Raw genomic sequence first — 57,671 nt, 5'->3', positions numbered from 1 at the left:
GCCTCCGGGCTCCTCTCTTTTTGTGCGAGCAGTAGAACAAATGTTTCACGTGAAACATTTGTGATGGGCACGAGGCGCTCTGCGCAGGTGAGCGTTGGGCACCACCGTTGACGCGCGCACTGCAAGGAAGCGTCGGCCGCGCTGAAGGAGGGGCTGGTCGAGCCGTCTGCGAAGAACATGGTGGACTGGACAACGACCACAAGGCCGCCATGGTGCCGAATCTCAAGAGTGCTGTGCGACGAATCCGATGCTCGGTCCGTGCTGAACATGGGCACGCCGTGCCAGGAGGGAAGGGCGGACGCTCCGCGCGTTTGCTTGGGCTCGAAGAAGAACAATAAAAGCGCCCGCGGATCCCGCGGGCGCTTGGGCGTTCGGGCCGAATGAGCCGGCAGCGCATGCATGCCGAGTGCGTATTAAGCGAGCACAGCTTCGCGCTCTTCTTTAGCCTGCTGTTCGACCTCGTGGGCCTTTTTCCCGTAGCCCTGCACGCGAGCGAGCTTTGTATCGTCCTGCTTTCGGTTGCGCAGCTCGGGGATGGGGCTCTCGGCGTCCTCGGAACGATAGTCCTCGCCATCCTTCTCGATGAGCTGGCGGATGGCTTTGTGGCTCGGGACGTCCTGGGTACGGCCGTTCACCGCGTCGTTCCATTCGAAGTAGCGGAAGTCGCTCGGGACGTCGTCAATGTCCGCGAACTCTTCGTCCTGAGCCGTGAGCGTGACCTGTTCGGCCAGCACTTGACGCACGTAGTCCTTCGTGGGATGGAAGTCCAGAAGTTCGGGGAACTCGCCGTCGGGGATGATCTGCTGATACTCGGTGCCGTCGTACTTCTGCAGAAGGTCACTTACCATGGCAAGATGCATGCATTCCTGCTCGAAGTGCATCTCCCACATCTTCTTGACGTAGTTGTCCACTTCGGTCTCGTAGAACGAGTAGTACAGGTAGCATTCCTGATACTCATGCCACAGCATCATCTCGAGCCACGTCATGGACGGATCGATGAGCGAGCCGTAGTGTGTCACGTGCTGTTCTTCGACCATGCCGATCTCCTGGTACAGGTCGCGGCCGGGGCCTTCTGGCACGGTGTTGCCCAGATTCATATAGAAGTTCATCGTCTGCTGTTCGCCGGCGGTCAAGATGAGCGCTCCAAGCGTCGTGCGCATGTCGCCTGTCTTGGAGTTGCGGGGCATGCGGACGGAGTCTGCCGGATGGCGGTGATGCGCAATGGTTGGGCGGCCCGGCGTGATCTCCACGTAGTCGCGCACAAGCTTGTGCGCTGGGATATCCTCGTCGAACTTGAGCTGATCAGCATAGCGGTACAGGTGGTCGAAGTCCTCGAGTAGCGCGAAGTCCATGCAGGCCTTGGCGTACTCGTCGGGTTCGTGCATGGCAAGCCACGCCGTGAGGTCGACGGCGAGGTGCTCGTAGCCGATGGTGAGCTCGAGCGTAGACTCGTCCGAGGGGCTCATCCAGTTGATGCGCTTCTGCTGCTCCTGCTCCATGCGGCGGCACAAGGCAAGATCGCGGCGTAGGTCATTGTTTTCGCAGTGGCGCTGGAAGTTATGCCCGAACAGCGCGGCCTCGACCTCGATGCCGTTCATGAGGATGATACGGGCCTTCGTATAAGGGTCGGCTTCGAGCTTGTTGTAGGGTTTGACGGCGAGTTGCTTCCAGGTGGGAATCATCTCCATCAACGACTTCTTGGGCTTCTGCTCAAACGGGTTCATAGAGCCTCCTTCTTTGCTCAGTGCGTGTGCTCCGGCTCTTTGGCGCGGACGCGGATTCTGCTTCATCCTAGAGACGCACACATGGAATGCAGGGGGCGTGCGAACGGGCGTTTCCGGAGCGTTCGCGGGACGTTACGGTATGGATTCGGCCCCTTCGGGCTCGGCGTGGTGCCATGTCTCGGCATGGCATTCGGCGCGACGGGGCGCTATACTGGGCGGCGGCAAACGAACAGAGCATGTGGGAAGGTGTTGGCAGGCATGATCATCAGGAAGACACCGGCCGAGATCGAGGCCATGAAGGAAGCGGGACGCGTGTCGGCTCGGGTTCTTCGCGAAGTAGGCGCGCATGTGCGGCCGGGCGTGTCGACGCTCGAGCTGGATGAGCTGGCCGAGACTCTCATTCGAGCGGAGGGCGGCATCCCTGCGTTCAAGGGCTACGGTGGCTTTCCCGGCTCCATTTGCGCCTCGGTGAATGAGCAAATTGTGCACGGTATCCCATCGGCAAACGTCGTGCTCAAGGAGGGCGATATCATCTCTATCGACACGGGCGCCATCGTGGACGGATGGGTGGGTGACAACGCCTGGACGTATGCGGTGGGGAAGGTTTCGCCGGAGAAAAAGCGCCTTTTGGAGGTGACAGAGCAGTGCATGTGGGCGGGTCTCGACGCCGCGAGGCCCGGCAATCGGTTGGGCGACATCGGACATGCCGTGCAATCTATCGCTGAAGCGGAAGGCTTCGGCGTCGTGCGCGAGTACGTGGGTCATGGTATCGGCCGCGATATGCACGAAGACCCCAACGTTCCCAATTACGGTCATAAGCATACCGGGATAAAGCTTGAGCCGGGCATGGTGCTGGCGATCGAGCCCATGATCAATCTGGGCACGCACAAGACGCGTTCGATGCCTGACGGCTGGCTTGTGTGCACGCGCGACGGGCTTCCTTCGGCCCACTTCGAGAAGACGGTGGCTGTCACTGAGCATGGCCCGATGATACTGACAACTGAGGAGGGGTATCGTCGTCCGCTCTAGGCGCTCGTTGCCCTGAGTCGCCGCGCTGTAGGCTGGCGTTTCAGTATACAGCGCGGCGATGAGCCGGTTCGAGGGGGTTCGAATCCAGCCGCGTTCCTACCGGTTTCGCGGCTTTGCATCCGCCGCGCGCAGCCAATCGAGTGCAGGGAGATTACTTCTTGGCGTGCCGTGCACGCTTCATGATGGCGCCGGTCGCATCAGGTGGAAGCGGTTCGGGGCCAGAGGCTGGGGCAGCCGCATGTTGAGCGTGTTTTTCCGCAGGCGAGAGCCGTACCTCGGCCGTCTCGGCTAATCCGATGCTTTCGAGCGTCCCATCATCGGCGTCGTCCCCGGCTCCGAGCGCGTGATCAGGGCGCGCGTGCTTGCCGCGCGGCAGCGCCGGGTGCTCGTGTCGGTAATCGGCCGCTCCTGCGCGCCCGCGCCGATGCTCCCGAGTCTGGGCGGCCTCGCGGGCCTGCGCTTCTGCGGGCTTGCCGCCCGCGGGAGCAGTTCTGCGCTGTTTGCGCAAGCGGCTGCCGACTTTGTGCAGCAGGTCGGTGACGACGCTCATTTCAGGAACGCGGAGGAGCGCGCACAGCCCGAACACGGTTACGAGGCCGATGCTGCCGCAGACGACAAGGTGCAGAAGGCCCAAGGCCATGCCGGAGCCGGCGGGAAGGAGCATCGAAATGCCGAGCGTTACGACGACGCCGATACCGGCAGCGACGAGCACTCGGGCACTTGACCAGAGGATCGATCCCATTCCAAATGACCCAATGCGGCGGTACAGGATTGCGAGCATGATGATGCAGCATCCTGCGTAGTACGCGAGATCTGCGATGGGGACGCCTGCCAGGCCGAGGATTTCAGGCGAGCAGAGCAGCGCGTACAAGGCGCATTGTACGACGATCATGAGCAGGTTCACCACGGTGTATGCCACGAATTTGCGCATGCTCGCGAACACGTTATAGAGGTACTTGAGCACTGAATAGAAGGGCAGGGAAAGCACCCAGAGCGCGAGAATGGAGGCAACGTGGGCCGCATCCTCGGCTCCGAAGGCGCCCGCTTGGAACAGCTGCATGAGCGGGGTGGCCAACGCGGCCATGAGTCCTGCGAGCGGGATAATGAGCAAGAGGGTGCCGGAAATCCCCGTTCCTACGTGCCGGCGCAGGCCCTTCCAGTCCTCGCGCGCCACAGCCTCGCTCATCTCGGTGAACATGGTGCGCGATAGCGATACAGCCAGCACTCCATAGGGAAGCTGGTACCAGATCCATGCGTAGGCGAGGGTGGCCGGGCCATCCGCGCCCGCCTGAAGCGAGAAGGCGTTGCGAAATGAGAACGACACGAGGGTGCCTACGACGTAGATGAACGTGGGGCCCGCAATCTTGAGGGCGTCGACGAGCGCCGGATCCCGCAAATCGATGCGGAGCGAAAACCTGAATCCGGTCTTCAGAAGCGCCGGTATCTGTATGACGAACTGGACCACAACGCCAAGCGTCGTTCCGACGGCGAGCACGATGATGGCGAGCATGGGATCGAAGGAGGACAGGGGCACGTAGGCGAACAGCGACACGATGACCGCAATGTTGTTGAGCGCCGGCGCAAGCGCAGGCAAAAAGTAGATGCGATTAGCGTTGAGCACGCCGCTCACCACGCCGCCGATGCCGTAGAACACGATCTGCGCGGCGAAGATTTGGAAGAACAGCACAGCGTACTCGGTGACTTCCGCCTCGCTGCCCACGGTAAACGTCTGCGTTGCGACCACCTGGGGCGCGAAGACGGTGGCGAGGATAGAGAGGAGTCCCATCACGACAATGGTCAGGTTGAGGATATTGCCGGCGAAGCGGTTGCCGCCTTCCTGGCCAAACTTCTCCTTCTGCAAAAGGAACACCGGGATGAACGCGGCGCCCAGCAGGCCGCCGGCGACAAGGTCATAGATGGCGTTGGGCAGCGTATTTGCTATCTGATAGGCCGAGGTTACGAACGTGTTGCCGAGGGCAAAGGCCATCGCCCACGTACGCACGAGCCCGGTGACGCGCGATCCGAGCGTCGCTATGGACATGAGCGCGGTGGAGCGCGCCACGGAGGCGTGCGGAGCCTCTGCTTCGGAAGATGCCGACGTGGACTCGGCAGACGAGCCGGTTGGGCTCCGCATGCCGTCCATGCGCATGTGGCCGTTCCGTGCGCTCATCGAACCCCTTCCTGTGCTTGTGCTCAACCCGAGCGTGACGACCCGTGAAGCTTTGGCGAACATGAGAGGAGCGCCCTAAGCCGGTTAGGCCAACGTGCCTATAATGAGAGAATCGGACTTTCCGATGATCGAAATTCATGTAAAGAACGAAAACGAATCCGCGCGAAGCGCCGACGGGCGATTCGTGCGCGTCGCGACGAGGAGGCAGGCATGAGGGTGCTCGTGGTAGTGAACAAGGCGAACGCGAACACGCTCGATGCGTCGCTGCTGTTGTCGACCTACCTGTCATCGCAAGGCATCGATTGTTTGATGCTGGATTCCATGGAGCTGCCTGCCTACGCCAGTCTCGATGGCGGCGCGCCGCTCGACGAGCGTCTGGCGAACCCGATCGATCTGGCTATCGTGCTGGGCGGCGACGGCACCATTCTCAGGACGGCTCGTTTCGTGTCGGGCATCGACGTGCCGATCATGGGCATCAACTTCGGACATCTGGGTTTTCTTGCCAACTCGAGCGAGCCGGGTGTGATTGCGGTGGTTGCGGCGGCGCTTTCCGGCGACGTGGTTGCCGAGCGTCGTGCGAATCTGCGTATCGATGTGGTGTGCGAAGGGGACGAGGAGGAAAACTTGCTCGACGGGGATAGGCTGGCGCAACCCGTGGACGGCGAGTTTCGATCCTACTTCGCACTCAACGAGCTCGCTGTCGCTCGGGGGGCGTCCGGACGCATCGTCGACTTCTCAGTCGAGCTGTCGGGCGATCATGTGGCGTCCATGCGCGGCGATGGCGTGGTGGTGTCGACGGCTACGGGATCGACGGCCTATGCGCTCTCGGCAGGGGGGCCTTTGGTGGCTCCGGGATATCGCGGTCTCGTGGTGGTTCCGCTCGCACCTCACACATTGCGTTCTCGCGCGATCGTAACCGAACAGCACGACGTCGTCGAGATCGTGCTGGCAGGCGAGGCGAGTCGGTGCGAGGCTGCGCTGTTCGCAGACGGCGAAGCGCTCGCATTCGACCGGCCTGTTGCACGCGTGATTGTGCGCAAGGGCGATCGACCCACTACGCTTCTACGCTATCAACAGGAAAGTTTCTACGCCCAGGCATCGCGGGTGTTCTTCTAGGAAAGACCGCGCTCGGTGGCGACCGGCACTCGCTCTCCCGCGCCCGTGCGGGAAGTCCGCAGGTGCGAAAGACGCCGGCGGTTCCGATCGAGGGCAGAGACGCGCTCATCGGCCCGTCCGTATGGGCTGATGAGCGCTAGACCGCGCCGCCGCGCGCGGCGGCGCCGATGAGCGCGCGAAGCTCGTCGATGCCGTCGCCCTTTTCCGACGAGCACACGACAAGCGGCACGTCTTCGTCGAGCGCGAGCTGCCGCTTGAGCGCGGCCTTCTGCTTTATCTGCTGCTGGCGGCTCAGCTTGTCGGCTTTCGTGAGCGCTACGGCGTAAGGCAGCTGCGCGTCCTGAAGGAAGGCGATCATGTTCTCGTCAAGGTCCGATGCGGCGTGACGAATATCCACGAGCGATACGACTAGGGCCAGGTTGCGCTCCTGGTTGAAGTACCCCTCGATGAGTTCTGCCCAACGGCCCTTTTCCGCCTTCGATACCTTGGCGTAGCCGTATCCGGGCAGGTCGACGAAGCGCACGCCATCGCAGGAGAAGAAGTTGATGGTGGCGGTCTTGCCTGGGGTCTGGGACACCTTCGCCAGGCTCTTGCGGTTGAACAGCTTGTTCAGCAGCGATGACTTGCCCACGTTCGAGCGCCCCGCGAACGCGATTTCAGGCAAAGAGGAAGGCGGCAGCTGCGACGAGATACCGAACGACCGCTCGAAGGCGACGTTGTTGATGTTCATGGCAAAGCTCCTTAGCGGGGCGGGTCTATGCAAAACCCATGGTACCTGAAAAGCCCTGCATCACGGAGGAGAACCTTCCAGCGCATTCGGTCGCCTTCTCGCGCATTCGGCAAGGACCGTCGCATCGCATAGTCCGCGAGTTCTGCATCTCTGCGCTGCGAAACGGCGGTGAATTTGCAGTGTCGCCGAGTTTTGCGTTGCCGGGAGCTCCAGGATCCCGCCTTGCTCCTCTGTGGGATATTCACGAACCCCTTGTAATTCTCCAGCGCTGTGGTAAGATTTTACAGTTTCTTATTACACATGCTCGTGCGACCCGCTCCGCCAGTGGCCAACCGAAAAAGGCTGCGGATGCTGGGGATGACCGCGAGCAGAGGACTAACGAATGGAGAGAGTCATGACGAAAGTCGGCATTAAGACGCTGCTCGATGCGGGCAGCCACTTCGGCCATCAGACGCGCCGTTGGAATCCCAAGATGAAGCCGTACATCTTCGGTAGTCGCGGGGATATCTACATCATCGATCTCAAGCAGACGCTCGTGGGCCTGGATCAGGCGTACACCTTTGTGTCCGAGCTTGCCAAGAAGGGCGGCACCGTACTGTTCGTCGGCACGAAGAAGCAGGCTCAGGAAGCCGTCGCCGACGCTGCGAACCGCTGCGGCATGCCCTACGTGAACGCTCGCTGGATCGGCGGTATGCTGACGAACTTTGTCACCATCCGTTCGCGCGTGACCCGCATGGAGGAGCTGGAGGCCATGGAGGCCGACGGCCGCATGGCCGTGCTGCCCAAGAAGGAGCAGATCCTGCTGCGCAAGGAGCTGTCCAAGCTGCAGACCAACCTCAACGGTATCCGCAACATGAAGCGAGCCCCTGAGGCCGTGTTCGTCATTGACACGAACCGTGAGGCTATCGCCATCCACGAGGCGCGCCGCCTCGACATCCCCGTGGTGGGCACGCTCGACACGAACTGCGATCCGGACGATGTGGATTACGGCATTCCCGCCAACGACGATGCCATCCGTTCGGTGCGCCTGCTGGCCGACTTCATCGCCGATGCGGTGATCGCCGGGGTGGGTGCGCCCGTGACGGTGGCTGAGATGGCCGGTGCCGCCGAGGCCGCGCCGGAAGGCTCCGCTGCCCCCGAGGCCGCGCCCGCGTCGCCTGTTGTTGCTGAGACTCCTGCCGCTGAGGCCGCTGCTGCTCCTGCCGAAGAGGCCGCTGCTCCGGCCGCCGAATAGCAGCAGTCCGCACCGATGCATTGAATGCGCCGTCTTGCCGATGCGCGAGACGGCGCTCGAACCCCCCCCTGCGCCACGCCGAAAGGCTGTGGCTTTGAGAGAGAAAGGAACAACGTGGCAGACATCACCGCTTCCATGGTCAAAGAGCTTCGCGAGATGACCGGCGCTGGTATGATGGAGTGCAAGAAGGCCCTCGTCGAGGCCGAGGGTAACGTGGATGCCGCCGTCGACGTGCTGCGTACGCGTGGTCTCGCCGCCGTCGCCAAGAAGGCCGGCCGCGCCACCAACGAGGGCACCGTCATGGCCGTCGTTTCCGACGACGCTCGATCCGGTGCCGTCGTCGAGCTCAACTGCGAGACCGACTTTGTGGGCATGAACGACAAGTTCAAAGCCTACGCCGACAAGATCGCTCGCGCCGCGCTTGCCGCCAAGCCGGCCGACCTTGACGCGCTCAAGGCTGCCGACGCCGACGCCGACGGCGAGACGGTCGAGGCCGTCGTGACCGACGCCATCCACACGCTTGGCGAGAACATTCAGCTCGCCCGCTTCGCAGTGGTGGAGGGCGGCGCCGTATCGTCCTACATCCACGGCGGCGGCAAGATCGGCGTGCTCGTGCAGTTCGACGTCGATGGCATCGATCCCTCCTCCGACGGCTTCAAGCAGTTCGGCCGCGACGTGGCCATGCAGGTTGCCGCTGCGGCTCCGGTCGCCGCGACGCGCGAGGCCGTCGACCCGGCCATTGTCGAGCATGAGAAGGCCATCTACATGGCGCAGGCTGCCGAGTCGGGCAAGCCCGAGGCCATCCAGGAGAAGATGGCAACCGGCCGCCTGGAGAAGTTCTTCAAGGAGAGCACGCTGACCGAGCAGGCCTTCGTCAAGAATCCCGACCAGTCCGTGAGCGAGTACACGGCTGAGGTCGCGAAGAATCTGGGTGGCGAGATTGCGATCGTCGACTTCAAGCGCTTCGTGCTCGGGGAAGAGGCGTAAGGATCAAACCCCCGCCTGCTCTTCTGCTTTCGCTGTGGAGGCCCGCTTCGTGCGGGCCTCCACTTTCTATAATGGCAAGGTGCGAAGCAGCGCGTCTGAATCGGCGCGCGAACGATAGACGAGCGACAGCCCGGACCGGCCCGGGCGTGAAGGGCTTGCTTTCATGGCTGAAGAAATCATCATTGTGCAAGGAAACAACACGCTGAGTGGCGACGTCTCGGTGTCGGGGGCCAAGAACTCGGCGCTCAAGCTCATGGCTGCGTCGCTACTTGGTAAAGGCGCCTCGGTTATCCGCAACGTTCCGCTCATTTCAGACATCGACATTATGTCCGAGGTCATGCGTCGTCTTGGAGCGACGGTGGAGCGCAGGGGGCACACCCTCGTGGTGGACACGACCTCGGTTGACGAGTGTGAAACGCCCTACGAGCTGGTGTCAAAGATGCGCGCGAGCATCTCGGTGCTCGGGCCGCTCATCGCGCGTTTCGGACGCGCTCGCGTGGCCATGCCAGGCGGGTGCCAGATCGGGGCGCGCAAGATTGATATTCACCTGGTGGGGCTTGAGGCTCTCGGAGTGAAGTTGGGCATCGACCATGGCTTTCTGGAAGCTTCGACGCCCAACGGGCTGGTCGGCACGCACGTCGTGCTCGATTTTCCGAGCGTGGGCGCGACGGAGAACCTGCTCATGGCTTCCATCGTGGCCGAGGGCACAACCGTGATCGAGAACGCGGCTTGCGAGCCGGAGATCGTCGATCTGGTGAGCATGCTGGTTGCCATGGGAGCGCGGGTGAGCGGCGCAGGTTCGGCTATCATCGAGGTCGAGGGCGTCTCGCTGGACGACCTACACCCCTGCGAGCATACGACGGTGGGCGACCGTATCGAGGCCGGCACCTTCCTGGCCGGCGGGGCGCTCACGGGAGGACCGTTGACGGTGCATGGGGTTGACCCGTCATATTTGCGGGTGGCGCTCATGAAGCTCAGCGCGATGGGCTGCGATGTGGAGACGGGCGCCGACTGGATCACCGTGCGTCGCACGCAGCCGCTTGAGCCCATCGACATCCAAACGTTACCTCATCCTGGCTTCCCAACCGATCTGCAAGCGCAGTTCATGCTGCTCGCAGCGCGCGCCGAAGGCATGTCGGTCGTGACTGAGAATGTGTTCGAGAACCGCTTCATGTTCGCTGCCGAACTCATGCGCATGGGCGCCGATATCGCCATCGAAGATCATCATGCGCTTATCAAGGGGGTCGAGGTACTGCAGGGTGCTGATGTGTCGGCAACTGATCTGCGCGCGGGCGCCGCCCTTGTCCTTGCGGGCATCGCTGCGGAAGGCGAGACGCGCGTTCACGATATTCGCCATATCGATCGCGGCTACGAGGACTATGTCGGCAAGCTCGCCTCGCTGGGCGCCGACATCGTGCGCATGGCGGTCGATGGCTCGTCCGAGCTTCGCTAACGGACGGTTGCATGGTCAACAAGCGCAAAAAGGGGATCACGGCATCCCGCTCAAAATCGACGTCGCGTCGTCTGCGCACGGCGACTATCGGCACGCACGCAGCGGGCGGGCGTCCCTCGCGTCGCATGAACGGCGACTCCGTAAGCTTTTCGAGCGCACGAAAGCAGCGCCGCGCGACGAGGGGCTATGTGGAAACCATCATCCCGGAGACCGCGTCGCGCGAAAGCGGCTCGCAGTACGCAAAGCGGGTGAGCCGACGCGAGTTCGCTCAAGAGATCCAACGCCGCGCGCGCATTCGTCGCATCGCCATCGCGCTTGTCTGCTGCTTCGTGGTGGTTGGTGTGGCGGCTGGCGTAGGCGTTGCGACGTTCTTCGGTTCGATAGACGCGAAGCTGGCTTTGAAGGGCTCCGATGTCACCTCGGCGTTGGCAGCTCCGGATGAATCGGGAGCGTTCTATGCCGTTGTCGCCGCCGATCTGGATGCTGCTGGTTCGCCGGGAGCCCTAGAAGGACCCGATGCGGTTGCGCTTGTACGCATCGATGCGAGTACGAAGTCGGCGACTCTTGTGTCGGTGCCTGCGAACACGCAGATCACGCTCAAAGATGGCAAGACCCATCAACTTCGCGATGCGGCATCAGTCGGCGACGGCGCGCTGGTGGACGCAGTCGCGAAACTGACAGGCGTGCGGGTGTCTCACTATGTCAAGATCGATGCGGCGGGCATCGTCGGGTTGGTCGACGCGCTTGGCGGCATCGAAGTAAACGTGGGCGAAGAAGTGGATGATCCGACGGCCGGAGACGTGTATTTGCGGCCGGGGACCCAGACGCTCGACGGTCAGGCAGCGCTGACGTTCTTGCGCGCCAACAACTTTACCGACGGCCTCAAGGCTCAGACGGCGAACCAGCGCATGTTCTTGGCAGCGCTCTCGTTGCGGCTTCTCGACGAAGGGACGTTCGGGTTCCTTGAGCTGCTCGACGCGGCAGACGAGACGTTCCAGACGGATATGAGCGCCGCCGATGCGCTCTCCCTAGCGGATACGCTGCGCGGTATGCAGAAGGAGGCGGTGTTTGGAGCGCTTCTGCCGGGCTACGAGCTGGAGCGCGACGAAGCAACCTATTATGCAGTCGGATCGGAAGACCGCGATGCCATGATGGAGATCGTTTCGGCGGGGGAAGACCCTGCTGCGCATGAGGCTGTCGCCCAGGTTGATCCTGCTAGTTTCACGATCACCGTGCGCAACGGCTCGGGCGTCACCGGAGGTGCCTCGCAGATTGCGAACGTGCTGGCCGAGAAGGGGTTCAACGTGGTCGAAACGGGCAATACTGATTCGTTCGCCTACCATGAGACGCTCATCGTGTACAAGGACGAGACGTTTCTTCCGGCAGCGCAGACGATCATCACGGCGCTCTCCGCAGGGCGAGCTGTGAACGGAGGCGACTTCTACACGTTCGATACCGATGTGCTCGTGGTGCTCGGTGAAGACTGGAGGCCTGCCGCGTAGCGGTCGGTGTCTGCCGCGCGCCGCTCGCTGCGCGCACCCTCCGTCCTTGGCGCGCTGTGGTAGAATCGGCACCTACCGTAAGCGTGAGACGAAGGAGCTTTCCCATGGTTGACAAGAACGATGTTGCGGCCGTCCTCGAGCTGATCCGCCCGAGCCTGCAGGCCGACGGCGGCGACGTGAAGCTCGTCGATGTCGATGCGGACGGCGTGGTGTCGGTGGAGCTGCAAGGCGCCTGCAAGGGCTGCCCGATGTCGCAGATGACGCTGGCCAACGGCGTTGAGCGCATCCTCAAGGAGCGCGTGCCAGGCGTGACCAAGGTCATCCCTGCGCAAGGCGTCTAAATCGCGTCTGACGTACAGAAAGGAGGCGGATATGGCGCACTGCTGGGAGCGGCGCGGCTGCGACGATGAGATGATGTCGCGCTGTCCGCACAACACGCCCGGCGAGCCCTGTCCCGCCGATTGCCATTTTGCTGCATGCATGCGCTCGACGCATGTCGTGACCGGCGATTTCGATCTGCTGCTGAACCCTGATCGGGACTACGGCGCCGCCGTGAAAGACGTATGCCGGTTCTGCGAGCACTTCTTGAAGGAAGGCCCCCGTGTGGGGGAGCGTGATGATGACGGTTCAAGGCCGGGCAATCCGAACAGGTTCTTGCTGTAGCCTATAATGCTGGACGGGCGGCTTCCCCGAGGGGAGCCGCCCGTTTCGTTCTGCTACAATGAAGGACGAAGAAAGATCGACGGTGGGAGAGGAGCGTGGAGAGATGAGTCGGAACATGATCTGCCCTGCCTGCAAAGCGGCCGACTTGGATCTGTGCTGCTACGAGGCCATGATGGTCGTTCGTGAAGACCTCGCCCTGTTCACCCTGCGCTGCCCCCACTGCGGAGCTGCGGTATCGGATATTCGGCCCATACCGCAGCAGTTGTGCGACGAGGTGCGTTTTGCCGCCATCGAGGTGGGCGCCGGAATGGGCAGGGACTGACCACGTCGTACCGTCGACCGTAATGGAGCCGACGAGCGGCAAGATGAAGGATTCTCATGCTCAATGACATCTATCAGAACATCGACCCCGTTCTGTTTTCGGCGGGTCCGTTTACCGTGCGCTGGTACGGATTGGCCTACGTGCTGGGATTCGTCTGCGCAGCGCTCGTCATCTGGCGCGTAGCGCGTCGCTGGCGTGTGCGCGTAGATGTAGATTCGCTGCTCACCATCATGTTCTGCGTCATTATCGGCGTGATCGTGGGCGGGCGGTTGGGATACGTGCTGTTCTACGGCAACGGCATGTACCTTCAAAACCCGCTTGAGATTCTCGCGTTCAACCACGGGGGCATGAGCTTTCACGGCGGGCTCGTCGGCGCGCTTCTGGCCGGCATCGTGGCGGCGAAATTGACAGGCATCCCGTATCTGACGCTGGCGGATCTGGGCTGTATCGGTGCGCCGCTCGGCTTGTTGTTCGGACGCTGCGCGAACTTCATCAATGGAGAGCTGTGGGGCGCGCCTACTGACGCACCTTGGGGAGTGGTGTTCGGCGGTGCGGCCGGCATGATGCCACGCCATCCTTCGCAGCTCTACGAGGCGTTCCTCGAGGGCATCGTCTTGTTCGCGGTGCTCTACCTGCTCTCCCGCGCCCGACCGCCACGGTCGCGCGGTACGTTCCTCGGCTTGTTCCTCATCATGTACGGATGCTTCCGCTTTATCATGGAGTTCGTGCGCGAACCCGACGTCCAGCTGGGCTACTTGTGGGGGGACTGGCTCACCATGGGGCAGCTGCTATCGGTTCCGCTTATACTCGTGGGCATAGGCGTACTTGTTTATGCGCTTGTAATGAAGAAGCCGCAGCAGGGTCTATCCGATATGGTACATACAGAGTAACATATAAGGTATACGATCACGAACGATGAAGGGGGATCTCCCATGGACGTCCGATTCTACCGCTGCAGCCATTGCGGCAACGTTGCTGTCAAGCCCTACGATGCCGGCGTGCCGCTCGTGTGCTGTGGCGAAACGATGGCGGAGCTTCAAGCGAATACCGTCGATGCCGCAACCGAGAAGCATGTGCCCGCCGTTACCGTGAACGGTGCGGATGTGCATGTGCAAGTGGGCGAGGTTGAGCACCCGATGCTGCCGGAGCATCACATCGCTTTCGTGTGCCTGGTCACGGAGAAGGGATACCAGACGGCCCAGCTGGCTGTCGATGGAGCTCCCGTCGCGGATTTCCGCGTGGCCGAGGGCGATGCGCCGGTCAAGGTGTACGAGTACTGCAACCTGCATGGACTGTGGTCAGTACGGCTCTAGGAAACCGCACTCCCGTGGTATGATGGATGTCCGTCCGAAGCGCTTCGGACGGACATCGTTTTTTACGAGGTCAGGAGCTTGAATGGGATTTTTCGACAACGCTCAGGAAGTGCTGGATAAGGGCGTCTCGGTGGCGAAAGGTGCTGTGTCGGGCGTGGCTGTGGAGCAGCAGGCGTTCGCAAAGGCGTTCGTCCGCCTTTGCAGCGATGGCTGGCTTCAGGGGTGGCATGAGCGCAACGGCGGGAATCTATCGTATCGTCTGGCCCCCGAGGATCTGGCATCGTGCCGATCGTTTTTCTACGACAATCCCAGCTCGTGGGTTCCCATCGGCATTCGATGCGAGAATCTGGGCGGCGAGTTTTTCATGGTGACGGCGGCTGGTGCGCATGTGCGCAACGTGCCGCTCGATCCGGACGCGACGACGGGTATTGTGGAGATCAACGCCGTAGGCGACGCTTGGCGCATCGTATGGGGCTTCAAGGACGGGGCTGTGCCCACGAGCGAGTTTCCAAGCCACTTTTCCATCCAGTCCGTCCGCATGTCGGCCACGAACGGTGCGAGTAGGGCGCTCTACCATGCCCATCCTACGAACATTGTTGCGCTCACGCAGGTGCTGCCTCTCGATGACCGCACGTTCACGCGGGCGCTGTGGACGTCGTTCTCCGAAAGCATGGTTGCGTTTCCACAGGGTATCGGCGTGGTGCCGTGGACGGTACCGGGAGGGGCCGACGTTGCTCGCGCCGCTGCCGACCGGATGAGCCGGTACGAGGCATGCGTGTGGGCTCATCACGGTGTCTTCGCGTCGGGGGCGAGCTTTGATGCTGCGTTCGGTCTCATGCATGCCATCGAGAAAGCGGCGGGCATATACGCGGGCGCCCGTGCCATGAATGGCGGTAACGGCGCATTTCCGAACGCCATACCCGATGGCGGGCTGCGTGCCATCGCTGAGGCCTATGGACTGCCGGTGAACGAGGCGTTTCTGGATTAGGGCCCACTGTCGGAGTCCGGAGACGCCGAGCCCACGGAGCCTGCCGGGGGGGGGGCGTTGGCGCCGCCCGAGCGCTTCGCGTGCGTTTTTCAAAATTCCCGATCAACTACTTTGTGCGTATGCTATCATGTGAAAGCTTGTCTTCGCCTTGGTCGGAAACCAAGGCTCGAAAAGGAGAACTACATCATGAAACAGGGAATTCATCCGGAGTACATGGAATGCACGGTGAAGTGCAGCTGCGGCAACACCTTCACCACCAAGTCGACGAAGCCCGAGCTGAAGATCGACATCTGCAACGTGTGCCATCCGTTCTACACGGGCCAGCAGCGTTTCGTCGACACCGGTGGACGCGTCCAGCGCTTCGCTGACAAGTTCGGCAGCGCGAAGGAGACGGTGGCCGAGCGCGAGGCGGCGAAGAAGGCTGCGAAGGCCGCCGCGGTCGCCGAGGCCGAGGCGAAGCGCAAGGCCGAGCGCGAGGCGAAGGCCGCTGAGAAGGCCAAGCGCGCCGAGGAGTTTGCCAAGAAGGCTGAAGCCGAGGCCAAGAAGGCGGCCGAGCGCAAGGCTGCTGCCGAAGAGGCTGGCACCGAGGCGTCTGCCGAGGATGTGGCTGCCGTCGACGCTCTCGTCGAGGAGACTCCGTCTGCCGAAGCTCCTGCTGAGGAGCAGGCTGCCGAGTAGTCCACACGATACTTCGCTGCAAAAAACGCCCGGCTGTCGCGCCGGGCGTTTTTTGTGCGCAAATGCGGCGCACGCTTTGCATCACCCGGAGGGCGATTCTTGCCCCGGTGCGTCGTTTTGGCGAGTTGCGCGCAAGCTGGTGCCGTTCGACCGGTGATGTCCGAATTGCCGTGACGCCCGATCATGCGCGAGCGGTTGCTTCCATTCGGCCGGCGATTCGCAGGTTTGTGGGCGGTTCCGCTCTACCAGGTGATTTGTGCAGATGCTTGCTTTCCTTATTGATAATGATTATCATTATTTTGGAGAAGACGAGACGAGGAAAGGCGCCGCCATGATCGATCAGACCGCGTTCCACAGTTTGAGCTACGGACTCTATATTATCGCCTCGAGGGCGGGCGAGACGCGAGCGGCATGCGTGGCGAACACATTTCAGCAGGTGACATCGTCGCCGTTGCAGGTGAGCGTGACGTTGAACAAGGAGAACGCCACGACTCGTGTCGTGCAGGAAGCCGGTCGTTTCACGGCTTCATGCCTTTCGCAGGACGCCGCAATGGAGCTCATCGGAACGTTCGGATTCCATTGTAGCGATGATCGTGACAAGTTCGCCGAGTGGGAGGCTGCTGAGGACGCAGCGGGTGTGCCCTATGTCGCCGAACAGTGCGTCGCCCGATTCTCGGCGCGCGTGGTGCAGACGCTCGATGTGGGGACGCACATCATGTTCGTCGGCGAAGTGGAGGAAGCCGAGCGGACATGTTCGGGCGATCCCATGACCTACGCCTACTACCATCAGGTTAAAGGCGGCAAGACCCCGCCGAAGGCTTCGAGCTTTTTGCCCGACGACTTACAGACGGCGTCCGCATCGAAGGGCGGGCCGGAGGTCGCAACTCCGAAGTTCGCGTGGCGTTGCACGGTATGCGGTCATATCGAGTACGTCGACGAGCTGCCCGACGACTTCGTCTGTCCGGTGTGCGGCGTGGGCAAGGACATGTTCGAGAAGATCGAACTCTCCTGACACGTCGAAATACGCCGGTCACTTGAAGCGCCGCGTGTCGATGCATGATCTCCTTGGTGTAAGCCGAGCGCGGCTGCATGGTGGGTGGAATGTCGACACAGGGCGCTTCTTGCTGACCCGATTCTTTTCTGCTATGCGTTCCAGGCGAGAAATGCCCAGGTGAAAGTGCGCGTTTCGCGCAGACGCAAGCGTTTCTCGGGCACGCCCTTCTTATCGGGCTCGCCGGCGCGCTCGTTTTCGACGAGGTTTGCGTCCAGCCATGCGCGCAGGCGTGCGAGCGCCGTACGGCGCTCCTCGGCCGTTGCATTCGTGGCGTCGTTGGCCATGCGCGCGAGGGCTTCGAACGCCTCATCGAAATTATCGAAGGTGTCTTTTTTCTCGCTGTCGATGTAGGCCACCTCGGGGCGGAACCCTTCGCCAGACAGGATATTGAACGCGAAGACGTGATCGTTGCCAAGAAAAGGACGAAGCCCGATGGCGTGCAGGATGCGCTCATCGGTACGTGGCGAGGAGCCGGTGGACAGCGTGATGCATACGCGTCTGCGGGCTATTTTGGTAAGCCGCAGGAGTGCCTCGCGCAGATCATCGACGGCAAGGGAGCGCGAAGCGATAGCGACATCGACGGAATCTTCAGGGATGCCGGCCGCCGCCCAATCGTCGCCCCAGCTGAGAAGCTTGGGCTCGACGGAGTCTATGCCGCGCGCGGCAAGTTCGCCGGTCATGACGTCGAGCATTCCCTGCGAGAAGTCCGCCGCCATCACTCGGCAGCCGGCCTCGCCGAGCGGGACGGCGAGCGCTCCGGTGCCGCAGCCCATGTCGAGCACCGTCTCGCCGGGGCGGATGGCTGCCAGCTCCAGGAACCGCTTGACATAGGTGTTCGGCGCGTCCTTCGTGGAGAATGTACGTGCTCGCTTGTCCCAATACGCGGCATCGTCGGGGCGCCGACGATGCTGTTGGAGCCGCTTCCATTCCTCGTTCCAGTCGCGTTCGGCCGATTGCGGCGCAGCGTTCTCGGGCATGGCATGCCTTTCGCGTGAAGGGTCGTTGAGGGTCGGCCGCTCGCGTGCTTTCCAACCCTCGGTTTCGGGTACCATAGTAACCGACGACGGCGCGGCGTGCACCGAGAGAGGACTCCGCGCGATAGTATCGATAGAGGAGCATCGGATTCCATGCAAGTCGAACTGCTGTACCACACACCTGATCCTGAGCGCGCCATCGCTACGGCGGCGCGTTTGTGCTATGCGCCCGTGGGAGCCTCCGAGCTGATGGAGACCATGTCCGAGCAACGGGTGAGAAGCGTGCTCTCGACCATCATGGGCAGCGGGCATTTCTCGACGCTCGAGCATGCTAGCTACACCTTCGCGGTCGACGGGGTGTCGCGTGCGCTGACGCACCAGCTCGTGCGCCATCGCATCGCCAGCTTCAACCAGCAAAGCCAGCGCTACGTGAAATTCGCGGATGGCCTGGCTACGGTAAAGCCTGCAAGCATTGCAGCAAACGAGGAGACCGGCGCGGTGTTCGATGAGGCTATCGCAGTCGCTATCGAGGCGTATGAGAAGCTGTTGGCCGCCGGGGTTCCCGCCGAGGATGCGCGTTATCTGTTGCCGAACGCGGCAGAGACGAAGATCGTCATCACGATGAACGTACGCGAGCTTCTGCACTTCTTCTCCCTGCGCTGCTGCAACCGCGCGCAATGGGAGATTCGCGATATGGCTCATCGCATGCTTGAATTGGCGAAGCCGACGGCGCCGTACATCTTCATGGATGCGGGCGCGCCATGTGTCGGCAGTACGTGCCCCGAGGGCTCGATGACATGCGGAAACCCGTATCCACGCGTGATAAGGGAGAAGGCATGAGCGGCTGGGGATCGGCTTCTACCGCTGCTGCAACTCGCGAGACGACGGAGGCGGTACAAGCGGAGGTGTCCTGCGACAAGGGAACGCCGTCTGTCGCAGCTGCGACGGCCCAAGCCTCCGGTTGCTCTCAGGTTGACGCGGCGTCTTCATCGGGCGAGCAGCAGAAAAGCGATCTCGCCCGCGCGTTTTCCGAAGACGGCGCGCTCAAGACCCACGTAGGCGGTCAAGCGCTCATCGAGGGCATCATGATGCGCGGCACCTACAATTGGTCGGTGGCGGTGCGCGAACCGTCAGGATCTGTGTATGTGGAAGAGCATGATCTGGCTTCGGGACGTAAGAAGAATACGTGGATGTACTGGCCGGGAGTGCGAGGCTGCCGGGCTCTCGTAGAGTCGCTCGTGCTGGGCTTCAAAGCGCTGGAGATTGCGGCCGAGCATGCGTTTGCGGAAGAGTCGGACGACGCCGACGCGTCTGCGATCGGCGAGTCCGCTGAGGGGGCAGGTATCGACCAGCCATTCGAACAGCCTCGCTCGCACGAAGAGGTTCGCGCCGAGGGGCGTGTGAGCGGCTCTCTTGCCGAAGAGGGGAAGGGCTTTTCGTGGAAGGATGACTTCGGGCGACCGGATACCATGATCGATGCACTCGGGGCACAGCGGACGCTTGAGGTGGTGGAGGATCCCGAGCCCGCTAAGAAGTCGTTCCTCGACGAAGAGGTCGAATTCGGGAGAGGCGCCATGGTGGCGTCCATGGTGATGGGGCTTGTGCTGGGCGTCGTGTTGTTCATCGTGGCGCCGGCGTTCCTCACGAACCTCGTCGTGGGCGAATACGATTCGAATACGGTGCTCTGGAATATCGTCGACGGTTTGTTGCGCGTAGCCGTGTTCGTGCTCTATCTTTGGCTCATCGGGCGCATGGCGGATATCAAGCGAATGTTCGGCTACCACGGAGCGGAGCATAAGGCCATCCATTGCTACGAGCACGGTCTCCCGCTTACGCCCGAGAACGCGCGCAGCTTCCCGCGGCTGCACGTGCGCTGTGGAACGGCGTTTCTCATCATGGTCATGATCATCGCGATCTTCGTATACACGGTGACGCCGTTGAACGCCCTTATCGAAGCGTGGGGCGTGCCGGACGGCGCACCGAAGCTCGCGCTCGTTATCGTCGTGCGCATTCTGCTCATGCCGGTTATCGCAGGCGTCTCCTACGAGATAACCGTGAAGTGGGCTGGCAGCCATCCGGACAATCCGCTTGTGAAGGTGGTGCTATGGCCGGGCATGCAGATGCAGTACCTGACCACCAACGAACCCGACGACGGCATGATCGAATGCGCCATCGCGGCTATGCAGCGCGTGCTCGCCCGTGAGGAGGCCGAGGCGACGGTATCCTCCGGCGCATCCGACGAATCCGAAGAGGCTGCGCCGGCGACGGCCTAACCGGGCGAGGAGCGCGCGCTCCTCGGCGGTATTCGTGCTTACGGCCCATGGGGTCAATCGAGAGAGGCGGGCATATGGAGCCAGCTATTTCCGTGAGAGAGCTGCGCAAGACGTTCAAGCTCTCGGCGAAACAGCGAAAGATTGAGCGAGCTGATGTACGGGTGAAGACCGCAGTCGACGGGCTTTCGTTCGACGTGGCGCCCGGAGAGATATTTGGCTTGCTTGGACCGAATGGCGCCGGGAAAACGACGACCTTGCGCATGCTAGCAGCCCTCATTAAGCCCGATGAAGGCGACGCGTTCGTGGGGGGTGCGTCCATCGTGTCCGATCCTGCGTCCGTGCGCGCACGCATTGGCTTTCTGACAAGCGAGCTCAAGCTGGAGGATGTGTTCTCACCCGACTATCTCTTCGATTTCTTCTCCGAGCTGCATCATATCGAGCCCACTGTTCGCGACGAGCGCAAGCGTGTGCTGTTCGAGCGTTTCGGCATCGACCGCTTCGCCCAGACGAAGGTGGCCGATCTGTCCACCGGCATGAAGCAGAAAACGTCGTTGGCCGTGTCGGTGGCGCATGATCCGCGCGTCATCATATTCGATGAGCCTACGAATGGCCTCGACGTGCTCACGGCGAGGACCGTGACCGATTTTCTGCTCGAGCTTGCGGCGGAGGGCAGAACGGTGCTGCTGTCCACCCATATCTTCAGCCTGGTTGAGAAAGTGTGCGATCGAGTGGGCGTTGTCATTGACGGACGTATGGTTGCTTGCGGCACGCTTTCCGAAGTGGCAGGGGAGCGTTCGCTCGAGGATGCATTCTTCGACTTGTATGCGCAGACGGTGGGTGAGGCCTCATGAAGGGCAATGTTATAACGATTACGCGCAAGGAGCTTGCGCGATTCTTCAGCAACAAGACGTCGGCGTTTGTGTCCATCGCGCTGCCGGGCCTGCTGATCTTCTTCATGTGGACGTTCATGGGCGACGCGATGGGCAGTATGTTCGCACCCGATATGGGCAAGACGCCCGTGGTGGCTACAGTGAACGCGCCCGCGAGCGTGAAAGCGATTGCATCGGATTCGGTCGTCAAGGTGGAAGATGAGGCGTCGCTGCCGAGCGAAGACGAGATGCGCGAGCGTATTGATCGGGGGGACGTGCAGGCGTACGCCGTGTTCCCCGAGGACTTCGACGAGGCGGTGGCGGCCTACGATCCGGCCTCGGGCGCGGCGGCTCCTCAGGTGGAGATTTACTTCAACTCCGCCAATCCCGATTCGAGCCAAGCGTTCGCAATGCTCTCCTCGTTGCTGGACTCATACGAGTCGTCGCTGTCGAATCGCTTCGACGTGAACGCAGGCGCAGGCGAATACGATATTGCTGAGGAACGCGATATCGCCGGCACGTTCGTCGTCTCCATCGTACCTCTTCTGCTGCTTATTCTCGTGTTCACAAGCGTTATGTCCATCGCGGCTGAATCGGTCGCGGGCGAGAAGGAGCGCGGAACCATGGCGACGCTTCTGGCCACCCCTATCAAGCGCCGAGATATCGCATTGGGCAAAGTGCTGGCCATCACCGTTATCGGCTTGCTGATCGCGCTCTCGAGCATGCTTGGCATCTTCGCGGGACTGCCGAGCATCATGCAGGGCGCGGTCGATATGAACGTGTACGGCCCGACCGATTATCTGCTGATCGCGCTCGTCATTTTTTCGACGACGCTGCTCATGGTCATGTTGATTACGGTCGTGTCCACGCTGGCGAAATCGGTGAAAGAAGCCACCATGTTCTTGACGCCGCTCATGATTGTGGTCATGATCGTGGGCATTCTGGGCATGTTCGGCGAAGCGGAAGAAGGGATCGCCTTCTACGCCATACCTCTGTACAACTCGGTGCAGAGCATGATCGGCATCTTCTCATTCGATTTCCAACCGGCTAACGTGGCTGTCTGCGTGGCGAGCAACATCGCATACACTGCCGTGGGCGTTGCCTTGTTGCAGCGCATGTTCGATAGCGAGCGTCTGATGTTCTCGCGGTAGGATCTCCTCGGCCGCTTTCGCTTCCTACATGGCCGCTTTCGCTATCGTCAAGCTTCCGTAACCCCCCTGCCATCTGGTTCTACGAGGTGCGTGCTAGACTGGCCGATGCACTTCGTCATCGAAGAACGGGAGGGTTGCGGCGTGGCAGACGCGATCACGGTTACTGACATCTACAAGAACTTCGGCGCCGTTGAGGCGCTCAAGGGCGTGTCGCTCAAGGTGGAAGAGGGCGAGAAGGTGGTCGTCATCGGCCCTTCGGGCTCGGGCAAAAGCGTGCTCATCCGCTGCGTTAACGGACTCGAGACGCCGGATCGGGGAACCGTCGTGGTTGACGGCATGGACTTGTCCGATCGCAAGGTGAACGCCCGCGCACTCGCGCGCGACGTGGCTATGGTATTCCAAAGCTACAACCTCTACCCGCACAAGACCGTGCTGGAGAACGTGACGCTTGCGCCCATAAAAGTGCTCAAGGTGCCTCATGAGCAGGCAGAGCGCGATGGACGCGCCTATCTCGAGCGCGTGGGGCTTTCCGACAAGGTGGACAAGTACCCCGATCAGCTCTCCGGCGGCCAGCAGCAGCGCGTGGCCATCGCCCGCGCCCTCAACATGCATCCCAAGATCATGCTGCTCGACGAGCCGACGAGCGCGCTCGATCCCGAAATGGTGCAGGAAGTGCTCGATGTCATCAAGTCGCTGGCCGAAACGAACATGACCATCGTCATGGTCACCCATGAGATGGGCCTGGCTCGCGAGGCGGCAGACAAGGTCGTATTCATGGAGAACGGCTTGGTGGTCGATCAGGGCACTCCGCACTACCTGTTCGACGAAACCGACAACGCTCGCGTCAAGAGCTTCCTGTCGAAGATACTGTGAGGCGACGCATGATCACGAGAAGGACGTTTATCCGCACGTCGACGCTGGCCGCGGCGACGCTTGCGATCGGCGGGGCGACGGGCGCCCTCGCCGGTTGCACCGCCGACACAGACGTGCTGCGTGTCGGGACGAAGATCGACGTGCCCGGTTTCGGCTTCCAGAATCCCGAAACGGGCAACATCGAGGGCATGGAAGTCGACATTGCGCGCGAGCTGGCGAAGCGCATCAAGGGCAGCCCCGACGCGCTGCAGGTGACCGGCGTGAACGTCACCACGCGCGGCGCGATGCTCGACAACGGCACGCTCGACGCGACGCTGGCCACGTTCACCATCACCGAGGCGCGCAAGAAGAGCTACAACTTCTCGCGCCCGTACTATACCGACCACATCGGCGTGCTCGTGAAGAAGTCCTCCGGTATCACCGATTTGCGCGACCTCGACGGCAAGACGGTGGGCGTGGCGCTCTCGGCAACAACGCGCGAGAAGCTGGCCGCTGCAGGCGATGAGCTCGGCATCCATATGAATTTCGCCGAATACTCAACGTATCCCGAGATCAAGATCGCGCTCGTCACCGGTCGTGTGGATGCATTCTCGGTGGATCGCTCGATCCTGAACGGGTACGTGGACGGCTCGACCATGCTGTTGGACACGCAGTTCGCACCGCAGGAATACGGCGTGGCCACGAAAAAGTCGAACACCGCGTTGGCCGATCAGATAGACGCCGCCATCGCTGCCATGCAGGACGATGGCACGCTGCGCGGATTCGAGGAGCGCTGGGGCCTTGTGGACGACGCTCCCGCAGGCGATTCCGCCTCGACCGAGCATGCGGTTTCAGGTGGCGCGGCATCGCAGGAAGGCGGGTCGCAGCATGCTTGACATCTTCGCTCCCTACAAGTGGGAGGCGCTCTTTCAGCGTTGGCCCGACATCTTGGCGGCGTTCGGCACGACGGTAGGTATCTCGGTGCTCGCGCTGGTCATTGCCCTTGCGCTCGGCGTCGTGTTCGGCGTGCTGAGCGTGTCGCGAATCCCCGTGTTGCGCGGCATCACCCGGGTGTATGTGGAAGTGGTGCAGAATGTGCCGTTGCTTCTGCAGGTGTTCGTGTTCTACGCCATCTTCCCGCTGCTCGGCTTGTCCATCGCGGCGTTTTGGATCGGCGTGTTCGCCATCGGGATCTATCACGGCGGCTATATCTCCGAGGTCGTGCGAAGTGGCATAGGCTCCATCCATCGGGGGCAGTTCGAGGCTGCCAAGAGCCAGGGCTTCAGCTACTGGCAGTCGATGTTCCTGATCATTCTGCCTCAGGCTGTTCGCATTATCATGCCCCCTCTGGCCGTGCAGGCCGCGAACCTGGTGAAGAACACCTCGGTGCTCGCGCTCATCGCGGGCGGCGAGCTTATGTACTTCTCGAACTCCTTCGCAGGATCGACCAGCTATTACGGACCGGTGTACGTGGTGGCTGCGCTGCTGTACTTCATCATGTGCTTTCCACTGTCGCGCCTTGCGCTCTACCTGGAGCAGCGCACGCGCTCGCATCGCCATCTGGCCACGGGCGATGCCACCGAAGAGCTGGGCGAGGATGCTCTGGAAGTGACGCCGGGCACGCATGATATCACCGGACGAGCCGCGGCCGATACCCTGGCAGGCGGTGTGAACACCATGCTGGAGACGGTGGATATAGCCCCGGCTCGCGTGGCGCCTTCGCCACGACATCCGCTGCACGTACTGGGCGAGGACGCCGAAGCCGCAGGCGGGCGCGGGCCGATGGAACAGGCGTTCACCGGTCGTCAGGCGGCTGAGATAGCTGACGAGATAGGCCGCGAGATAGCCCAGGAGATCGCCGATGATTGCGGCGATGATCCTGCGTGCGCTACGCGGATTATGCACACGAAGTCGGGACGCGTGAAGGCACATCGCCGGCTTGAGCGCCGCGCTGCGGCACGGCGAGGATTGGAAGGCGACGCGCGGGATGCGGCAGAAGACGGCGCTGCGCAACCGGCGACGCGCCATGCCGCAGCTGAAGGCGTGCGCGATTTGGACGCGAAGCGCACGCCGGAAGCGGACGAGGCCCTGGCTTCGCGCGCTGAGACCGCGACGAGCGATCGTATTACCGCGAAGACGCGCCGTCGCGCCGACGAGGCGGCCCGAGATGATGCGGCCCGGAAGGCCGTGGATGCCGGTCGCAACCATGGGCGCTCGCCGGAAGCGGATGATCGCCGAACCGAGGCCCGGGCGGAGGCGTTGTTGGACGAAGAAGCGTTCCTTGATAACGACTACGTTCCCGGAGAATTGGACGCGCCGGCCGAGCGTATCGCGCATGAGCGCGCCGCGCACGACGAGGGCGATTTCGACGCCGAGTCCGAGAGCGAGGTACGCCGCGCCGATCTCCGCGAGAAGCTGCAGGCCGACCGCCTTGAGGATGTCGGTGGACCTCGACCTGAGCCGAGCGAGGAAGAGGTTCTGGAAGACGAGGCCGATACGGCGAAGCGAATTGCCGATGAAACCGCGCATGGGCATCTCGATGGAAAGGAGGAGGGCCGATGAACGGGATACTCGAGCTTTTCACCTGGGTGAACATCCGCTTTCTTCTGCAGGGCCTAGGAATGACCCTGTTCATTTCTGCCCTTGCCATCGTGTGCTCGATCGTATTGGGTACCGTCATCTCCATCATGCGCACGTCGAACAGCCGCGTGCTGCGTGGCGTGGCCACGGTCTACATCGAGATATTCAAGAACACCCCGCTGCTCCTGTGGATCATGTTCACGTTCTTCGTGGCGCAGCTGCCGCCGATCGGTGCGGCCGTGTTGGCGTTTACGCTGTTCACCAGCGCGAGCGTGGCCGAGATCGTGCGCGGCGGCCTGGCGAGCGTGCCGTTCGGCCAGTACGAGGCTGCGAAGTCGCAGGGATTCTCCACCGTGCAGACGTACCTGCTGATCATCTTGCCCCAGGCGCTGCGCAACATGGTACCCGCGCTGCTTTCCCAGTTCGTCACCACCATCAAGGACACGAGCTATCTCTGGGGCGCCATGGCGCTGCAGGAGCTCATGGGACGCGGCATGATACTCATGAACAGCTACAACTCGACTGCGCAGATCTTCGCCATCTTCGGAATCATGGCGCTGATCTATTTCGTCGTGTGCTTCGCTCTCTCGCAGGTTGTGCGTGCCTACCAGCGTCGGCTCAAGGAGGCTCACGGCGCGTAGGCGTGTTCGACCGGTTTTAAAACCACGGGACGTGAGCGGCGAACGGGGTTTACTGCGAGGCGAGAAGCGAAAGATACTCCTGGGCGCTTGCTGGCACTTCGAGCGTGACGTTCTGCCCGTAGGCCTCGACGGTCACGTAACCAGGGTCTTCGTAGGTCGTGATGGCTCCATCGACGCCGGCGGCGGAGCCATCGAAGGTTCCGGTCGCAATGGCACCGGCGGGCAGTGCGATAGCCGTCCAGTCGTCGATGGCGAGGTTGTCGATCGCCGACTCTACCTGAGACGAGGAGAGCCCGGTGGCGGCTGCGATGTCGTCGACACGCGAGGAAAGCGCGTCATTCACCTTGCCTTTCAGTCCGGCCGCATCGATTGCTGCGTTTGCGGCAGCGGCTTTCGCTTCGGATGCCGCGCCGTTCAAGGGGCTCGACTCGTCGCTTGCCGTCGCGAACACGATGATGGCGCCGATCGCTGCAACGGCTACAAGTCCGACAAGTGTGAAAAGGACCTTCTTCATAGGCGTCTATCCTTTTGAATCAATTCCTTCGCAGGGCGCCGCCGGTGGTGCGTTGATGAAACGGTTTGAAGACGACTGTTCGACGGTTCGGCGGCCGGCCCGTGCAAAACAGCCTACCCGAGAATCCTACGATTCACGAAACGCCCGTGCCATCTTCAAAGAGCGAGGACGAAATCCCCATCCGATCTTCTGAACTCCTGCGCCCTCCGCTTTGTGCCGCCGCTGGGCGCTCGCCGCCGCCTTGGCGTGGCATTCCGCATGCGACGTGGGCCTTTCTCGTGCGATTCGCAGCTTGCCGCGGCGCTTGCTCGATGCGTACCACCGCCGCTAGCGGTTGCGTGCCTATTGGGTTCGGCGATGCGGCCCTATTCGCATCAACATGTACCAACAGCCATAAACTTTGCCGCTTCCATGCAAAATCGTGTATGCTAGCGTCTGCTGTGCCCGTAGGCGGGTGCGCGGCCATTCGTGGTCCGCATTCGCGAAAGGCGATAATCCCCGCACACGTTAATAAACGAATGGGGCATCGTGTGAACGAGCGAGGCCGCTGGAGGCGGCCCTTGAGATGAGGAGGAACCGCGTGAAGCTGGTGGTAACCGAAAAGAACGACGCGGCTCAGAAGATCGCCGACTTGCTCGGCGTTAAGAAACCCAAGGCGGACAAGGTGTACTCGACGCCGGTGTACCGCTTCGACGTCGACGGGGAGGAATGGGTGACCATCGGCCTGCGCGGCCACATCCTCGAACCCGACTTCGCGCCGACGATGGTGTACAAGAAGCGCGGCGGATGGCAGGGCGTCACCGAGGAGGGCGAGACGCTCCCGGCGCAGCTGCCCGCGACGCTGCCGAAGCCCCCGTTCAAAAAGAAGAAGCCCTTCACCGAGGACGGCGTGGAGCTCAAGTCCTGGAAGATGGACGCGCTGCCGTACCTCGTGTACGCCCCCATCAACAAGCTGCCCAAGGAGAAGGAGATCATCCGCTCGCTGAAGAACCTTGCGAAGAAGGCCGACTCGGTCATCATCGCGACCGACTTCGACCGCGAGGGCGAGCTCATCGGAAGCGACGCGCTCAGCTGCATCCAGGAAGTGAATCCCACGGCCCCCGTGTCGCGCGCCCGCTACTCGGCGTTCACGAAAGAGGAGATCACGCACGCGTTCGACAACCTGGTGGAGCTGGACGTGAACCTGGCGTCCGCCGGCGCGTCGCGCCAGGACATCGACCTCATCTGGGGCGCGGTGCTCACGCGCTACCTGACGCTCGTGAAGTTCGCCGGCTACGGCAACGTGCGCTCGTCGGGCCGCGTGCAGACGCCCACGCTCGCCCTCATCGTTGCGAAGGAGCGCGAGCGCCTGGCGTTCGTGCCCGAGGACTACTGGGTGATCCGCGGCGCGTTCGGCGCCGACCCCGACGCGTTTGAGGCCCCGCACGCCACGGCTCGCTTCAAGGTGGAGGCCGAGGCGAGCGCCGTCATGGCGCACGTGGAGGGCGCGACCACCGCCCGCGTGTCGGGCGTCGAGAAGAAGAAGCGCACGGTCCAGCCGCCCGCGCCGTTCAACACCACGTCGCTCATGGCCGCCGCGTCCGCCGAGGGCCTCTCGCCCGCGCGCACCATGCGCATCGCCGAGAGCCTGTACATGGACGGCTACATCTCGTATCCCCGCGTGGACAACACCGTGTACCCGAGCTCGCTCGACCTCGCCGACACGGTGAAGGCCATCTCCGGCAACCCCGCCTATGCGCCGTACTGCAAGGAGCTGCTGGCGAAGGGCAAGCTCACGGCCACGCGCGGCAAGAAGGAGACGACGGACCACCCGCCCATCTACCCGACGGCCAAGGCCACGCCCGACGACCTGGCGCCCGCCGACTACAAGCTGTACAACCTCATCGCGCGCCGCTTCCTGGCGACGCTGTCCGAGGCGGCCGTCATCGAGGGCACGAAGGTCACCCTCGACGTGAACGCAGAGCCGTTCGTGGCGAAGGGCGACGTGCTGGTGAAGCCGGGCTACCGCGCTATCTACCCCTACGGCCTCAAGAAGGACGAGCAGCTGCCCGCGCTGTCCGAAGGCGATACGATCACGTTCGGCGGCGCTACCTGCACGAAGAAGCAGACCGAGCCGCCCGCGCGCTACAGCCAGGGCAAGCTCATCCAGGAGATGGAAAAGCTGGGCCTCGGCACGAAGTCCACGCGCCACTCCATCATCGAGCGCCTGTACACGGTGAAGTACATCGTGAACGACCCCATCGAGCCCAGCCAGCTGGGCATGGCCGTGTGCGACGCGCTCGACAAGTTCGCGCCGCACATCACCCACCCCGAGATGACGGCCGAGCTGGAAGAGGAGATGGACAACATAGCCGAGGGCCGCACCACGAAGGCCCAAGTGGTCGACACATCCCGCAACCTCCTGTCCGAGCAGCTGGCGAGCCTCCTGCCGCATTCCGAGGAGGTGAAGGACGCGCTCGCCGACGCCGTGGCGGCCGACGCCTACGTGGGCCCGTGCCCCAAGTGCGGCAAGGACTTGCAGCTGCGCGCGAGCCAGAAGACGCGCGGCATGTTCATCGGCTGCGCCGGCTGGCCCGACTGCGACGTCACCTACCCGCTGCCCAAGGGCAAGGTGGAGGCCGTGCCCGAGCCGTGCCCCACCTGCGGCATGCCCCAGGTGAAGGTGACGGCGTTTAGGAGCAAGCCGCGCACCATCTGCATCGACCCGAACTGCGCCACCAACCAGGAGCCCGACGTGGAGGTGGGCGAGTGCGCCGCCTGCAAGGCCAACGGCAAGACGGCCAAGCTCATCGCGCAGAAGAACCCGCGTACCCTGAAGCGCTTCATCCGCTGCGAGAACTACGACGAATGCGGCACGGGCTACCCGCTGCCCCAGTACGGTGCGCTGGCGGCCACAGGCGAGGTGTGTGAGCACTGCGGCGCGCCCCTGGTGGTCGTGACCACCGCGCGCGGTCCGTGGAAGCTCTGCCCCAACTTCGACTGCCCCGGCAAGGAACAGGACGAGGACAAGGACGCCAAGGGCGGGAAGGCTGCCGCACGGAAACCGGCCGCCAAGAAGCCCGCGGCGAAAAAGGTCCCCGCGAAGAAGCCGGCCTCCAAGAAGGCCCCCGTAAAGAAGCCCGCGGCGAAGAAAGTCTAGCGTCGCGCTCATGCGTTTCGCTTTCGACGGCGCAGCCCTGCGGCTGCGCCGTTTCTTCATGTGCGTAGCCTGCCATGACGTGCCGTTTCGCTGGAGATGCGCGGCTTCCGGCTGCCGATGGAAACGCGGGGCGCTACAATGCGGTTCGCAGAACCTGACTTCGAAGGAGAACTATCACATGCCCAAGGTAACCATCGTCGGCGCCGGCAACGTCGGTGCCACCGCCGCCCACATCATCGCGTCCAAGAACCTGGCTGACGTCGTGCTCATCGACGTGGCCGAGGGCCTGCCCCAGGGTAAGGCGCTCGACATGATGCACATGCTCAGCGTCGAGCAGTTCACGGTGCACGTGACCGGCACCAACGACTACGCCGACACGCGCGACTCCGACGTGGTGGTTATCACCGCCGGCATCGCCCGTAAGCCCGGCATGACCCGCGAGGACCTGCTCGGCGTGAATGCCGGCATCATGAAGTCGGTGATCGGAGCCGCCATGGAGGCGTCCCCGAACGCCGTGTTCATCTGCGTGACGAACCCGCTCGACGTCATGACCACGCTGGCGTACCGGCAGTCGGGCCTGCCGGCGGAGCGCCTCATGGGCATGGGCGGCGTGCTCGATTCCTCGCGCCTCGCGTTCGCGGTGTGCGAAGAGCTGGGCTGCGCGCCGGCGTCCGTGACGGCCTGGGCCGTGGGCGCGCACGGCGAGGGCATGGTGTGCTGGCCGCGCTTCACCACGGTGGACGGCACGCCCATCACCGAGCTCATGGACGAGGCGGCGGTGGCCAGCGTGGTGCAGCGCTGCGTGAAGGGCGGCGCCGAAGTGGTGGCCTTCCTCAAGACCGGCAGCGCCTACTACGCTCCCGGCGCGTCCATCGCGAAGATGGTGGAAGCCATCCTCACCGACTCGCACGAGGTCATGAGCGTATGCGCGCACATCGACGGCCAGTACGGCATCGACGACCTCTACATGAACGTGCCCGTGCGCTTGGGCCGCGGCGGCGTCGAGGAGGTCGTGGAGTTCGACCTCGACGACGAGGAGCTCGCGGCGCTGCGCGCCAGCGCCGACAGCGTCCGCGCGGGGCTCGCGAACCTGCCGGAGTAAACGCTTTTCTTCAGATGGAAATGCAGTGGGCGATCTTCGGATTACCCACTGCAGATGTGCTTCCTACTGGGCCGTCCCGCCGTGATGTACTCCCGAACGGCTCTGCGCCTCCCCGGCGATTGTGCGGTGAAGCAAGGAACGCTTCCCTACTCATGATCGTTTCGGGCGGAGATGGTATGGTTGCCGAAGTAGGGAGAATTCTTCGGCCTGCTTTGCTTGCTCAAGACGATGCCTTGCATGGCAATCGTGCCAGCCCTTGTCGCTATTCCACCTTCAGCACGATCTTGCCCTTGGCGCGGCCGGACTGCGAGTAGTCGAGCGCTGCTTGCGCCTCGGCCAGGGGGAACACCTTGTCCACGACGGGCACGAGGCGCCCCTCCTCGTAGAGTCCCGCCAGGATGGCGAGCTGGCGGGCGTCAGGCCGCACGAAGATCATGTTGTACGTCACGTCGTAGCGCTTCTCGCGCAGGGTGAGGGGAAGCGACGCCACGCGCAGGGCCTCGGTCTTCCAGAAGCCCAGGCGCTGCGTCTTGCCGAAGCGTGCGTTGGGCGTGCCGTTCAGCGACACGACGCGCCCGCCGCGCCGCAGGATTTTGAACCCCTCGTCCAGGCTCTTGCCGCCGAACACGTCGTAAAGGCAGTCGTAACCGTGGAGCACCTTCCAGAAGTCGGTGGTCCGGTAGTCGATGACCTCGTCTGCACCTAGCCGCTCCACCAGCGCCCGGCCCTTCTCGCTCGCCGTGGTTGCCACGTAGGCGCCCATGATCTTGGCCAGCTGGATGGCGAAGGTGCCGATGCCGCCCGCGCCTGCCTGGATGAGGATGCTCTCGCCGGATCGCAGGCCCATGAGCTCGTTGAACGCCTGGTAGGTGGTCAGGCCCACGAGCGGGACGGAGGCCGCCTGCTCGAAATCGAGGTTCTTCGGCTTGAGCGCGATGTCGGCGGCCTTCACGGCGAAGAACTGGGCGAACGTGCCCACCATGGTGCGGCGCGGCAGGCCGTATACCTCATCGCCCACCTTGAACCGCGTCACCTGCGAGCCTGCCTTCGCAACCGTCCCTGCGAAGTCGAAGCCCAGTACGAGCGGCATGCGGTAGTTAATAAGCAGCTTGAGCACGCCGTCGCGGATTTTGTAGTCCACGGGGTTCACGCTGGCGGCATGCACCTTCACCAGCACCTCGTCGGGCGCAATGGCGGGGATGGGCAGCATGAACTCCTCCAGCTGCTTCTGGTGGTAACGGGATATGCCCATTGCCTTCATCATGGTGGTCATGGGGTCCTCCTCGCTCGATTCAGATGCTTGCCAGGATCATGGTAGGGAGCAAGAGGACGGGTCGTGCGCGGTGAGTTTACTCTGTTTTGAGAGAGTCAGGTGTTCGTATGGGTGCGGCAACGACGCGTTCTTATGCAGCCCTTGCGCTCGCACAGGCGGGTTTTGCGACGTCGCGGAAAAGCGTGGCGGAAGTGTTGTGAGTTTTGGGTTTCGGCGGGCTCGGCGCGGTTGCTTTTCAGCTTGACCCTGCTGGTGCGGTTGGAGCAAATCCTTGTTGCCCCATTACAGGAAACACATTTTGCTGGGGACTGCGGTCGATCCCCAGGCAGTAAAAAAGCGCGCGAACCCCGAGAAATCCGCGCGCTTTCCAGGGAGGGAGGGTAACGGGGTGCGCTAGTTGGTCACGCCGCAGACGCGTTTGGCGGCTACGCGGCCACTCAGGTAGGCACGGCCGACACCCATGCCTGCCGAAATAAGCATGAAGCTTTTAGTCATCGTCTTATGATAGTATCCATCCTCAAGCATCTCGGATAAGCCATGCTCGCTTTGGGTATGGTGAGTTCGCTTATCTTCTCGGTGCCTATATATTTGTTGATTCCGATCCATTCTCCATAGACGGCTGCAATGTGTGTCGCGCGGCTCGGCAATGCGCCTCTCGTCAAGCCATGCATCCTGCTATCCCGCTTCGAAGGCGTCAACAACCATTACATTCTCCTTTGAGATGAAATAAGCGCCCGTGTGTTTTCGCGTGGGGCGGTGGCGACGAAAGACCGTCTATAGTTAAGGGCAAAACTGCGCCTACACGCCTGCATGTATACGGAGCGAATAGCGGGCGACGAGAAGGGTGCGCGAGATCGAAGGGGGCTCTATGGACTGCCGGACGACAGGCGGACTTGAGCGCAACGGTGCGACGGTCGACGCAGCGGCCGGCCCAGGTGGGGCGCCGACCCAAGCGTTCCTGGAACCTCCAGTGCTTCGCGTGGAGAAGCTCTCGTTTTGCTATGCGCGCGCTGATGTGTGGAGCGACGTTTCGTTCTCGATCGATTCTGGGAAAGTTGCGTTTCTTACGGGACCGAACGGCTCGGGGAAGTCGACGCTGTTCCGCTGCCTGGCCGGATGGGCCGCGCCGAGCCAAGGAACGGTCGAACTGTTCGGCAAGCCCTTCGATGGTTCGGATCGCATGGTGCGTCGGCAGATGGCCTTTGTGCCCGATGTGCCCTCCTTCTATGACTATCTGACCGCCGTCGAGCACATCCGATTCGTATTGGCGGCCAACCGCGTGCCCGCCGGCGAAGACGAGGCGCTGCGCCTGTTCGACAGGCTTGGCTTGGCGGCGCATGGTGACCAGTATCCTTCGTCGTATTCACGCGGTATGCGTCTGAAGCTGGCTCTCGTGCTGGCGCTCATGGCGAAGCCCCGCCTGCTGCTTCTCGACGAGCCATACGGCCCGCTTGATCGGGAGGCGGCGGCTGCGTTGAGCTCGCTGCTGGCCGACGCGCGCGACGACGGTGCTGCCGTACTCATGAGCTGCCACCACGATGTGCCCGATTTGGAGCCCGATGTGCAGCTGCGTCTGGACGGAGGCCGCCTGGTGCCTGAACGCTCGACACCCGATGGCGCGACACCTGGCGGCGCGCTTGCGCAGCCGGAGCGCTGATCGCATGATGCGCGATTTCCAGTTGCTGGTGCGCTTGCGAGTGCGTCATGCGCGCACGTTCTTGCTGCGCCTGGCGTATCTTGCAGGAACCGATCCGTCGGTGGATCGCGACGCGAGCGACCGGGTATACCAGCTCTACGTCGCGGGGGCGCTGCTCATATGCGCGGCGCTGTTATGGTTCGCGCTTCTGGATGTCGTGGAGAAAACGTTTGTCGCCGTAGGTTCGCTGCTGGGTATCGTGGCGGTTTCGGCGCTCCTTGCCATGGCGGTTGCGGTGTTCGTGCACTGGTCGGTGCGCGCCCTGCGCAGCGCGCCTTTGCGTCTTTCGCATCCCGACATCGCCTATGTGGCTTCGAGCCCAATTTCGGCGCGCTCTCTCGTGATGGAAGCCGCGGGCGCGTCGCTGCTTGCCGCCGCCGTCATTGGGGCCCTGGCCGGCTATCTGCTGGGCTTCGGCCTTGAGGCTGCGCTCGGCGGCGCGGGGTGGGATTGGTTCGCTGCATCGGGGACTGCAGCAGCGGGCTTTGGAGCCGCCGTGCCGGATCCGGCTGCTGCTGCAGCTGGTCCGCCGGGCTCGTCGCCTCTTGCGAGCTTCGCGTTCGAGCTCGGCGAGGTATCGCCTGCGATGGCGGCGTTAGCCTGTTCCGCGCTGTTCGCAGCCGTGGCGGGCGGATCGTGGGCGATCAGCGTCGTGCGACTCGCCTCGCGGCGTCGCTCGCAGCGCGCGGAGAAGATAGTCGGGATCGTCGTGGCATGCGCGCTCGGCCTAGCCGGAACGGCGGGCGCGTTCGTATGTGGGCCCATTCTTGCCGCCGCCGGCTCGGCAGGCTTTGCGATTCTCGGTGCGGCGGCACTCGCGTGCCTGGTTGTTGAGGCGGCGGTCCTTGTCGTGCTCTCGCCTCGGGTTGATATGGTAGCCGTCGTACAGGAAAGTGCGCTGGCTGTCGAGCTCGATCCCTTCGGTGTCTTCTCTGCGCTCGATCCCGACGTGCAGAGCGATTATCGTCGTCGCATCAAGGTGGCGCGCCGCGGTCCGGTATTCCGATTGCCCGCAGCGCAAGGCCGATTCGTCTTCATCGCTCGTTCTGCTCTCTCGCTCGTCCGCCAGTTCGAAGGACTCGCAGGACTTGTCGTGCTGGGGGCGGCAACGACGCCGCTTGGCGTGGCGGCGCTGTTCGGGGCAGGTGCTCCTGTGACGTTTCTGTTCTGGCTCATGCTGCTCGTGCTCGTGCGGCCGTCGGGCCCTCGCGAGGCTTCGCGCGCCTTTCGCGACGACATGCGCGTGAGGCTTGTGCGTGACCAGCTTCCTTTCAGCGTGTTCGAACTGCTCGTGTTGGATTCGTTGCCCGCATTCGCGCTGGTCGCCGTGCTCACCTGTGCGGTCGTTCCGTTCGCGGTGCCCCCGGGCGTCCCGCTTGCGGCGGCGCTCGCCCTCGGCGTGGTGACGAATGCGGCCACGCTGCTCTGCGCTGGCTTGGACGCCGTGCGCATGTCCTCAAAGGGGTTGCGCCCTTGGAGCGAGGGCGGTCTTGCAATGCTTGTGGCGGCGACGGCCATCGCATCGACTTTTGAATTGCCGTGGCTCACGGTTGCTGCGGCCGTCGCCGTCTGCGTCGGGGTCGCGCTCATCGTACTGCGCGGAGCGGAACGTGCGCGTTAGGAGCCCTTGCGCCGAAGCTCGGGCCGCTCCGCTTGCGGCGCTTGCCGCATTCGCCATCAGCCCTGCGCCGCTTGCGCTATAATCGTTTCCTATGGAAACCATCATTTCGAAATCACAGGTCGCGCGGGCCGTCTACACGGCTATTCCGAAGCTCGCATGCGATCTCCCGGCAGATATCAAGGCGGGTCTGATCGCGGCGCTCGAGCGCGAGGACAATCCGCGTGGACGCGCCGTGTTGGAGCAACTGGTGGAGAACGCGCGCATCGCGCACGAGGATCACGTGCCCATCTGCCAGGACACCGGCACCGTATGGGTGAGCCTCGAGGTGGGTTCTGGCGTGCTCGTGCCGGCAGACGTGTTCGCTGATGTGGACGATGCGGTTGCGCGCGCCTACAATGAAGCACGGCTGCGCAAGTCGGTCGTGCACGACGCCATCCTCGACCGCGTGAACTCCGGTGACAACACACCTGCGTTCTGCGACATCCACCCCGTTGACAAATTGGGCGTTGCGCGCCTGCACGTCATGCTTAAAGGCGGCGGCTCGGACAACGCGAGTCGCGTGGCCATGCTCGTGCCGGGCGCGGGCATGCAGGGTATTGTCGACGAGCTTGTTCGCTGCGTGTGCGAGAAGGGCGCGAACGCCTGTCCGCCGCTCGTGGTGGGTGTCGGCATTGGGAGCACGTTTGACAAGGTGGCCGGCCTCGCGAAGCGGGCGCTCATGCGCCCTGTGGATGAACCTGCGGCCGATCCGCGCGTGCGTGCGGTGGAGGAGGAGTTGCTCGAAGCCGTGAACGCAACGGGCGTGGGACCGGGTGGGCTCGGCGGCCGCACGACGGCGCTCGCCGTGCGCGTGGCAACGGCGCCATGTCATATCGCCGCGCTGCCGCTCGCCATCAATATGGGGTGCTCTGCAATGCGTCGCATGACGATCCCGCTGGCCGGGTATGCGGAGGGGCATCGTGCGATAGAGGGGGACGCTCGATGAATGCGATCGACAGCGGTGCGATTCGTCTTGCGCTCCCGCTTGAGCGCGCGGCGCTCGCCGGTCTGCACGCTGGCGATACGTGCCTGCTCACCGGGCCGCTCTACACGCTGCGCGATGCGGGACACGTGCGTCTTATGACCGAGCTTGAGGCCGCGGACGGCACGCTGCCCTACGGCCTAGACGGCCAGGCCATCTTCTACGCGGGCCCCACCCCCTCGGCGGCTGGCCGTCCGTTCGGTGCGGTAGGGCCCACCACGGCCAGCCGCATGGACTTTGCTGCGCCCACGCTGCATCGTGCAGGGGTGGTCGCCACCGTCGGCAAAGGCCGCCGCAACCCAGAGGTGCGCGCCGCCTGCATCGAAACCGGTTCCGTTTATTTCGTGGCGTGCGGCGGCGCTGCGGCCTATCTGGCGAAATGCGTGGCATCATCGGAGACGGTGGCGTACGGGGATTTGGGGACCGAGGCGCTGCGCCGCATCGAGGTCGTCGACTTCCCCGTGTTCGTGGGCATCGATGTCCGCGGCAACGACGTGTACGATCTTATCTGAGCGCGAGTGAGCGTTCGGGATTGAATAGGAACCATGGCCGAGAACACATCTGCAACACAACGCGCGAGACGTGGAGCGGACGTCCGTCGCAAGACGACTGAAGCTCGCGAGAACGGCGAAGCCTGGCGCGCATCGGAACCCGGCGGAGAAGCCCGACGCGGTGCCTTCATCACGTTCGAGGGCGGCGAGGGTGCCGGCAAATCAACCCATATCCGCTTTTTGGCCGAGTCCTTGCGCGACCGAGATCGCGAGGTGCTGTGTCTGCGCGAACCGGGCGGCACGGGCATCGGCGAGCAATTGCGCGCCATAGTGCTCGATCCGGCCAACGACGACATGTCCGATGAGACGGAGCTGCTCGTCTACGAAGCCGCTCGTGCCCAAATCGTGGCACAGGTCATCAAGCCTGCGCTCGAGCGCGGGGCGGTGGTGCTGTGCGACCGCTTCACGGATTCCACGGTGGCGTATCAGGCTGCTGGCCGCGGGTTATCACGCGAGTTCGTGGATCGTGCGAACAGCTTTGCCTGCCAGGGCGTGCGTCCCGACCGTACCATCCTGCTTGTAACGGGCGGTTCGGCCGGCACGGGGCTCGCGCGCGCCACGCGGCGCACGGGCGCGGATAGGCTCGAGCGCGCCGGCGAGGATTTTCACGCCCGTGTTAACAAGGCGTTCCTGGAGATCGCCCACGATGAACCCGCGCGCGTGCGCGTAGTGGAGTCGGGCGGAAAGAAGTCGTCTACGGCTGCGGCCGTATTCGCCGAACTCGCCGATCTGTTCCCGTGGATGGCCGAGAGCGAAGCGCGCGATCCCTCGTTTTTCGAACGGCTCGACGTCCATCGCTCTCGTGTGGGGCGGTCGGATGCGCGCGCACAACGCGGCGGCTCGCAGGCGGGATAAACGTGGCCGACGCGTTCGAGAACATACTCGGCCAACCCCAGGTGCGCGAGTTCCTGCGCGCCACGGTGGCCCAAGACCGGGTGAGCCACGCGTATCTGTTCACAGGCCCTGCCGGTTCGAACAAGACGCTCGCGGCCTATGCGCTTGCGCAGGCGATCATGTGTCCGAAAGGCGCCAACGGCCCGCGGGGAGGGAATTGCGGTGCCTGCGACTGCTGCCGGCGCATCATGCGCAGAAAACACCCCGACGTGCGCTATTTTGCGCCTGAGGGCGCAGGCGGCTACCTGGTCGATCAGATTCGCGATATCGTGGCCGACACGGCGCTCGCCCCCATTCAGGGCGCTCGCAAGGTCTACATCCTCGATCGCGTGGACTTGCTCGGGGTGCAAGCGGCCAATGCTTTTCTCAAAACGCTCGAGGAGCCGCCGGCCGATGTCGTGCTCGTCCTTTTGGGGCGCACGCGCGAGAGCGTTCTGCCCACCATCGTCTCGAGGTGCCAGGTAGTGCCGTTTCGCTCCATCCCGGCGAGCGAGGCCGCGGGCATCATCGTGCAGAACACGGGGGCGGCCCATGACCAGGCGCGCATGGCGCTCGAGGCATGCGGGGGCTCCATCACTCGTGCCGTTGATTTTTTAAAGTCAAACGAGCGCCTGGCGTTCCGCACGCGCGTGCTCGAGGTGCTGGGGCGCATGCGCGAGGCGGATGATTGGGATCTTCTTGGCTATGCCGCCGATCTGGTTGTGCAGGCGAAGGCGCCGCTCGACGTCGTGCGTGCCGAACTGGAGCAGGATCTTGCCCAAAACGCCGACTTTCTGGCGAAGTCGGCTATCCGCCAAATCGAGGCGCGCAACAAGCGCGCACTCACCGCGAAGAGCTTCGAGTCGCTGCGTCAGCTCACCTCCATCGTGCGCTCATGGCTGCGCGACGTGCTGATGGTCTGCTCCGGAGCGTCCGAACTGGTGATCAACGTGGACGTGCGCGGCTCGCTCTCCGAAGCCGCCGAGCGCACCGACGAAGCCCGCGTAGCTGTTGCGCTTGAGGCCGTGCTACGCTGTGACGAGGCAATCTCGTATAATGTATCCCCTGAGACATGCATCGACGCGTTGTTGTTCGAAGTGAAGTACGCGCTGTTCGGCGAGCGCTCCGCGCGCATCGAGCGAACCGCGAGACGATAAAGAGAGGTGCCCTATGGTCCGGATTGCACCAGTCAATCTGTATTTCAACCCGAAGACGCTCTGGTTCGACGCCGGCGAGTTTGAGGTGCGTGCCGGCGATGGTGTGATTGTATCGACCGCGCGGGGCGTTGAGTTCGGCCGCGCCGCGGATGACGCATTCGAAGCCGAAGCCTCGCAGGTCAAGAAGCTCAAGACTCCGCTCAAGCCCGTGATGCGCATTGCCACGGAGGAAGACGAGGCTCAGGCCGCCGAAATGGAGCGTCTGTCCGCTGAGGCGCTGCCGTTATTCAAGCAGATGGCCGCAGAAGCCGATGCGGACATGCACCCGGTGTCCGTCGAGTACCTGTTCGACGGTGACAAGGCTGTCTTTTACTTCGAGGCCGAGGAGCGCGTCGACTTCCGCGATCTTGTGCGCAAGCTGGCGTCGAAGTTCCGCGTGCGTGTGGATATGCGCCAGATCGGCGTGCGCGACGAGGCGCGCATGGTGGGCGGTTTGGGACATTGCGGCCAGGAGCTGTGCTGCAAGCGCTTGGGCGGCGAGTTCTGCCCGGTGTCTATCCGCATGGCCAAAGAGCAGGATCTCTCGCTCAACCCGCAGAAGATATCGGGCGTGTGCGGACGACTCATGTGCTGTTTGCGCTACGAGTTCGATGCGTACAAGGACTTCAAGAGCCGCGCTCCGAAACAGAACACTCAGGTGGAAACGCCCGCCGGCACGGCGAAAGTGGTCGATCTGGATGTGCCGCGCGAGATCGTATCGCTCAAGATCGAGGGCGAGAAGCCGGTGAAGGTGCCGCTTGCAGACTTCGATCCGCCCGAGGAGGGCAGCCGGCCGAAACGCGTGGGAGCAGAGGCGTGGGAGGAGGCGAATGCCGCGAACGCGCTTGCTATCGTGGGAGAGGGCGGCACGCTGCTTACCTCGCAGCTGACCGGTCAGGACAAGTTGGCCGATCCGAAGGCCGTGCGCAGGACGGGCAAGAGCGGTCAGAAGCAGGCGCGCGGCGGTACCGGCAACGGCGGCGGTTCCGGTCGCGGCGGGGCTGCGTCCGACAAGGCGGCTGATGCACAGGCGGCAAGCGGTCGCAAGCCGCGGCGCAGGCGCTCCACGAAGGTGGGTGGCGAGGCGGCGCAGGGCGCCGAGGGGCAAAAGCCCAGTCAAAAGCAGAAGAGCACGGCGCGCGCCCAGGGTGCCGCCGGGCAGAAGGGCGGTCAGGGCGGTCAGAAGAAGCGTCCGGGCCAGTCGGCAAAAAAGCAGAGCGCGGCTCCAACCGGCGAGCAGCAGAAGAAACGCCAAGGTCAGAAGCCCTCAGGCTCCTCGAAGCAAGGTCCTCGCCCGGGCCAGCGGTCTTCGGGGCTCAGACAGGTTCAGAAGGCGGCTCCTGCCGGACAGGGCGCGCAGCCTCGTAGTGTCGGCGGGGCAGACGCGGCCCAGACCGAGGGAGCCCGTGCGGAGGGTGGCGGCCATCGTCGGGCTCGGCGGCGCAGTCACAAAGCGGGAGGCGCGGGCGAAAACGGCGGCGCCGGCAAGGGCGGCGCGAAGGAATAAGGCGGCTTCGTGCAAAGAGGAGCGCCAAGGCGACTACGAGAGCTAGCTTAAGGGGAGGCTTGCGAACCATGAAGATTGATTACGAGATGCTCACGGATCTGTACCAGCTCACGATGGCGCAGGGGTACTGGGAGAGCGGGCAGGGCGAGATGCAGGCCTGCTTCCATATGTACTTTCGGGACTATCCGTTCAAAGGGGGCTTCGCTGTGGCGAGCGGCATGGCGCAGCTGGCCGATCTCGTGGACGCGTTCTCCTTCACAGATGACGATGCGAGCTACTTGGCATCGCTCGATGCGCCGGGCGGCGGGAAGCTGTTCAAACCGGAGTTTCTCGAGAGGCTCCGTACGTTCAAGCTGGACGTGGACATCGATGCCGTTGCCGAGGGCACCGTCGTGTTCCCGCATGAACCGCTTGTGCGCGTGACGGGCCCCATTATGGACTGCCAGCTTATTGAGACGGCTCTTCTCAACTGCGTGAACTTCGAGACGCTTGTGGCAACGAAGGCGGCGCGGGTGTGTTTGGCGGCCGAGGCGCCCGTCGCCGAGTTCGGTCTGAGGCGCGCCCAGGGACCGGCCGGCGGGGTGTGGGCCAGCCGCGCGGCGGTGGTGGGTGGCTGCGCCTCCACCTCCAATGTGCTGGCCGGTCAAATGTTCGGCGTGCCGGTTTCGGGAACGCACGCGCATTCGTGGGTGATGTCGTTCTCTGACGAGCTGACGGCGTTCCGCGCCTACGCGGCGGCGTTCCCGAACAACTGCGTGCTGCTCGTGGACACCTATGATGTGGAGCAGGGATTGAGAAATGCCATCACGGTGGGGCTGGAGATGCGCGAGCGCGGGGATCGCCTGTCCGGCGTCCGCATCGATTCGGGCGATCTGTCCTGGCTTGCGAAGATGGCTCGCAGCATGCTCGATGAAGCGGGTCTTGATGACTGCGGCATCGTGCTGTCCAACGATCTGGACGAATATGCCATCCAGTCCATTCGCGACGAAGGAGCCCAGGTTACCTCATGGGGCGTGGGCACGAAGCTGGCTTGCGCCTACGACCAGCCCACGCTGGGCGGTGTGTACAAGCTTTCCGCCACGCGCGCACCGGGCGAGGATGCCTGGTGCGATCGCTTGAAGATATCGGAATCGGTGGCGAAGCTTACCACTCCGGGCGTGCTGGACGTCCGACGCTACTTCCACGACGATGGCCGCTTGGCGGGCGATATGGTGTTCGACATACATGCGGGTGCGGACGAGCGCGAAATTATTGTCGATCCGCTGGACGACCTGCGCCAGAAGCGGCTTGCGGGCAAGCGCTTCGAGACGTTGCTCAAACCTCTTGCGCGTGCCGGCGCTACCGTGCTCGATGTCGATTTGCGCGACGCATTGGCGGCCCGCAACCGTGCTCGGGCGGGTCTTGCCACCCTCGACGAGAGCCAGAAGCGCATGCTCAACCCACATACGTACCCGGTGGGGCTCGAATATGGTCTTTTTGAGCGTCGTCGCGATTTGGTGGCGCGGTTGCGCGGCATCGCGTAGTTTAATAGCGGATACGGCAGTGGGGCCGCATATCGGTGCCGCTGCCGTATTCATGCGAACTTGCCGCCCAAGTGCGGGCTCCGGTTAAGGAAGGACGCCATGATCAAGATAATCACCGACTCGGTTGCCTCCATACCCGCCGACGAGGCACGCGACGCCGGCATCGAGATAGTCACGTTGTACGTGAACCGCGATGGCGTGGAATATGCCGATGCGGCTATGGATCTGGACGCGTTTTATGCGGACATCTATGACATGGTTGACGATATCCCCACGTCAAGCCAACCCTCTCAGCTCGTGCTCGAAGAACTGTTCGAGGATGCAGCCGAGGCGGGCGACGAGGTGCTGGGCATCTTCATCTCCTCGGGGTTGTCGGGCGCCTACGAAGGTGCGGTGCGCGCAGCGCGCGCCGTGAAGGCGCGCAACCTGGACTTCTCCTACGCCATCATCGATTCCTCCTCGTGCGGCTATGACGAGGCATGGCCGGTATTCGATGCTGTTCGTGCGCGTGGTGAAGGGGCTGATCTGGCGGGTTGCACTGCCGCTGCGCTTGAGGGCATGCAGGCCACCCGCTTTTTGTTCACGCCCGAGACACTCACGTTTTTGCAGAAAGGCGGGCGTATCGGCAACGCAGCCGCCCTTTTGGGCAATCTGATCCAACTTGCCCCTGTGCTCACGGTGAGCGATGGAAAGGCGACGACGTTCGCGAAGGTTCGCACACGCAAGAAGGCGCTCGATAAGATTGTCGCGACGTTCAAGAAGGATGTCGAGGAGCACGGCCTCAAGCACGTTGTCGTGCACTATATCGGCGACCGCACCCCGGCGGTTGCATGGGCGCACGAGGTTGTCGAACCGCTCATCGGGCGTTCGGTAGGCGTGTTGCCCGTCAGCCCGGTCATCGGTCTTCACGTAGGGCCGGCTGTGGGGATTGCTTACGAGTGCGCAAGCGCGCTTGCGGGCAAGCTGAACGGTCCCGTCCATGCGCGCGTCAGCGCGTCGTAGGCGACGCGGTGCCGGGGGCGTCGGCGGGCCGGAGACGTCGGCGGAGCCGGGGCGCAGGGGCGCGAGGTAACGCCGGTGGGTGCGCCGGGGTGCCAGGGGCGTTCCGGACGAAAACAAAGCGAAGGAAGGCTCGGACATGCAGCCAGTGTGCAACCTGATCATCGATTCCTGCTGCGATCTGCCTTACGAGGTGATCGACAGGGACGGGGTGGAGCTCATCCGCTACCCCTACATCATGAGCGACGGCGAGCACGCCGACGATCTGTACCGGACCTCGTCGGCGCACGATTTCTACCAGGCCATGCGCAGCGGCGAGGAGCCCACCACCTCCCAGGTGCCCATGCCGGTGTACCGCGAGGCCTTCGAGCGCGCCGTCGCTAGCGGCGTGCCCACGGTGTGCCTGAGCTTCTCGAGCGGGCTGACGGGCAGCTTCGACGCCGCCACGATGGTGCTCGAGCAGGTGAAGGCCGAGCATCCCGAAGCCGAGCTCTACCTGGTGGACACCCGTCTGGCCTCGGTGGCAGAGGCGCTTTTGGTTTACGAGGCGCTCGGGCAGCGCGACAACGGCATGACGGCGTGCGAGCTGGCCCGATGGGCCGAAGAAGCGCGTTTTTTTGTCGATGCCGAGTTTATGGTGGAGGACTTGGAGGCGCTGCGGCGCGGCGGTCGCATTCCCGGCTCAGTTGCCTACGCGGGGTCGAAGTTGGATGTGAAGCCGCTGCTCACCATTACGGTCGAGGGCAAACTGGCCCTAGCGGGCGTGGCGCGTGGACGGAAGAAGGGCATCAAGCAGCTGGCCGAATACTATCGCAAGCGCAAAGCCGATTCGCGTCCTGGGCGGTGCGTGGTGATAGGCAACGCCGATTGTCCGAAGGATGCCCAGCGTCTTAAAGACGAGCTTGAGAAGGACGACGGCAGCATACTGTTTTTGGAGAGCAGCATCGGGCCCGTCATCGGCAGTCACGTGGGCCCCGGCATGATAGCTGTGGTGTTCTGGGGCGGGGACAAGCGCGAGGAGCTGTCCGTGGCAGACCGCATTGCAAAGCGGGTCAAAGGAGAGGACTAGCGGGAGGCGCCTTCGGCTGAGAATGTCGCCCGCCGTCCTACGTTCGAGCGACGGGCGATTCGAGCGCCTGACGGACGAAGCGCGAGCGAGCGGGCTGGAATCGATCGCGCAAGCGGGCGGATACGGGCAGAACACGAGCGGATGAATTCGGGAAAGGTGCTTCAATGAAGAAGGCTTTTGCATACACCGGCAACGAGACGGTGGGCGCTGCGATGGCGCAGCGGCTTGAAGCCGCAGGCTACGTGCGGACCGACGACCCTGTCGAAGCGGGCGTCATCATCACCTACTGCACATCCCAGACCGCGCTCGAGGATGCCTACTTTGACGAAGAGGGCTACATGCAAACGGCTGCCCCGGGCGCCCTCTTGCTTGACCTTTCGCCGACGACGCCCGATTTCGCTCGCGAGTTGAACGCGGTAGCCGTGGTGAGCAGCCTTGTGCTCGTTGAGGCTCCGCTTGTGGTACTGGACGTTGCGCGTCCGGAAGCGTTCGCCGACCGCGACAACCTCGCCTGCTTCGTTGCCGGAGACGAGGACGGCGTGGAGGCCGCGCGCCCGCTGCTGGAGATGCTTGTCGGATCGGTCCAAGACACAGGCGGAGCGGGAACAGCCCAGCTCGGGCGCGCTGCGTACACGCTGCAGACCGTGTCCCAGATCGTGTCGGCCGTGGAGGCGGATGCGCTCTACCGTGCGCATCGCCGTTCGGCTGGGCCTGCTGCGGCCGAAACAGGGCAAGCAGGTGCGACTACTCCGCTTGCCGAGCACGTGCTGGACGCGGTGTCGGCGATGCGCTTCGACGGCGATTATACGGTGGAAATGCTCATGGGCGAGCTTTCGGCCGCGCTCATGGCAGCCGACGATATGGATCTTATTCTGCCCCATGCCGAGGCGAGCCTGCATCTGCTGGAGCTGCTGGCGGTCATCGGCGGGGCCGACAAATCGCCCGCGGCGCTCGCTCTCGTGTATGGCGAGGAAGCCGCCTGTGCAGAGCAGGGGCTCGATTGGACGCGCGCCGAGCAGGCGTATGGCGAGGGGGTCGAAGACTACGATGACGAGGACCTCGATGGCCTTGACGGGTGCGGCGACGACTGCGACCACGATCACGATCATGGCCGTGATCCGTACCAAGGATATCCCGGACCGTTCGGCTCGTTCTCGGCGAATTGATCCGGGACGCTTCGGCGGTGAGCGCGCCTGCGGGCGGTGCCACGATGATGAGCGCGTTTGCCGGCGGCGCTTCGGCGATGAGCGCGCCTGCGGGCGACGCCATGGCGGATGCAGAGGACGCGAGCGGGAAGGGTGCGGCGGCAAGGCTCGCTCGCGAGCGTTCGGTGGATGCACGCTATGGATTCGCGACGATTGCGGGCGACAGGCGCGCGGCGAAAGCGACGTGCGACCGCATGCCTGAGCCGCTTGCGCCGGCGTCGTGCGACCTGTGCCCGCGGGCCTGCGGAGCCGATCGGGCTTCGGGCGCGCGCGGCACGTGCGGCGCGAGCGACGCGCTCGTGGTGGCGCGCGCGGCGCTGCATTTCTGGGAGGAGCCCCCCATCAGCGGAGATGCGGGAAGCGGCACGGTGTTCTTCGCGTACTGCCCGCTCAGGTGCGTCTACTGCCAGAACGCGGTCATCGCCGCCGGCGAGGCCGGCGCGCCTGTGAGCGTGGAGCGGCTGGCCGAGATGTGCCTGGAGCTTGAGGCGCAGGGCGCGCTCAACGTGAACTTTGTGACGCCTACCCACTACGCGCCGCAGGCGCGCGCGGCCGTCGCGATCGCGCGTGGTCGGGGGCTGGCGCTGCCGGTGCTGTGGAACACGTCGGGCTACGAGACGGCTGCGGCCGTGCGGGCGAATGCGGGCACGGTGGACGCCTACCTGACCGATTTCAAGTACGCCGATGCGGCGTTGGCGGCGCGCTATTCGCATGCGTCCGACTATCCGGATGTCGCGCTGGCGGCGCTCGAGGCCATGGTAGCGCAGACGGGTCCGCCTTCGTTCGACGACGTGGACGGTCGGCCTCGACTCGTGCGCGGCACGGTGGTGCGCCACCTCATGCTGCCGGGCGCGTTGGAGGATTCGAAGCGCGTCGTGCGGCTCGTGCACGAGCGGTTCGGCTCGGACGTTCTGCTGTCGCTCATGAACCAGTACACGCCCGTGCTGGCCGATGCCGCCGCTGCGGGGGACGCGCGGGCGGCCGAGGCGCTGCGGCGCTGTCCCGAGTTGGCGCGGCGCGTGCCGGACGAGGAGTACGAGCGCCTGCTCGACTTCGCCGACGAGCTGGGCGTGGAGGACTACTTCTGGCAGGAGGGCGGCGCCGCCGAGGAGAGCTTCATCCCGCCCTTTGATCTCACCGGCGTGTAGGTTCGAGACGAGCACGCTCGGGCGCATGGCCGAGGTTTTTGTCCTGCCTTCGAGTTCGCCGGCGTGTAAGGGGACGGCCGACCGTGCTGCCCGCGTCAGCGCGGGCAAGCGCGCCGTGGCATGAACGAGGAAGCGACCTGCCGTATCGGCATCCAGGATGAAACGACGACTTGCCGCCCGGAACGAAACGTCGACCTGCTGCATTGCCGCCCGGAACGAAACGTCGGCATGGCTCAAAATGGCAGAGATTCCGAGGTATGTGATTTTTTATAGAGCGGGAGCCCGCTCCGGGATGCGTAGAGATTTTCCGACCAGGCAAAACGACGTCGCATTTTTGCGCGCAATCGTTTTCTGCACGTTTCTAAATCACATACCTCGAAATCTCTGCCAGAAAGTCGTCTTGCGCCGTCAAACCGCCATTGACGTGCTCCCGTATCCCTCGCCTGTCGTCCACCTGCTGGTGCATTGAGCGTGCTGTCGGAATGCTGATGTCGGGAGCGTCGCCGCCGGGAATGCCGACGCTGGAATGACGCCGCCTGCTGGTGCCGGAGCGTCGCCGCCTAGCATGCTGGTGCCGGGGCAAGGAGCGACGCCGTTAGCCTTCGGGATGGCGCCTCGGGTGGGAGAGGTCTTTGCCGGGGATGCGCTCGTGCATCTCGATGATGTTCTTCCAGAGGCGCTTGGGCATGAACTGGCGGCGCAGCTCGGGGTTGTAGCGCGCCTCGATGGCCACGGTGTCGTAGAAGCGTTTCCATGCGGCCTGCATGAGCTTCTCGTCGGAGGCCTTGTTGGGCAGGTTCACTTCGTCGGTGCGCACGAGGTACCAATCGCGGCCCTCGTAGACGCCGGCCATGCCGTGATTCTCGTCGAAAATGATGAACGGCTGGGTGTTGAAGCGGCCGCTGAACCAGTCCATGAGCAGGGGCACCACCGCTGCGCTCGGGTTGCAGCGCGCGAACCACACGCCGTTCTCCAGATGCTCGAAGCGCAGGAACTGCAGCATGCGGTGGCGTTCGTTGCCGACGGCGCGCACGAGGCGCATGAGCGGCTCCACCGCGGGATGGGCGAGGTCGTTGAGGACGCTGCCGCGCGCCTTGCCCGAGCAGCCGGCCGCGCCGGTGGGGCCCCCGGAGCCTAGGGGGCCGCCGCACGATCCGCGCTTGCGGCAGCCCGTGCAGTCGTGCGGGCGGTTCGCCGCCATCGCATAGCGGACGAAGCGGTAGACGACGATGCCGGAGCTCGGGTCGTCGGAGAGCGATGCGCGCAGCGCGGCGTCGTAGCAGGCATGCCCGCACGCGCGCCTGATGCCGCGCCGCACGCGCAGAGCAAGCTCCTCGTCCGTCTCGATGGAGCGCACGGCCTGCCCGAGGCGCGGCTGGAACGTGTCATGCACGGCTACGTCCTGAGGGTCCTCGCGATGGGCGTAGGCCATGAACACGGCGGTGAACAGCCCTTCGGGCGTGCCGTCGTAGACGTAGGCCACGTCTTCGAGCGGCTGCTCGGACGTAGGGACGGGGGAGGGCGCGGGCATGGGCTTGGGCGCGGGGGAAGGATCGGGATTGCGGCTCATGCGCACACGGCCTAGGGATGCTCGAGGGCGCGCTGCCAGCCGTAGACGCCGTCGGCTGCGGAGGAACGCTTGCTGTTAGCAACGTCAGCTGCGGAAGGGCGCTTGTCGACAGTCTCACCGGCTGCGGAGGAGCGCTCGCCGTCGGCGGTGTCGGCTGCGCCAGCCCCGCCGGCTGCCGGGCCGCTGTCAAGCGCCCGCGCTCGGGCGGCGCCGTCGGCGATGCGCTTCTTCTCAGGGGTTTCGATGCTATCGAATAGGCTCATCTGCCCTGGTATGGTCTTGTCCGCGCGCCGTCCGTGCTTGCCGCCTTCGATGGGCGCGACCAGCTGCGCCCGCAATCCTTCGCGGGAGAAGTCGGCGCCTTGGCCAGCGTAGCTGCCGTTGCAAGTGATGAAGAACCGCGCGCGCTTGTACGCGATGCCGAGCTTGCGCAACTCCTGCTCGCGCAGGCATGTGGTGCGGCGGGCGCGCACGATGGATCGCGCTCCCTTCACGCCGATGCCGGGCACGCGCAACAGCGCATCGAGCGGGGCCTTGTTCACTTCCACCGGAAAGAAGTCCAAGTGGTTGAGCGCCCAGTTCGCTTTCGGATCCACCTCGGGGTCGAGAAAGGGGTGCTTCTCGTCGATGATCTCGGTGACATCGAAACGATAGAAGCGCAGTAGCCAATCGGCCTGGTACAGGCGGTGCTCGCGGTTGAGCTGGACGCCGTCGGTGCTGGGCAGGCGCGCGTCGTCGTTCACGGGCGTGTAGGCACTGAAGAACACGCGCTTGAGCGAGAGCGTGCGGTAGAGGGCCGCGGAGAGGTTGAGGATCTGGAAGTCGCTTTCGGGAGTGGCGCCCACGATCATCTGCGTGGACTGTCCGGCCGGCACGAATGCGCGCTCCTTCTTCTTCGGCACGACCTGTTTCATGTACGTGGTGCCGCGCCGCACGAGCGCACGCGTGTCCTTGTCCACGGCTATGTTGTCGCGGATCTGCCGCATGGGGGCGATGATCTGCTGCTTGTCCTTCTCGGGGGCGAGCAGTGCGAGGCTCTTCTGCGAGGGCAGCTCCATGTTCACGCTCATGCGGTCGGCGAGGTGCCCCAGCTGCTGCACGAGCTCGAGCGAGGTGCCGGGCACGGCCTTCGCGTGGATGTAGCCGCGGAAGCCGTGCTCTTCACGCAGGAGGGAGAGCGTCTGGATCATGAGCTCGGTGGTGTAGTCGGGGGAACGGATGACGCCGGAGCTGAGGAACAGGCCCTCGATGTAGTTGCGCCGATAGAACGCGATAGTGAGGTCGGCCAGCTCGCGCGGCTTGAACGCCGCGCGCGGAACTTCATTGGACGCGCGGTTCGCGCAGTAGGCGCAGTCGTAGACGCAGACGTTGGTCATGAGCACCTTGAGCAGGGTGATGCAGCGCCCGTCGGCCGCGAAGCTGTGGCAGCATCCGGCCGCCAGGGTGTTGCCGAGCTTGCCCTTTTGCGCGCCGCGGTCGATGCCCGACGAGGTGCAGGCGACGTCGTACTTCGCAGCGTCGGCGAGGATTTCGAGCTTTTCGATCAATTCCATGCGGTCATCCGTTCGCGCGATCAAACGTTCGTGAGAATATCCGTTCGCTCATAATACGCGAACGCGTGTGCGCTGTCAATCGGGTAGCAAGCCATAGGAGGAAGAAGAGAGCATTGTCGAGGCGCATGTAGGTTGATTGCAGCGTGGGGCTGAGACAAACCGAAACGGAAAGCAGTTGTAGCGGTGTGCTGCGTTGCTAAGCGAACATGAGCCGCTTCTTGAATGAAATGCAGCCGAAGCGACTTCAAGGTGCAAAGATGTATATATTCGACATTTGGGCGTGTAGCTTGGGTTTGTTTGCTATAGTAGGCGGTTGGTGGCGCCCGATGGCGCGGTTGGATAAGCGGGCCTCGGAACGGTCGGCAGCACAGCAACGCGCCGAACGGCGCGGTCGTGAGAAAGCTAGAGAATGTTGCAGCACGACGACGATTCGTTGTCTTTGGAGGGCCTGTTCGCGTTCGTGGACGGGCTTGCCGAGCATCCGCATGAGGCGGCTGCTGGCGAAGCATCGGAAAGCGCGGGGGATCGTTCTGCTCCTGCGTCGAAGGCCGTCGATGCGAAGGCGGAAACCGCCGACTCGCCGCCGGCTGCTATGGAGGGGCGACCTGCCGCCTCTGAAGCGCAGTCCTGCGCCGCAGACGCGGCAGCAGCGCCTGCGGCGCAGGCGATAGCCGATGCCGAAGCGGTGGCCGGCTCGCCTTTGGATGCGGGCGAGGCGAACCTGCGGCTTCTGGAAATGATCGCCCGGACCCCGCTCGGCTTCTCGATGCCGTCCGTTCCGCAGGTGCACGAGCTCGAAGCCGCGCCTGCTCCCGCATCCGGGGCGGCGTCGGGGCCCGCACCGGAAGGCGCAGCCGCAGCGCTCTCCGATGCCGCTACGGGATCTTTCTTCCCGTACACCCTCGAACCTTCGGCCCGTTCTGGGCCGGAGCCTGCGCCCCGCTCGATCCAAACGGTCGCATCCGCGCCGCCTGAGCCGATCGCGCCGTCGTTCGAAGCGTCGGAGGAACCCGCATCGGAACCGGCCGCATCCCTCGCTGCCGCATCCCTCGCTGCCGCATCGGAAGCCGGGGCGGAACCGGCCGCGCACCTTGCTGCCGGGGCGGACAAGGGCGCGACTCCCATGTCGCCCGTCCTGGATCACGCGCCTGCGGCTGATCGGCCGTGCTCGTCGCCGCCTGCGAACGCCTCCGAGCCGTCGGTGCCCGTCCAGCCGCGCGCACCGGAGGCGCAGCGCCCGCCTGAGGCCTCGGCACCGCCTGCGGTTGCCCCTCCGGTGGCGCGCGCGTTCGGATCGGCTCATGGCCGTGCTGCCGAAGCACCCGCTACAGAGCCTGCGTTGCCCGATAGGCCCCTCGCGGAGCAGGCCGATGCGTCCTCGCAAATAATCGGGCTTCGGGGCAAGCACGCGATGGAGGGCCAAAGCGCCCGCCCGCGTCGCGCCGCCGCCAGTCGTCAGGCGTCTGCAGCCGCGTTCCCCGCTGCAAACCGGCGCCCGCCCGCGCCCTCACCCGCGTCCACTGCCGCGGGTCGCGTCGTGCCCGCGGCCTCGGCAGGAGAGCGTAAGCCGGAGGCTCTCGTCGCGCGCGTGGTCCCGCGCGACGAGGACGCCGCGGCGAAGCAGCCCGACAAGCACTCGACCATAGACCGGCAGCTCGAGATGCTCGTGCAGAAGCGCCTGCGAGAGCTGAGGGACGCCGGCGTTATCGCGGACGCCTCCCCGCGGCGCGCCCTCGAAGAGCGTCCGCCGGATCGGCACGAGTCGGATGCGGGCTGTCCGCCTGCCGCGCATACCGCCGCGCCGACCCCTGGCGCGACCGCGTGCGAAGCGTGCAGCGAGATCCCCGACCGCCCATCGGCTTCAGCCGGCGACGCGAGTATCCATCGCCCGACAGCATCGACCAGCGCCTTGGCCCCTGACCGCCCGTCGCCCTCCGCAGATGGCGGCCCGGCCGAGCTCTCCAGCATCATGTTCGACGAGCTGCCGTCCAGTATCGCGGAGGGCATGCGCGAGGCGGACGAGCTGCACCGTCGCAGCTTCGCCCTCAAGGCGGGCGCTACCGCGGTGGGCTGCGCGCTGCTCGCGACCCTGCTGGGCTTCGGGGCGTTTCAGCTCTCGCACCTCGACGAAGGGTCGAGCGAAGGGCCCTCCGACCAGGCGACGCAGGTCGACTCGGGCCAACGGCAGCAGCAGCGCTTCGGTGACGATCCTGCGGATGTGCCGGCCGAGGAGGACCGTGACCGGTCGGGCACCGTCGTCTATCGCTACACGATGGGCGGCGAGGGCGACGAGCGCTCGGTCACCGAGACGGTGGCTTTCGGACGCGACGGACTGTGCGAAACGTCCAGCCTCGAGATGCAATTCGCCGACGCGCAGGCCGCGCAGGCGTTTCTGGCGGATCTGAAGCAGGACTACGGGTCCAGCCTCAAAGAAGGTGAGGCGTCGGGCGCGAGCGCCTTCGCCGTCGTGGACGTCTCGGCGAACAGGCTCGACCGCGAGCAGTACGAAGACGAGCTGCGCGTAAGCGTGGAAGACCTCGCCATCGTCAGAAAGACGTGACCGCGACCGCGGCTTCCGGTTTGGACGCCGCGGCCAGCCCTTGCGCGGCCTCCAGCAGAAAACCCTTCCTCGGCTCGTCGAGCTGGTTGAACAGCCTGACGATTTCCATCTGATCCCTGTCGGCATCGGCCGAACCCGGGCGAGCGCGCTCGCTCTTCGGCGGCGCGGCGGGGGACGCGTTGCGCCTCGAATCCTGGGCTGCTGCGGAGGGGCGCCGGTCGGCAGGTTCCGCGCGCCCGGCCAGCTCGTCGAGCGAGCAGCCGAGCACGTCGGCTATGCGCTGGGCATCGCCGAGCGTCAGCTTCACCTCCCCGCGCTCCCACGACGCATACGTGCGGGGATTCACTCCGAGCGTCTGGGCCAAATCAGCCTGCGTATTGAATCCCGCCCGCTTGCGGAGCGATTTCAGCTGCAGATTATGCTGCATAGGGGGCCTCCTCCTTTCGAAGCCATGGTACATAAATTATGAGGAGACCGCAAATATGTAAAGGATAGTTGACCTACAATATAGCTGTGCTATCATATAAGAAACTACATGATTAATGTAGATAATACACAAGAGTTCGGTTTAGGGGGCTGAGCTATGGAGAAGCGTTGCGCGCGCAGGCTGGTCCGCGCGAACGTGCTGCTGACGGCCGGCCGCGTGCTGCTGGCATTGCGGGGCCTGCGCGAGGGGGTCGCGTGCGTGGAGCAGGCGCTTGACGAGTACCAGCAGGCGCTGGACGAAGTCCTGGCTCGCATCGAGCCTTCGACGGATTCGGCCGGCATTGGGCCTGCCGATCCTTCGGCGGGCCCGCGCGATCTCGAACGCGCCGGCCCTTCGGCGGGTGCGAGCGATCTCGAACGCAAGTGCGCCGACCCTTCGGCGGGTGCGAGCGATCTCGAACGCGCCGAGGACTCAGTGCGGAGCTCTTCCAAGTGCGCCGAAGACCCGAACCGGCGCTTTCGCAGGCGCGTCGAGGAAGCGCTATCCGAAGAAGACTGGCTCATGCTGGACAGCTGCCGCGCGCGCATCGACGCCACGGTGGAGACGTGCCGCAACCTGGGATACCGCGCCGGGCGAGGATCGGACGGCGCGTGGCGCGTTCGCTTCGGCCTCTAGCGAGGATGGGGAGAGGGCAGTACGGCGTGTCGCTGCCCTTGCGCAATATCAACGGGTTTTAACATGGAGACGCGGTTTCGCCAGCGGGTTTCGCCGGCATCCACGCGCCCCTCTTCCCAAAAACGCCGAAGCCACTATACTGGTGAATATATCCCGAAAGGTGAATATATTCAACAAAACCTGTCCCCAGCGGTTTACAAACTCCCCTCCTATGTCTAATATGTCGAATATATTACTCTTTATGAGTGTGAACAGGCGTATTCGCATACATCCAGAGGGGCTTCTGGATGCCGACGCCGACATTAGCTCGACGTCAACGCGAACGGATCGAAAAGGGACAGAGAAATGGGACAGAGAAACGTTCGCTCGCGGACGGGCGCAGCCGCGCTCGCCCTCGTCTTGTCGCTCGCTCTCGTCGCCGGCACTCCTCTGGATGCCGCGCGCGCGTATGCGGCCGAACCGTTGCCCGCAGCGACGGCCGAATCCGAGGGGGCGTCGCAGCCCGACACGAATGCGAACGGCGCCGGCGAGTCCGCGAAGGACCCGGCGGGCGACGGGGGTTCCTCCTCGGGCCAGCTGAGCGAGGACGTGCCGCTGGATGCGCCCGCCGGCGCGCCGCAGGACGGCTCCCAGGCGCCCGCCGGCGCCGATGCCGCCCCTTCGGCCCCGATCGACCAAAGCCCCGCGTCCGGCCAGGCCACCGCGGCCGTACCGCTGGTGCCCGAAGCGCCCAAGGCAGTCGTCGGCGAGGTCGTGCAGGACGGCCTTGTGTACCGCATCCTGGACGATGGCGAATCCGTCGCGCTCGTGGGATGGCGCGGCGCGTCTCTTGCGGGCGACGTGGCCGTGCCCTACCTGGTGATGAGCGGCGAGGACGCCTACGCCGTCACCGTCATCGGCGATCCCGACATCGACTACACCGCCGCCGACGGGTCCGCGTCCGGCGTGCTGGCCGGAAGCGGGGCGACCTCCCTCTCGCTTCCGGCCTCCGTGGAAACGGTGGCCGACGGGGCGCTCTCGGGCTGCCCGTTGCTCGAAAGCGTGTTCGCGAGCCCGCAGAACCAGAAGTACGCTTCGTCCGACGGCATGCTGTTCTCGAAGGATCTGAGCGCGCTTCTGTTTGTGCCCGAAGGCAAGCGCGGCACGGCGCGAATCCCCGACGAAACGTCCTCGGCGCCGGCCTCGGCGTTTTCGAGCGTTTCGGGCCTGTCGGCCGTGCACGCGGGGGAGGGCAGCGCCGCCTTCTCCGCGCGCGAGGGCGTGCTCTACAGCAAGGATGGCGCGAGCCTTCTGTACTTCCCGGCCGCCGCGGGCAATGCGGTCGTGCTGCCCGCCGAGACGGAGTCCATCGGCGAAGGGGCCTTCGCGCAAGCGGAGGGCCTCGCGTCCATCGTGGCGCTGGGGTATGTGCGCGACATCCACGAGACCGCCTTCGCGGAGGCGGCGAAGCGGGACGCGCAGGTGGCGCTTCCCGCCGGCGAGAACTACGACACGCGCAAGGTCGTGTGGGAGGCCGCGGGCTTCCAGAGCTTCGTCGAACCGGCGGCGCCGGGCGATGCGGTGGGGCCGACCGATCCCGAAGGCCAGCCCGCCTCGGGCTTCGTCTTCACGCTGCTGGACGACTACACGCTTGCCGTTTCATGGGTAGGCGAAAGCGATCCCGAGGCCGACCTGGTCATTCCCGCCACCGCGAAGCTGAACGACGTGGAATATCGCGTGTCGGCCATAGCGCCGGCCGGTTTCCAGGGCCGGCAGTCGCTGTCGTCCGTGCAAATCCGCGCGCCGATAACGGTGATCGGCGACGATGCCTTCACCGGCTGCACCGGCCTGGCGTCCGTCGAGCTTTCGGAAGGCGTGTCGGCCATCGGTGCCGGCGCGTTCTCGGGCACGGCCGTGCAGCGCGTCGTGATCCCGGCCAGCGTCACCTCAGTGGGCTCGCGCGCGTTCGCCGATTGCCCCGATCTCTCCCGAATCGTCACCTTTTCAAACGCCCCATCCGTCGACGCCGACGCGATTGCGGGCTGCACGGGCGTCGCGATTTACGCCCCTTACGACGAAGCGGGCGAATACCCCTGGAATCCCGGCCTCGTGGCCAGCGGAAACCATATCCTGCCGTACGGCATTTCCCTCGCGAGCGATCCGCTTGCGCTCGAAGTCGGCGAAACCGCCGACCTGTTCGAGGGCGGCGTGTGCGAAGTCCCTGACGGCTGCGAGCTGACGTACTCGTATGCCGCCACGCCCATCTCGGTCGAAGCCGGCCAAGTGACCGGCAAGAAGATCGGCGTGTCCGAGGTGACGGCCGTGCTGTCGCTGGACGGCATCGAGCTGGCGAGGATCATGCGCGTGGTGGAGGTGGTGGCGGGGAAGCCGACGCCATACATCTTTGATGCTGATGGTACGTACACGTTCCGTTTTGATTCTCTAGGCGGAACGTCTGTTCCCGATCAGAAGATATACATGACTGGAATCGCAAGCGGTGGCCCGACGTCTTCATCTCATTATAATATGACCCCAAATATAACTAAGCCTCAAGACCCTTCGAAACCCGGTTATACGTTTGTTGGCTGGTCTATTCGTTCTCATCCTGAAGAGCTCTATAATTTCGGTGCTGGTAGTGCCGAATTTGACTCGGGGGACTTTGTTTCCGGCATCGTGACGTTCTATGCGAAGTGGAAGCGCGTCGTACCACAGGGTGCCACTACGGGAACCATCGGCGATGGCGTTACCTGGTACATCACCTCGACAAACGAACTTATTATAACTCCTACCAATGGTATCAGCGGAACGCTGCCCGCGTCTTACGCTGAAAGCTACATTCCGTGGGCAAACAATAGTACGATTAAAGTTGCTACGATTGATAGCGGAGTGAAAGCAAACGAATCGCTCGGATATCTATTCTATGGGAACTCCGCTCTTACCGAAATCAAAGGTTTGGACAGCCTGATCACGTCGGGTGTTAAAAAGGTAGCACATATGCTTCATGGTTGTTCCAGCCTATCCTTTCTCGATGTCTCCAAATGGGATACTTCAAGTATTTCAGATATGACCTGCTTGTTTTACGGTTGTTCCAGCCTATCCTTTCTCGATGTCTCCAAATGGGATACTTCGAACCTCTTTGTTGCTTATTCTTTGTTCGCCAACTGCTCTCGTCTTTCTTCTATCGACGTGTCTGGCTGGAACACTCCGAAACTCACACAGACGACATGGATGTTCTCCGGCTGCACTAGCCTTACTTCTCTCGACTTTTCCAGCTGGGATACCTCGAAAGTTAGTGCAATGGGACGCATGTTTAATGATTGTACTAACTTGACCTCTCTTGATCTTTTAGGGTTTGATACTTCAGTCGTAACAATTAATGAAGGCATGTTCGCCAACTGCTCTAGTCTTTCTTCGCTTGATCTTTCGACTTGGAGTCTTCCTGTCAATACAAATATGGATGAATTATTTGCTGATTGTTCAAAGCTAACGTTTCTTGATATCTCCAGCTTAGATACTTCAAAACTTCCGGGAAGCGCAGTTGGTGTATTTAGAAACTGCCCCAGTCTTTCCGAAGTCAAAGTAGGTTCGAATTACACACTCAAGGTTCTTTCTAAGCCGATGATGAACGGTTATACCGGAAACTGGATTAATAGTAGTGGCAAATCGTTTGCATACAATGCAATCCCATCGGGAGTGGCAGACACCTATAGAGCGCAGACTTCCTACAACATCGCCTTCAATGGTAACGGAAGCACGGGAGGCTCTATGGCGGTTCAGACCGTACCCCATGGGATGTCGGTGAACCTCACCTCGAACGGCTTCACCAAGACCGGCCACACGTTCGCCGGCTGGGCCGAATCCGCCACGGGCGCCGTCAAGTACGCCAACGGCGCCTCCGTGAAGGACCTCACGTCGACGCCGAACGGCACGGTCACCCTCTACGCCAAGTGGACCCCCAACCCCTACTCCATCATCTTCAACGGCAACGGGAACACGGGCGGCTCCATGTCGAACCAGTCCATGACCTACGGGACGGCCAAGAACCTCACCTCGAACGGCTTCACCAAGACCGGCCACACGTTCGCCGGCTGGGCCGAATCCGCCACGGGCGCCGTCAAGTACGCCAACGGCGCCTCCGTGAAGGACCTCACGTCGACGCCGAACGGC

General features: G+C 63.6%; 49 protein-coding genes. 39 read left to right on the top strand and 10 right to left on the bottom strand.

What is annotated here, in order from left to right; translation table 11 throughout:
* Positions 1 to 413: 413 nt before the first annotated feature.
* Positions 414 to 1,724: a hypothetical protein gene (locus C2L71_RS10230; RefSeq protein ID WP_103265661.1), complete on the bottom strand. Its 1,311-nt coding sequence runs from the start codon at positions 1,722 to 1,724 to the stop codon at positions 414 to 416.
* A gap of 258 nt (positions 1,725 to 1,982) precedes the next feature.
* Here C2L71_RS10230 and map point away from each other — a divergent pair, with 258 nt between their 5' ends.
* Positions 1,983 to 2,753, top strand: coding sequence for a type I methionyl aminopeptidase (map, locus tag C2L71_RS10225; protein ID WP_103265660.1), 771 nt, complete (start codon positions 1,983 to 1,985; stop codon positions 2,751 to 2,753).
* Positions 2,754 to 2,904: 151 nt separating this feature from the next.
* On the opposite strand, the gene murJ is transcribed toward map, so the two are convergent.
* Positions 2,905 to 4,923 carry a murein biosynthesis integral membrane protein MurJ gene (gene murJ / locus C2L71_RS10220; RefSeq protein ID WP_103265659.1) on the bottom strand — a complete coding sequence of 673 codons (2,019 nt, stop codon included), beginning with the start codon at positions 4,921 to 4,923 and terminating at the stop codon, positions 2,905 to 2,907.
* 210 nt (positions 4,924 to 5,133) lie between these two features.
* On the opposite strand from murJ, the gene C2L71_RS10215 reads away from it, so the two are divergent.
* Positions 5,134 to 6,039: an NAD(+)/NADH kinase gene (locus C2L71_RS10215; protein ID WP_103265658.1), complete on the top strand. Its 906-nt coding sequence runs from the start codon at positions 5,134 to 5,136 to the stop codon at positions 6,037 to 6,039.
* Positions 6,040 to 6,175: 136 nt separating this feature from the next.
* On the opposite strand, the gene yihA is transcribed toward C2L71_RS10215, so the two are convergent.
* The gene (gene yihA / locus C2L71_RS10210) at positions 6,176 to 6,769 is read right to left on the bottom strand and encodes a ribosome biogenesis GTP-binding protein YihA/YsxC (RefSeq protein ID WP_103265657.1); all 594 of its coding nucleotides are present in this window, start codon (positions 6,767 to 6,769) and stop codon (positions 6,176 to 6,178) included.
* A gap of 394 nt (positions 6,770 to 7,163) precedes the next feature.
* On the opposite strand from yihA, the gene rpsB reads away from it, so the two are divergent.
* The 12 genes from rpsB to C2L71_RS10150 all read left to right on the top strand — a co-directional run bounded on the left by rpsB (position 7,164) and on the right by C2L71_RS10150 (position 16,921).
* Complete coding sequence (rpsB, locus tag C2L71_RS10205; protein ID WP_170042493.1) at positions 7,164 to 8,003, top strand: 30S ribosomal protein S2; 840 nt, start codon at positions 7,164 to 7,166, stop codon at positions 8,001 to 8,003.
* Positions 8,004 to 8,117: 114 nt separating this feature from the next.
* On the top strand, positions 8,118 to 8,990 hold the full coding sequence (tsf, locus tag C2L71_RS10200) for a translation elongation factor Ts (protein ID WP_103265655.1): 873 nt from the start codon (positions 8,118 to 8,120) through the stop codon (positions 8,988 to 8,990).
* A 163-nt stretch (positions 8,991 to 9,153) separates the two neighbouring features.
* Positions 9,154 to 10,443, top strand: a complete 1,290-nt coding sequence (gene murA, locus C2L71_RS10195; protein ID WP_103265654.1) for a UDP-N-acetylglucosamine 1-carboxyvinyltransferase — start codon at positions 9,154 to 9,156, stop codon at positions 10,441 to 10,443.
* Positions 10,444 to 10,631: 188 nt separating this feature from the next.
* On the top strand, positions 10,632 to 11,945 hold the full coding sequence (locus C2L71_RS10190) for an LCP family protein (protein ID WP_239926618.1): 1,314 nt from the start codon (positions 10,632 to 10,634) through the stop codon (positions 11,943 to 11,945).
* A gap of 104 nt (positions 11,946 to 12,049) precedes the next feature.
* Complete coding sequence (locus C2L71_RS10185) at positions 12,050 to 12,286, top strand: NifU family protein (protein WP_103265652.1); 237 nt, start codon at positions 12,050 to 12,052, stop codon at positions 12,284 to 12,286.
* Between the two features lie 31 nt (positions 12,287 to 12,317).
* Positions 12,318 to 12,608, top strand: a complete 291-nt coding sequence (locus C2L71_RS10180) for a hypothetical protein (RefSeq protein WP_103265651.1) — start codon at positions 12,318 to 12,320, stop codon at positions 12,606 to 12,608.
* 103 nt (positions 12,609 to 12,711) lie between these two features.
* Complete coding sequence (locus tag C2L71_RS10175) at positions 12,712 to 12,930, top strand: UDP-N-acetylmuramoylalanyl-D-glutamate--2,6-diaminopimelate ligase (RefSeq protein ID WP_103265650.1); 219 nt, start codon at positions 12,712 to 12,714, stop codon at positions 12,928 to 12,930.
* 56 nt (positions 12,931 to 12,986) lie between these two features.
* Positions 12,987 to 13,820, top strand: coding sequence for a prolipoprotein diacylglyceryl transferase (gene lgt / locus C2L71_RS10170; protein ID WP_103265649.1), 834 nt, complete (start codon positions 12,987 to 12,989; stop codon positions 13,818 to 13,820).
* Positions 13,821 to 13,862: 42 nt separating this feature from the next.
* Positions 13,863 to 14,243, top strand: a complete 381-nt coding sequence (locus tag C2L71_RS10165) for a desulfoferrodoxin family protein (protein ID WP_103265648.1) — start codon at positions 13,863 to 13,865, stop codon at positions 14,241 to 14,243.
* A gap of 82 nt (positions 14,244 to 14,325) precedes the next feature.
* A complete protein-coding gene (rhaD, locus tag C2L71_RS10160) occupies positions 14,326 to 15,231 on the top strand; it encodes a rhamnulose-1-phosphate aldolase (RefSeq protein WP_103265647.1) in 906 nt (301 codons plus the stop codon).
* A 186-nt stretch (positions 15,232 to 15,417) separates the two neighbouring features.
* Positions 15,418 to 15,909: a 50S ribosomal protein L31 gene (gene rpmE, locus C2L71_RS10155; protein ID WP_103265646.1), complete on the top strand. Its 492-nt coding sequence runs from the start codon at positions 15,418 to 15,420 to the stop codon at positions 15,907 to 15,909.
* Positions 15,910 to 16,240: 331 nt separating this feature from the next.
* Positions 16,241 to 16,921 carry a flavin reductase gene (locus tag C2L71_RS10150; protein ID WP_103265645.1) on the top strand — a complete coding sequence of 227 codons (681 nt, stop codon included), beginning with the start codon at positions 16,241 to 16,243 and terminating at the stop codon, positions 16,919 to 16,921.
* A 131-nt stretch (positions 16,922 to 17,052) separates the two neighbouring features.
* Here the strand turns inward: C2L71_RS10150 and C2L71_RS10145 are convergent, their stop codons facing one another.
* A complete protein-coding gene (locus C2L71_RS10145; protein ID WP_103265644.1) occupies positions 17,053 to 17,940 on the bottom strand; it encodes a class I SAM-dependent methyltransferase in 888 nt (295 codons plus the stop codon).
* Between the two features lie 150 nt (positions 17,941 to 18,090).
* Here C2L71_RS10145 and thyX point away from each other — a divergent pair, with 150 nt between their 5' ends.
* From thyX to C2L71_RS10105, 8 genes are all read left to right on the top strand, one after another.
* Positions 18,091 to 18,777, top strand: a complete 687-nt coding sequence (thyX, locus tag C2L71_RS10140) for an FAD-dependent thymidylate synthase (RefSeq protein ID WP_103265643.1) — start codon at positions 18,091 to 18,093, stop codon at positions 18,775 to 18,777.
* Positions 18,774 to 20,210, top strand: coding sequence for a DUF1385 domain-containing protein (locus C2L71_RS10135; protein ID WP_103265642.1), 1,437 nt, complete (start codon positions 18,774 to 18,776; stop codon positions 20,208 to 20,210). The genes thyX and C2L71_RS10135 overlap by 4 nt, the downstream gene beginning before the upstream one ends.
* Before the next feature lie 74 nt (positions 20,211 to 20,284).
* Positions 20,285 to 21,061 (top strand): ABC transporter ATP-binding protein, encoded by a 777-nt coding sequence (locus C2L71_RS10130; RefSeq protein ID WP_103265641.1) that lies wholly within the window; start codon positions 20,285 to 20,287, stop codon positions 21,059 to 21,061.
* Positions 21,058 to 22,230, top strand: coding sequence for an ABC transporter permease (locus tag C2L71_RS10125; protein WP_103265640.1), 1,173 nt, complete (start codon positions 21,058 to 21,060; stop codon positions 22,228 to 22,230). Before C2L71_RS10130 ends, C2L71_RS10125 begins: the two co-directional genes overlap by 4 nt.
* A 141-nt stretch (positions 22,231 to 22,371) precedes the next feature.
* Positions 22,372 to 23,103, top strand: coding sequence for an amino acid ABC transporter ATP-binding protein (locus tag C2L71_RS10120; RefSeq protein WP_103265679.1), 732 nt, complete (start codon positions 22,372 to 22,374; stop codon positions 23,101 to 23,103).
* An 8-nt stretch (positions 23,104 to 23,111) separates the two neighbouring features.
* Positions 23,112 to 23,978, top strand: coding sequence for a transporter substrate-binding domain-containing protein (locus C2L71_RS10115; RefSeq protein WP_239926616.1), 867 nt, complete (start codon positions 23,112 to 23,114; stop codon positions 23,976 to 23,978).
* On the top strand, positions 23,971 to 25,644 hold the full coding sequence (locus C2L71_RS10110) for an amino acid ABC transporter permease (RefSeq protein ID WP_103265639.1): 1,674 nt from the start codon (positions 23,971 to 23,973) through the stop codon (positions 25,642 to 25,644). The genes C2L71_RS10115 and C2L71_RS10110 overlap by 8 nt, the downstream gene beginning before the upstream one ends.
* A complete protein-coding gene (locus tag C2L71_RS10105; protein ID WP_103265638.1) occupies positions 25,641 to 26,303 on the top strand; it encodes an amino acid ABC transporter permease in 663 nt (220 codons plus the stop codon). The genes C2L71_RS10110 and C2L71_RS10105 overlap by 4 nt, the downstream gene beginning before the upstream one ends.
* A 49-nt stretch (positions 26,304 to 26,352) precedes the next feature.
* On the opposite strand, the gene C2L71_RS10100 is transcribed toward C2L71_RS10105, so the two are convergent.
* Positions 26,353 to 26,817: a hypothetical protein gene (locus C2L71_RS10100; RefSeq protein ID WP_103265637.1), complete on the bottom strand. Its 465-nt coding sequence runs from the start codon at positions 26,815 to 26,817 to the stop codon at positions 26,353 to 26,355.
* A gap of 580 nt (positions 26,818 to 27,397) precedes the next feature.
* On the opposite strand from C2L71_RS10100, the gene C2L71_RS10095 reads away from it, so the two are divergent.
* Both C2L71_RS10095 and mdh read left to right on the top strand, forming a co-directional pair.
* Complete coding sequence (locus C2L71_RS10095) at positions 27,398 to 29,956, top strand: DNA topoisomerase I (protein WP_103265636.1); 2,559 nt, start codon at positions 27,398 to 27,400, stop codon at positions 29,954 to 29,956.
* Between the two features lie 178 nt (positions 29,957 to 30,134).
* On the top strand, positions 30,135 to 31,058 hold the full coding sequence (mdh, locus tag C2L71_RS10090) for a malate dehydrogenase (protein WP_103265678.1): 924 nt from the start codon (positions 30,135 to 30,137) through the stop codon (positions 31,056 to 31,058).
* Between the two features lie 262 nt (positions 31,059 to 31,320).
* On the opposite strand, the gene C2L71_RS10085 is transcribed toward mdh, so the two are convergent.
* Positions 31,321 to 32,331: an NADP-dependent oxidoreductase gene (locus C2L71_RS10085; RefSeq protein ID WP_103265635.1), complete on the bottom strand. Its 1,011-nt coding sequence runs from the start codon at positions 32,329 to 32,331 to the stop codon at positions 31,321 to 31,323.
* A 393-nt stretch (positions 32,332 to 32,724) separates the two neighbouring features.
* Positions 32,725 to 32,856: a hypothetical protein gene (locus C2L71_RS12445; RefSeq protein ID WP_275664979.1), complete on the bottom strand. Its 132-nt coding sequence runs from the start codon at positions 32,854 to 32,856 to the stop codon at positions 32,725 to 32,727.
* A 343-nt stretch (positions 32,857 to 33,199) separates the two neighbouring features.
* Between C2L71_RS12445 and C2L71_RS10080 the strand changes: the two genes are divergently transcribed.
* From C2L71_RS10080 to C2L71_RS10025, 12 genes are all read left to right on the top strand, one after another.
* On the top strand, positions 33,200 to 33,988 hold the full coding sequence (locus C2L71_RS10080; protein ID WP_103265634.1) for an ABC transporter ATP-binding protein: 789 nt from the start codon (positions 33,200 to 33,202) through the stop codon (positions 33,986 to 33,988).
* 4 nt (positions 33,989 to 33,992) lie between these two features.
* Entirely contained in the window at positions 33,993 to 35,648 is a 1,656-nt protein-coding gene (locus C2L71_RS10075) for a hypothetical protein (RefSeq protein ID WP_129588504.1), read from the top strand.
* Between the two features lie 91 nt (positions 35,649 to 35,739).
* Positions 35,740 to 36,633 (top strand): fumarate hydratase, encoded by an 894-nt coding sequence (locus tag C2L71_RS10070; protein ID WP_103265632.1) that lies wholly within the window; start codon positions 35,740 to 35,742, stop codon positions 36,631 to 36,633.
* Positions 36,630 to 37,181 (top strand): fumarate hydratase C-terminal domain-containing protein, encoded by a 552-nt coding sequence (locus tag C2L71_RS10065; protein WP_103265631.1) that lies wholly within the window; start codon positions 36,630 to 36,632, stop codon positions 37,179 to 37,181. Before C2L71_RS10070 ends, C2L71_RS10065 begins: the two co-directional genes overlap by 4 nt.
* Positions 37,182 to 37,214: 33 nt before the next feature.
* Positions 37,215 to 38,075: a dTMP kinase gene (tmk, locus tag C2L71_RS10060; protein WP_103265630.1), complete on the top strand. Its 861-nt coding sequence runs from the start codon at positions 37,215 to 37,217 to the stop codon at positions 38,073 to 38,075.
* 2 nt (positions 38,076 to 38,077) lie between these two features.
* Positions 38,078 to 39,250 (top strand): DNA polymerase III subunit, encoded by a 1,173-nt coding sequence (locus C2L71_RS10055; protein WP_103265629.1) that lies wholly within the window; start codon positions 38,078 to 38,080, stop codon positions 39,248 to 39,250.
* 13 nt (positions 39,251 to 39,263) lie between these two features.
* Complete coding sequence (locus C2L71_RS10050) at positions 39,264 to 40,796, top strand: PSP1 domain-containing protein (RefSeq protein ID WP_103265628.1); 1,533 nt, start codon at positions 39,264 to 39,266, stop codon at positions 40,794 to 40,796.
* A 68-nt stretch (positions 40,797 to 40,864) separates the two neighbouring features.
* Positions 40,865 to 42,319 carry a nicotinate phosphoribosyltransferase gene (locus C2L71_RS10045; protein ID WP_103265627.1) on the top strand — a complete coding sequence of 485 codons (1,455 nt, stop codon included), beginning with the start codon at positions 40,865 to 40,867 and terminating at the stop codon, positions 42,317 to 42,319.
* A 99-nt stretch (positions 42,320 to 42,418) separates the two neighbouring features.
* Positions 42,419 to 43,321 carry a DegV family protein gene (locus C2L71_RS10040; protein WP_103265626.1) on the top strand — a complete coding sequence of 301 codons (903 nt, stop codon included), beginning with the start codon at positions 42,419 to 42,421 and terminating at the stop codon, positions 43,319 to 43,321.
* Between the two features lie 136 nt (positions 43,322 to 43,457).
* Positions 43,458 to 44,387 carry a DegV family protein gene (locus C2L71_RS10035; RefSeq protein WP_103265625.1) on the top strand — a complete coding sequence of 310 codons (930 nt, stop codon included), beginning with the start codon at positions 43,458 to 43,460 and terminating at the stop codon, positions 44,385 to 44,387.
* Between the two features lie 164 nt (positions 44,388 to 44,551).
* Entirely contained in the window at positions 44,552 to 45,553 is a 1,002-nt protein-coding gene (locus C2L71_RS10030) for an NAD(P)-binding domain-containing protein (RefSeq protein WP_103265624.1), read from the top strand.
* 17 nt (positions 45,554 to 45,570) lie between these two features.
* A complete protein-coding gene (locus C2L71_RS10025; protein ID WP_239926614.1) occupies positions 45,571 to 46,740 on the top strand; it encodes a radical SAM protein in 1,170 nt (389 codons plus the stop codon).
* Between the two features lie 595 nt (positions 46,741 to 47,335).
* Here the strand turns inward: C2L71_RS10025 and C2L71_RS10020 are convergent.
* Positions 47,336 to 48,310 (bottom strand): TIGR03915 family putative DNA repair protein, encoded by a 975-nt coding sequence (locus tag C2L71_RS10020; RefSeq protein ID WP_239926612.1) that lies wholly within the window; start codon positions 48,308 to 48,310, stop codon positions 47,336 to 47,338.
* Between the two features lie 11 nt (positions 48,311 to 48,321).
* Complete coding sequence (locus C2L71_RS10015; RefSeq protein ID WP_103265623.1) at positions 48,322 to 49,863, bottom strand: putative DNA modification/repair radical SAM protein; 1,542 nt, start codon at positions 49,861 to 49,863, stop codon at positions 48,322 to 48,324.
* Positions 49,864 to 50,272: 409 nt separating this feature from the next.
* Here C2L71_RS10015 and C2L71_RS10010 point away from each other — a divergent pair, with 409 nt between their 5' ends.
* On the top strand, positions 50,273 to 52,423 hold the full coding sequence (locus tag C2L71_RS10010; RefSeq protein ID WP_103265622.1) for a hypothetical protein: 2,151 nt from the start codon (positions 50,273 to 50,275) through the stop codon (positions 52,421 to 52,423).
* On the opposite strand, the gene C2L71_RS10005 is transcribed toward C2L71_RS10010, so the two are convergent.
* A complete protein-coding gene (locus C2L71_RS10005; protein WP_157938965.1) occupies positions 52,410 to 52,850 on the bottom strand; it encodes a helix-turn-helix domain-containing protein in 441 nt (146 codons plus the stop codon). The genes C2L71_RS10010 and C2L71_RS10005 overlap by 14 nt on opposite strands.
* Before the next feature lie 156 nt (positions 52,851 to 53,006).
* Between C2L71_RS10005 and C2L71_RS10000 the strand changes: the two genes are divergently transcribed.
* The gene (locus tag C2L71_RS10000) at positions 53,007 to 53,525 is read left to right on the top strand and encodes a hypothetical protein (protein WP_103265620.1); all 519 of its coding nucleotides are present in this window, start codon (positions 53,007 to 53,009) and stop codon (positions 53,523 to 53,525) included.
* Between the two features lie 345 nt (positions 53,526 to 53,870).
* On the top strand, positions 53,871 to 57,671 hold a 3,801-nt coding region (locus C2L71_RS09990; protein ID WP_129588503.1), incomplete at its 3' end, for a leucine-rich repeat protein.

It is taken from the genome of Enteroscipio rubneri, from assembly GCF_002899715.1.
GTDB classification, from domain to species: domain Bacteria; phylum Actinomycetota; class Coriobacteriia; order Coriobacteriales; family Eggerthellaceae; genus Enteroscipio; species Enteroscipio rubneri.
Note: the sequence above shows the minus strand (reverse complement) of the source record. Positions and strands in the feature narration are given on the sequence as shown.

What these genes read in the sequence shown, in the direction of transcription:
- C2L71_RS10230 (WP_103265661.1), bottom strand. Translation starts at nt 1,724, where the DNA reads ATGAACCCGTTTGAGCAGAAGCCCAAGAAGTCGTTGATGGAGATGATT.
- map (WP_103265660.1), top strand. Translation starts at nt 1,983, where the DNA reads ATGATCATCAGGAAGACACCGGCCGAGATCGAGGCCATGAAGGAAGCG.
- murJ (WP_103265659.1), bottom strand. Translation starts at nt 4,923, where the DNA reads ATGAGCGCACGGAACGGCCACATGCGCATGGACGGCATGCGGAGCCCA.
- C2L71_RS10215 (WP_103265658.1), top strand. Translation starts at nt 5,134, where the DNA reads ATGAGGGTGCTCGTGGTAGTGAACAAGGCGAACGCGAACACGCTCGAT.
- yihA (WP_103265657.1), bottom strand. Translation starts at nt 6,769, where the DNA reads ATGAACATCAACAACGTCGCCTTCGAGCGGTCGTTCGGTATCTCGTCG.
- rpsB (WP_170042493.1), top strand. Translation starts at nt 7,164, where the DNA reads ATGACGAAAGTCGGCATTAAGACGCTGCTCGATGCGGGCAGCCACTTC.
- murA (WP_103265654.1), top strand. Translation starts at nt 9,154, where the DNA reads ATGGCTGAAGAAATCATCATTGTGCAAGGAAACAACACGCTGAGTGGC.
- C2L71_RS10185 (WP_103265652.1), top strand. Translation starts at nt 12,050, where the DNA reads ATGGTTGACAAGAACGATGTTGCGGCCGTCCTCGAGCTGATCCGCCCG.
- C2L71_RS10180 (WP_103265651.1), top strand. Translation starts at nt 12,318, where the DNA reads ATGGCGCACTGCTGGGAGCGGCGCGGCTGCGACGATGAGATGATGTCG.
- C2L71_RS10175 (WP_103265650.1), top strand. Translation starts at nt 12,712, where the DNA reads ATGAGTCGGAACATGATCTGCCCTGCCTGCAAAGCGGCCGACTTGGAT.
- lgt (WP_103265649.1), top strand. Translation starts at nt 12,987, where the DNA reads ATGCTCAATGACATCTATCAGAACATCGACCCCGTTCTGTTTTCGGCG.
- C2L71_RS10165 (WP_103265648.1), top strand. Translation starts at nt 13,863, where the DNA reads ATGGACGTCCGATTCTACCGCTGCAGCCATTGCGGCAACGTTGCTGTC.
- rhaD (WP_103265647.1), top strand. Translation starts at nt 14,326, where the DNA reads ATGGGATTTTTCGACAACGCTCAGGAAGTGCTGGATAAGGGCGTCTCG.
- rpmE (WP_103265646.1), top strand. Translation starts at nt 15,418, where the DNA reads ATGAAACAGGGAATTCATCCGGAGTACATGGAATGCACGGTGAAGTGC.
- C2L71_RS10150 (WP_103265645.1), top strand. Translation starts at nt 16,241, where the DNA reads ATGATCGATCAGACCGCGTTCCACAGTTTGAGCTACGGACTCTATATT.
- C2L71_RS10145 (WP_103265644.1), bottom strand. Translation starts at nt 17,940, where the DNA reads ATGCCCGAGAACGCTGCGCCGCAATCGGCCGAACGCGACTGGAACGAG.
- thyX (WP_103265643.1), top strand. Translation starts at nt 18,091, where the DNA reads ATGCAAGTCGAACTGCTGTACCACACACCTGATCCTGAGCGCGCCATC.
- C2L71_RS10135 (WP_103265642.1), top strand. Translation starts at nt 18,774, where the DNA reads ATGAGCGGCTGGGGATCGGCTTCTACCGCTGCTGCAACTCGCGAGACG.
- C2L71_RS10130 (WP_103265641.1), top strand. Translation starts at nt 20,285, where the DNA reads ATGGAGCCAGCTATTTCCGTGAGAGAGCTGCGCAAGACGTTCAAGCTC.
- C2L71_RS10125 (WP_103265640.1), top strand. Translation starts at nt 21,058, where the DNA reads ATGAAGGGCAATGTTATAACGATTACGCGCAAGGAGCTTGCGCGATTC.
- C2L71_RS10115 (WP_239926616.1), top strand. Translation starts at nt 23,112, where the DNA reads ATGATCACGAGAAGGACGTTTATCCGCACGTCGACGCTGGCCGCGGCG.
- C2L71_RS10110 (WP_103265639.1), top strand. Translation starts at nt 23,971, where the DNA reads ATGCTTGACATCTTCGCTCCCTACAAGTGGGAGGCGCTCTTTCAGCGT.
- C2L71_RS10105 (WP_103265638.1), top strand. Translation starts at nt 25,641, where the DNA reads ATGAACGGGATACTCGAGCTTTTCACCTGGGTGAACATCCGCTTTCTT.
- C2L71_RS10100 (WP_103265637.1), bottom strand. Translation starts at nt 26,817, where the DNA reads ATGAAGAAGGTCCTTTTCACACTTGTCGGACTTGTAGCCGTTGCAGCG.
- mdh (WP_103265678.1), top strand. Translation starts at nt 30,135, where the DNA reads ATGCCCAAGGTAACCATCGTCGGCGCCGGCAACGTCGGTGCCACCGCC.
- C2L71_RS10085 (WP_103265635.1), bottom strand. Translation starts at nt 32,331, where the DNA reads ATGACCACCATGATGAAGGCAATGGGCATATCCCGTTACCACCAGAAG.
- C2L71_RS12445 (WP_275664979.1), bottom strand. Translation starts at nt 32,856, where the DNA reads ATGCTTGAGGATGGATACTATCATAAGACGATGACTAAAAGCTTCATG.
- C2L71_RS10080 (WP_103265634.1), top strand. Translation starts at nt 33,200, where the DNA reads ATGGACTGCCGGACGACAGGCGGACTTGAGCGCAACGGTGCGACGGTC.
- C2L71_RS10075 (WP_129588504.1), top strand. Translation starts at nt 33,993, where the DNA reads ATGATGCGCGATTTCCAGTTGCTGGTGCGCTTGCGAGTGCGTCATGCG.
- C2L71_RS10070 (WP_103265632.1), top strand. Translation starts at nt 35,740, where the DNA reads ATGGAAACCATCATTTCGAAATCACAGGTCGCGCGGGCCGTCTACACG.
- C2L71_RS10065 (WP_103265631.1), top strand. Translation starts at nt 36,630, where the DNA reads ATGAATGCGATCGACAGCGGTGCGATTCGTCTTGCGCTCCCGCTTGAG.
- tmk (WP_103265630.1), top strand. Translation starts at nt 37,215, where the DNA reads ATGGCCGAGAACACATCTGCAACACAACGCGCGAGACGTGGAGCGGAC.
- C2L71_RS10050 (WP_103265628.1), top strand. Translation starts at nt 39,264, where the DNA reads ATGGTCCGGATTGCACCAGTCAATCTGTATTTCAACCCGAAGACGCTC.
- C2L71_RS10045 (WP_103265627.1), top strand. Translation starts at nt 40,865, where the DNA reads ATGAAGATTGATTACGAGATGCTCACGGATCTGTACCAGCTCACGATG.
- C2L71_RS10040 (WP_103265626.1), top strand. Translation starts at nt 42,419, where the DNA reads ATGATCAAGATAATCACCGACTCGGTTGCCTCCATACCCGCCGACGAG.
- C2L71_RS10035 (WP_103265625.1), top strand. Translation starts at nt 43,458, where the DNA reads ATGCAGCCAGTGTGCAACCTGATCATCGATTCCTGCTGCGATCTGCCT.
- C2L71_RS10030 (WP_103265624.1), top strand. Translation starts at nt 44,552, where the DNA reads ATGAAGAAGGCTTTTGCATACACCGGCAACGAGACGGTGGGCGCTGCG.
- C2L71_RS10020 (WP_239926612.1), bottom strand. Translation starts at nt 48,310, where the DNA reads ATGAGCCGCAATCCCGATCCTTCCCCCGCGCCCAAGCCCATGCCCGCG.
- C2L71_RS10015 (WP_103265623.1), bottom strand. Translation starts at nt 49,863, where the DNA reads ATGGAATTGATCGAAAAGCTCGAAATCCTCGCCGACGCTGCGAAGTAC.
- C2L71_RS10010 (WP_103265622.1), top strand. Translation starts at nt 50,273, where the DNA reads ATGTTGCAGCACGACGACGATTCGTTGTCTTTGGAGGGCCTGTTCGCG.
- C2L71_RS10005 (WP_157938965.1), bottom strand. Translation starts at nt 52,850, where the DNA reads ATGCAGCATAATCTGCAGCTGAAATCGCTCCGCAAGCGGGCGGGATTC.
- C2L71_RS10000 (WP_103265620.1), top strand. Translation starts at nt 53,007, where the DNA reads ATGGAGAAGCGTTGCGCGCGCAGGCTGGTCCGCGCGAACGTGCTGCTG.